42 protein-coding genes (1 of these 42 running past the window's edge) are annotated in these 57,671 nt (G+C 59.3%); 18 read left to right on the plus strand and 24 right to left on the minus strand.

The window, feature by feature from the left end; genetic code table 11:
- Window positions 1-1,228 (plus strand): RHS repeat-associated core domain-containing protein (locus ACM6IQ_RS05640; protein WP_414878232.1); only part of this gene is annotated, 1,228 nt, incomplete at its 5' end.
- Between the two features lie 80 nt (window positions 1,229-1,308).
- Here the strand turns inward: ACM6IQ_RS05640 and glgB are convergent.
- The 3 genes from glgB to ACM6IQ_RS05655 all read right to left on the minus strand — a co-directional run bounded on the left by glgB (window position 1,309) and on the right by ACM6IQ_RS05655 (window position 9,083).
- On the minus strand, window positions 1,309-3,540 hold the full coding sequence (gene glgB / locus ACM6IQ_RS05645; protein WP_017338497.1) for a 1,4-alpha-glucan branching protein GlgB: 2,232 nt from the start codon (window positions 3,538-3,540) through the stop codon (window positions 1,309-1,311).
- 2 nt (window positions 3,541-3,542) lie between these two features.
- On the minus strand, window positions 3,543-6,884 hold the full coding sequence (gene treS / locus ACM6IQ_RS05650) for a maltose alpha-D-glucosyltransferase (RefSeq protein ID WP_017338496.1): 3,342 nt from the start codon (window positions 6,882-6,884) through the stop codon (window positions 3,543-3,545).
- A gap of 204 nt (window positions 6,885-7,088) precedes the next feature.
- A complete protein-coding gene (locus ACM6IQ_RS05655; RefSeq protein WP_414878233.1) occupies window positions 7,089-9,083 on the minus strand; it encodes an alpha-1,4-glucan--maltose-1-phosphate maltosyltransferase in 1,995 nt (664 codons plus the stop codon).
- Between the two features lie 216 nt (window positions 9,084-9,299).
- On the opposite strand from ACM6IQ_RS05655, the gene ACM6IQ_RS05660 reads away from it, so the two are divergent.
- A complete protein-coding gene (locus ACM6IQ_RS05660) occupies window positions 9,300-9,467 on the plus strand; it encodes a hypothetical protein (RefSeq protein ID WP_414878234.1) in 168 nt (55 codons plus the stop codon).
- A gap of 139 nt (window positions 9,468-9,606) precedes the next feature.
- Here ACM6IQ_RS05660 and ACM6IQ_RS05665 read toward each other — a convergent pair whose 3' ends face one another.
- Window positions 9,607-10,116 carry an MgtC/SapB family protein gene (locus ACM6IQ_RS05665; protein ID WP_017338493.1) on the minus strand — a complete coding sequence of 170 codons (510 nt, stop codon included), beginning with the start codon at window positions 10,114-10,116 and terminating at the stop codon, window positions 9,607-9,609.
- 122 nt (window positions 10,117-10,238) lie between these two features.
- On the opposite strand from ACM6IQ_RS05665, the gene ACM6IQ_RS05670 reads away from it, so the two are divergent.
- From ACM6IQ_RS05670 to mapR, 3 genes are all read left to right on the plus strand, one after another.
- Window positions 10,239-10,472 (plus strand): DUF3203 family protein, encoded by a 234-nt coding sequence (locus ACM6IQ_RS05670; RefSeq protein ID WP_017338492.1) that lies wholly within the window; start codon window positions 10,239-10,241, stop codon window positions 10,470-10,472.
- A gap of 195 nt (window positions 10,473-10,667) precedes the next feature.
- Complete coding sequence (gene ccoG, locus ACM6IQ_RS05675) at window positions 10,668-12,098, plus strand: cytochrome c oxidase accessory protein CcoG (RefSeq protein WP_414878235.1); 1,431 nt, start codon at window positions 10,668-10,670, stop codon at window positions 12,096-12,098.
- Between the two features lie 177 nt (window positions 12,099-12,275).
- Complete coding sequence (gene mapR / locus ACM6IQ_RS05680; protein WP_084320663.1) at window positions 12,276-13,685, plus strand: GntR family transcriptional regulator MpaR; 1,410 nt, start codon at window positions 12,276-12,278, stop codon at window positions 13,683-13,685.
- 39 nt (window positions 13,686-13,724) lie between these two features.
- Here the strand turns inward: mapR and ACM6IQ_RS05685 are convergent, their stop codons facing one another.
- The 10 genes from ACM6IQ_RS05685 to tpx all read right to left on the minus strand — a co-directional run bounded on the left by ACM6IQ_RS05685 (window position 13,725) and on the right by tpx (window position 32,495).
- Window positions 13,725-15,650 carry an RHS repeat-associated core domain-containing protein gene (locus tag ACM6IQ_RS05685; RefSeq protein ID WP_414878236.1) on the minus strand — a complete coding sequence of 642 codons (1,926 nt, stop codon included), beginning with the start codon at window positions 15,648-15,650 and terminating at the stop codon, window positions 13,725-13,727.
- Window positions 15,651-15,788: 138 nt separating this feature from the next.
- On the minus strand, window positions 15,789-16,328 hold the full coding sequence (locus tag ACM6IQ_RS05690) for a hypothetical protein (protein ID WP_414878237.1): 540 nt from the start codon (window positions 16,326-16,328) through the stop codon (window positions 15,789-15,791).
- Between the two features lie 369 nt (window positions 16,329-16,697).
- Window positions 16,698-19,469 carry an RHS repeat domain-containing protein gene (locus tag ACM6IQ_RS05695; RefSeq protein WP_414878238.1) on the minus strand — a complete coding sequence of 924 codons (2,772 nt, stop codon included), beginning with the start codon at window positions 19,467-19,469 and terminating at the stop codon, window positions 16,698-16,700.
- Between the two features lie 88 nt (window positions 19,470-19,557).
- A complete protein-coding gene (locus ACM6IQ_RS05700) occupies window positions 19,558-20,304 on the minus strand; it encodes an SDR family oxidoreductase (RefSeq protein WP_017338488.1) in 747 nt (248 codons plus the stop codon).
- Window positions 20,305-20,527: 223 nt separating this feature from the next.
- Window positions 20,528-22,609, minus strand: coding sequence for a putative bifunctional diguanylate cyclase/phosphodiesterase (locus ACM6IQ_RS05705; RefSeq protein ID WP_017338487.1), 2,082 nt, complete (start codon window positions 22,607-22,609; stop codon window positions 20,528-20,530).
- A gap of 213 nt (window positions 22,610-22,822) precedes the next feature.
- Window positions 22,823-24,298, minus strand: coding sequence for an efflux transporter outer membrane subunit (locus ACM6IQ_RS05710; protein ID WP_017338486.1), 1,476 nt, complete (start codon window positions 24,296-24,298; stop codon window positions 22,823-22,825).
- Window positions 24,295-27,402, minus strand: coding sequence for an efflux RND transporter permease subunit (locus ACM6IQ_RS05715; protein ID WP_414878239.1), 3,108 nt, complete (start codon window positions 27,400-27,402; stop codon window positions 24,295-24,297). Before ACM6IQ_RS05715 ends, ACM6IQ_RS05710 begins: the two co-directional genes overlap by 4 nt.
- The gene (locus ACM6IQ_RS05720; protein WP_414878240.1) at window positions 27,399-30,503 is read right to left on the minus strand and encodes an MdtB/MuxB family multidrug efflux RND transporter permease subunit; all 3,105 of its coding nucleotides are present in this window, start codon (window positions 30,501-30,503) and stop codon (window positions 27,399-27,401) included. The genes ACM6IQ_RS05715 and ACM6IQ_RS05720 overlap by 4 nt, the downstream gene beginning before the upstream one ends.
- A complete protein-coding gene (locus ACM6IQ_RS05725; protein WP_414878241.1) occupies window positions 30,500-31,816 on the minus strand; it encodes an MdtA/MuxA family multidrug efflux RND transporter periplasmic adaptor subunit in 1,317 nt (438 codons plus the stop codon). The genes ACM6IQ_RS05720 and ACM6IQ_RS05725 overlap by 4 nt, the downstream gene beginning before the upstream one ends.
- A gap of 178 nt (window positions 31,817-31,994) precedes the next feature.
- Window positions 31,995-32,495: a thiol peroxidase gene (gene tpx / locus ACM6IQ_RS05730; RefSeq protein ID WP_008030203.1), complete on the minus strand. Its 501-nt coding sequence runs from the start codon at window positions 32,493-32,495 to the stop codon at window positions 31,995-31,997.
- A 453-nt stretch (window positions 32,496-32,948) separates the two neighbouring features.
- Between tpx and ACM6IQ_RS05735 the strand changes: the two genes are divergently transcribed.
- Window positions 32,949-33,374: a YciI family protein gene (locus tag ACM6IQ_RS05735; protein WP_017338482.1), complete on the plus strand. Its 426-nt coding sequence runs from the start codon at window positions 32,949-32,951 to the stop codon at window positions 33,372-33,374.
- Between the two features lie 71 nt (window positions 33,375-33,445).
- Here ACM6IQ_RS05735 and ACM6IQ_RS05740 read toward each other — a convergent pair whose 3' ends face one another.
- Window positions 33,446-34,411, minus strand: coding sequence for a hypothetical protein (locus ACM6IQ_RS05740; protein ID WP_144425264.1), 966 nt, complete (start codon window positions 34,409-34,411; stop codon window positions 33,446-33,448).
- A gap of 314 nt (window positions 34,412-34,725) precedes the next feature.
- On the opposite strand from ACM6IQ_RS05740, the gene ACM6IQ_RS05745 reads away from it, so the two are divergent.
- Window positions 34,726-35,517 carry a hypothetical protein gene (locus ACM6IQ_RS05745; RefSeq protein WP_414878242.1) on the plus strand — a complete coding sequence of 264 codons (792 nt, stop codon included), beginning with the start codon at window positions 34,726-34,728 and terminating at the stop codon, window positions 35,515-35,517.
- A gap of 390 nt (window positions 35,518-35,907) precedes the next feature.
- On the opposite strand, the gene ACM6IQ_RS05750 is transcribed toward ACM6IQ_RS05745, so the two are convergent.
- The 4 genes from ACM6IQ_RS05750 to ACM6IQ_RS05765 form a co-directional block, all read right to left on the minus strand.
- A complete protein-coding gene (locus ACM6IQ_RS05750) occupies window positions 35,908-36,579 on the minus strand; it encodes a DUF3313 domain-containing protein (protein WP_017338478.1) in 672 nt (223 codons plus the stop codon).
- Between the two features lie 159 nt (window positions 36,580-36,738).
- Window positions 36,739-37,707 carry a hypothetical protein gene (locus ACM6IQ_RS05755; protein WP_414878243.1) on the minus strand — a complete coding sequence of 323 codons (969 nt, stop codon included), beginning with the start codon at window positions 37,705-37,707 and terminating at the stop codon, window positions 36,739-36,741.
- A 157-nt stretch (window positions 37,708-37,864) separates the two neighbouring features.
- On the minus strand, window positions 37,865-38,344 hold the full coding sequence (locus ACM6IQ_RS05760) for a DUF934 domain-containing protein (protein ID WP_414878244.1): 480 nt from the start codon (window positions 38,342-38,344) through the stop codon (window positions 37,865-37,867).
- Window positions 38,341-40,014: a nitrite/sulfite reductase gene (locus ACM6IQ_RS05765; RefSeq protein WP_017338475.1), complete on the minus strand. Its 1,674-nt coding sequence runs from the start codon at window positions 40,012-40,014 to the stop codon at window positions 38,341-38,343. Before ACM6IQ_RS05765 ends, ACM6IQ_RS05760 begins: the two co-directional genes overlap by 4 nt.
- A gap of 363 nt (window positions 40,015-40,377) precedes the next feature.
- On the opposite strand from ACM6IQ_RS05765, the gene ccoN reads away from it, so the two are divergent.
- Complete coding sequence (gene ccoN, locus ACM6IQ_RS05770; RefSeq protein WP_017338474.1) at window positions 40,378-41,805, plus strand: cytochrome-c oxidase, cbb3-type subunit I; 1,428 nt, start codon at window positions 40,378-40,380, stop codon at window positions 41,803-41,805.
- Window positions 41,806-41,820: 15 nt separating this feature from the next.
- Complete coding sequence (locus tag ACM6IQ_RS05775) at window positions 41,821-42,042, plus strand: hypothetical protein (protein ID WP_017338473.1); 222 nt, start codon at window positions 41,821-41,823, stop codon at window positions 42,040-42,042.
- 137 nt (window positions 42,043-42,179) lie between these two features.
- Here the strand turns inward: ACM6IQ_RS05775 and ACM6IQ_RS05780 are convergent, their stop codons facing one another.
- The 4 genes from ACM6IQ_RS05780 to ACM6IQ_RS05795 form a co-directional block, all read right to left on the minus strand.
- Window positions 42,180-42,674: a hypothetical protein gene (locus ACM6IQ_RS05780; RefSeq protein ID WP_017338472.1), complete on the minus strand. Its 495-nt coding sequence runs from the start codon at window positions 42,672-42,674 to the stop codon at window positions 42,180-42,182.
- Between the two features lie 128 nt (window positions 42,675-42,802).
- Entirely contained in the window at window positions 42,803-43,324 is a 522-nt protein-coding gene (locus ACM6IQ_RS05785) for a GNAT family N-acetyltransferase (RefSeq protein WP_017338471.1), read from the minus strand.
- Between the two features lie 76 nt (window positions 43,325-43,400).
- The gene (locus ACM6IQ_RS05790) at window positions 43,401-44,381 is read right to left on the minus strand and encodes a LysR substrate-binding domain-containing protein (protein WP_414878245.1); all 981 of its coding nucleotides are present in this window, start codon (window positions 44,379-44,381) and stop codon (window positions 43,401-43,403) included.
- A 75-nt stretch (window positions 44,382-44,456) separates the two neighbouring features.
- Window positions 44,457-44,897 carry a carboxymuconolactone decarboxylase family protein gene (locus ACM6IQ_RS05795; protein WP_017338469.1) on the minus strand — a complete coding sequence of 147 codons (441 nt, stop codon included), beginning with the start codon at window positions 44,895-44,897 and terminating at the stop codon, window positions 44,457-44,459.
- Window positions 44,898-45,102: 205 nt separating this feature from the next.
- On the opposite strand from ACM6IQ_RS05795, the gene ACM6IQ_RS05800 reads away from it, so the two are divergent.
- The 4 genes from ACM6IQ_RS05800 to ACM6IQ_RS05815 all read left to right on the plus strand — a co-directional run bounded on the left by ACM6IQ_RS05800 (window position 45,103) and on the right by ACM6IQ_RS05815 (window position 48,496).
- Complete coding sequence (locus tag ACM6IQ_RS05800; protein ID WP_414878246.1) at window positions 45,103-46,536, plus strand: PLP-dependent aminotransferase family protein; 1,434 nt, start codon at window positions 45,103-45,105, stop codon at window positions 46,534-46,536.
- Window positions 46,537-46,659: 123 nt separating this feature from the next.
- Window positions 46,660-46,953: a putative quinol monooxygenase gene (locus tag ACM6IQ_RS05805; protein ID WP_414878247.1), complete on the plus strand. Its 294-nt coding sequence runs from the start codon at window positions 46,660-46,662 to the stop codon at window positions 46,951-46,953.
- 191 nt (window positions 46,954-47,144) lie between these two features.
- Complete coding sequence (locus ACM6IQ_RS05810) at window positions 47,145-47,555, plus strand: cupin domain-containing protein (RefSeq protein WP_414878248.1); 411 nt, start codon at window positions 47,145-47,147, stop codon at window positions 47,553-47,555.
- 230 nt (window positions 47,556-47,785) lie between these two features.
- A complete protein-coding gene (locus ACM6IQ_RS05815) occupies window positions 47,786-48,496 on the plus strand; it encodes an ATPase (RefSeq protein ID WP_414878249.1) in 711 nt (236 codons plus the stop codon).
- A 162-nt stretch (window positions 48,497-48,658) separates the two neighbouring features.
- On the opposite strand, the gene ACM6IQ_RS05820 is transcribed toward ACM6IQ_RS05815, so the two are convergent.
- Window positions 48,659-53,560, minus strand: a complete 4,902-nt coding sequence (locus tag ACM6IQ_RS05820) for an NAD-glutamate dehydrogenase (RefSeq protein ID WP_414878250.1) — start codon at window positions 53,558-53,560, stop codon at window positions 48,659-48,661.
- 503 nt (window positions 53,561-54,063) lie between these two features.
- Between ACM6IQ_RS05820 and ACM6IQ_RS05825 the strand changes: the two genes are divergently transcribed.
- From ACM6IQ_RS05825 to ACM6IQ_RS05845, 5 genes are all read left to right on the plus strand, one after another.
- Complete coding sequence (locus ACM6IQ_RS05825; RefSeq protein WP_017338463.1) at window positions 54,064-54,417, plus strand: hypothetical protein; 354 nt, start codon at window positions 54,064-54,066, stop codon at window positions 54,415-54,417.
- A gap of 285 nt (window positions 54,418-54,702) precedes the next feature.
- Complete coding sequence (locus ACM6IQ_RS05830) at window positions 54,703-55,662, plus strand: AAA family ATPase (protein WP_008150800.1); 960 nt, start codon at window positions 54,703-54,705, stop codon at window positions 55,660-55,662.
- Window positions 55,663-55,667: 5 nt separating this feature from the next.
- Entirely contained in the window at window positions 55,668-56,612 is a 945-nt protein-coding gene (locus tag ACM6IQ_RS05835) for a DUF58 domain-containing protein (protein ID WP_017338462.1), read from the plus strand.
- Window positions 56,609-57,103: a DUF4381 domain-containing protein gene (locus ACM6IQ_RS05840; RefSeq protein WP_017338461.1), complete on the plus strand. Its 495-nt coding sequence runs from the start codon at window positions 56,609-56,611 to the stop codon at window positions 57,101-57,103. The genes ACM6IQ_RS05835 and ACM6IQ_RS05840 overlap by 4 nt, the downstream gene beginning before the upstream one ends.
- On the plus strand, window positions 57,096-57,671 hold the 5' portion of the coding sequence (locus tag ACM6IQ_RS05845) for a vWA domain-containing protein (RefSeq protein ID WP_414878251.1). 504 nt of this gene lie beyond the right edge of the window; the window shows 576 of its 1,080 coding nt (coding positions 1-576); the start codon lies at window positions 57,096-57,098; its stop codon lies off the right edge, out of view. The genes ACM6IQ_RS05840 and ACM6IQ_RS05845 overlap by 8 nt, the downstream gene beginning before the upstream one ends.

The following is a 57,671-nucleotide window of genomic DNA, read 5'->3' on the forward strand; positions in this document are numbered from 1 at the left end:
GCGTTACTTGCCCGGCCTGGAAATCCGCAGCCACAGCGGCACCGGGGAAATCCTCCACGTCATCATTGCCAGTGCTGGCAGCAACAGTGTGCAGGTGCTGCATTGGGTGCCGACGCCACCCGATCAAATGACGCAGGATCAGGTGCGTTACACCCTCAACGATCACCTGAAATCCAGCACGCTGGAACTGGACCAAAACGCCGGACTGATCAGTCAGGAATGGTATTACCCGTTCGGCGGGACTGCTCTGTGGGCGGGTCGAGACGAAACCGAGGCCAAATACAAAACCATCCGTTACTCGGGTAAAGAACGGGATGCGACAGGGCTTTATTACTACGGCTTCCGTTATTACGCGCCGTGGTTGCAACACTGGATCAATCCTGATCCCGCGGGACCTGTCGACGGGCTCAACTATTACTGCATGGTCAGCAACAATCCCACCACCTTTCTGGATGTACTTGGCAAGAAAGGAGAAAGGTACAACGATGAAGATTTAAGCAACTTCAAAAAAGAACTTAAGGGCTCCACATTAATAACAAACGCCATCAAAGACAATAAAGAAATACAGAAAATTCTTGGAAAAATAAACAAGACGAAATCGATATCAAAACCCGAGCACTTTGGAAAGTTTGCAACAAGAATACTTTTACTGCGCGCAGAACTGAAAAATGAAAAAGAACGGCTAGGACCAGACATTTACAGGATGGCTGACGAACTCTTCCGGTCTGCACTGGGCTTTAATTCTACAACTAGTGGATCTTATGTAGCCTGGAAGGCACCTGCTTTCAACTTATTTGAAGGACCAGGCTGGAGCGCTCCCCAACCTTCTGGGGGTAGTCGGCCGAGTAGCTCTCAACGAGCACAACCAGAACAGCCGCAATTTGAACCAAACCATCGACCTGAAGCGTCCCATTCGCGCAACAGTCACAAACCAGAAAGTCTATTTGTAACTCCTGAAGCGCTGCCACCGCAAACGGGTGAAAAAATCATCACGGGATATAATATGGCCGTCGATATTATCAATAACAAAAATAATATTCGCGCTATTTTTCCTGACGAAGATGAAAACAGTAGAAACCTGAGATTCAAGCAAGTTGCACTACTTATACACCCTGACAAACTCAAACTAGAGGGAGTGGATAAAGTTGAAAAAGCGGCCAACGAAGCCACTAAAATAATTACAGTCTGGAAAGCAAACGGATATCCCGGAACAACAAGTCGTCGATAATCCGACGCCCTCAAGGTGAGCCCCTTTTTTACAGACCCGTATCTGTAGGAAAGGGGCTACCTATAATCAACGTCCCCTGATCAACCCTCCGGCCGCAACATCAACACCGCCAACGGCGGCAGATTCAGCACCAGCGACAACGCCTGGCCATGGCTCGCCTCTTCCTCGGTAAACGCCCCGCCGCTGTTTCCGTAATTCGACCCGGCATACATCGCCGCATCACTGTTGATCACCTCAGTCCAGCGCCCGGCAAACGGTACGCCAATCCGATAGCCCTCACGCGGCACCGGCGTAAAGTTGGCCACCACTAACACCGGCCGGCCGTCCTTGCTCCAGCGCATAAACGCATAAACGCTGTTGATCGCATCATCGCCGATCAACCACTGGAACCCTTGTGGGGCGTCGTCCTGGTCGTGCAAGGCGGGTTCTTCGCGGTACAACCGGTTCAGGTCGCCGACGAGTTTCTGCACGCCTTTGTGTTCCGAATACTGCAGCAAGTACCAATCCAGCTGCTGATCGTGGTTCCACTCGCGCCACTGGCCAAATTCGCAGCCCATGAACAACAGTTTCTTGCCCGGATGTGCCCACATGAAGCTCAGGTAAGCCCGCAGGTTGGCGAATTTCTGCCAGCGGTCACCGGGCATTTTGTCTATCAGCGAGTGTTTGCCGTGAACCACTTCGTCGTGGGAGATCGGCAGGATGAAGCGTTCGGACCAGGCATACACCAGGCCGAAACTCAGTTCGTTGTGGTGATGGGCGCGGTACACCGGATCTTGCTGGATGTAGTGCAGCGAATCGTGCATCCAGCCCATGTTCCATTTGTAGTCGAAACCCAGGCCACCCTGCTGCGTACTTTGGCTGACGCCAGGCCACGCCGTGGACTCTTCGGCGATCACCAGCGCGCCGGGCGCTTCGAGGTTGACCACATCGTTGAGGTGACGCAGGAAGTCGATCGCTTCAAGGTTTTCCCGACCGCCGTGACGGTTCGGCACCCACTCGCCGGCCTTGCGCGAGTAATCACGGTACAGCATCGACGCCACCGCATCGACGCGCAGGCCGTCGACGTGGAAATGCTTGAGCCAGTGCAGCCCAGAGGCCAGCATGTAGCCGTGTACTTCGGTGCGACCAAGGTTGTAGATCAGCGTGTCCCAATCCTGGTGGAAGCCTTCCTGCGGGTTACCGTATTCGTACAGCGCGGTGCCGTCGAATTGCGCCAGGCCGTGAGTATCGGTGGGAAAATGCGCCGGGACCCAATCGAGAATGACACCGATATCGGCCAGGTGGCAGGCGTTGACGAACGCTGCGAAATCATCCGGCGAACCGTAACGGGCGCTCGGGGCAAACTGTGAGAGCAGTTGATAGCCCCATGAGCCGCCGAACGGATGTTCCATGATCGGCATCAGTTCAATGTGGGTGAACCCCAGTTCCTTGACGTACGGAATCAAGCGTTCGCCCAGCTCATGCCAGGTGTACTGGCGCGCCACTTCGCCCAGATCGTCCAGCTCGCACTGCCAGGAACCGGCGTGCAATTCGTAGATCGACAGCGGCGCGCTCGGTTTTGAACGCTCGACGCGAGCCTGCATCCACTCGTGATCCTGCCACTCGATGCTCAAGGGAGAGGCGACTTTCGACGCAGTGTCCGGCGGCAGCGTGGTGGCCAGGGCCATCGGATCGGCCTTGAGCGGCAGAATGCCGTGGGTGCCGAGGATCTCGTATTTGTAAGCCTCGCCTGCCTGCAGGCGCGGGATGAACAGTTCCCAGACGCCGGTCGGGTGACGCAGGCGCATCGGGTGCCGACGGCCATCCCAGTTATTGAAGTCGCCGACCACCGACACCCGTTTGGCGTTCGGAGCCCACACGGCGAAACGCACGCCGTCGACACCGTCGACGTTTTTCAGCTGCGCACCCAGGCAACTGCTCAAGTCACGGTGATTGCCTTCAGCGAACAGGTACAAATCCATTTCACCGAGCAACGGACCGAAGCTGTAAGGGTCTTCGGAAACCTGTTCGCCGCCCGCCCAACGCGTGCGCAGCACATACGGCTGCGCCCGATCGAAATGCCCGACAAACAGCCCGGGCGTTTCGGTGGCCTCAAGGGCGCCGAGTTCCTCCCCGGAATCCTTGGCCAACACCTGTACGCTCAACGCGTCAGGCAGATAGGCCCGAATGAATTGCCCGCCAGCGCCATCGCCATGGGGGCCGAGAATTGCAAAGGGGTCTTGATGCTGGGCGCGTACCAGCGCGTCGATGTCCCGCGATCTGGGCAGTAACGCCTCTTTAGCGTGACCCTGTTCCTTGTTCGAGAAACTCATGACTACTCTCCACCAAGATCGGAAAAGGGTTTAAGCCCACTCAATAATCCATATAAACCGTGCAATGGCACGGGCAACCAGGTGGGCCGATTTTCTGCTTCATAGGCCACCTCGTACGCCGCTTTTTCCAGACCGAACAACGCCAGCGCGGCGTCCTCGCCTTCCGGATCTTGCCACGCATGAGCAAGACTAGCTGCCGCCAGCCGATAAGCGTCGACAAATGCCTGTTTCGCTTCATTTAAATAGCGTTCCGATACCCGCAGCCGGGCTGCCCGGGCATCGGTGGTGTTATCGACGTTGTGCACGTTGATGGCCATAGCCGCCGCGTAGTCGAACGAGCGCAAGACGCCGCTGACATCCTTGTAGGGGCTGTGCTTGCCGCGCCTTTCGGCCAAGGGCCGCGCCGGTTCGCCTTCGAAGTCGATCAGGTAGGCATCGCCCTTGATCACCAACACTTGCCCCAGGTGCAAGTCGCCATGGACGCGAATCCGCAACCCCCCGGTCGCCTTTTTGCCCAGTTCCTGGACGTGGCTGAGGATGGCTTTTTTGTTGTCCAGTAAACGAGTGACCAGGGTTTTGTCCGCCGGGTTCAGTTCGTTTTGATGCTGCTTGAGCAACTTCAGCGCGTGTTCCAGTTGCGCGGCGACATCCTTGGCCGAAGCCAGGGCATCTTTTTGCGTGGTGACTTGCGGGGCGAAGTCCGGGTTGTCCGTGGGCGCTGCCAGCACCTGATGCATTTCCCCCAGACGCTGACCGAGCATCCCGGCGAAGTCGCGCAGTTCGCCGAGGGCGTTGTAATGCTGCTCCTGCTCGGACATGGCATCGGCGAGTTCGTCGCGCAATGCCCGTTCGAGGTTGTTCTGCGTCCATTCCCATGCATCGCCCTGATTGCTCAGATAGCCTTGGGCGATCATCAGCAGGTTGTCTTCGCCCTTGGCATCGCGACGGACCACCGACCCCAGCAATGGAGAGATATTGGCGAAACCCGCATCGGTCAGGTACGCGCTCATTTCCAATTCCGGGTGAACGCCCGAGGCCACCTTGCGGATCAGCTTGAGCACCAGGCTGCTGCCGATCACCACCGAGCTGTTGGACTGCTCGGCCGACAGATAGCGCACTTCCGATTCAGCGCTCAGGCCCAGCTTCGCCAACTCGGCAGTCGGTTCGAAGCGAATCTCGCCGCCATCGGACGGCAGCACAGTGTTGTCCTGCATGCCTTGCAGCACCGCACGGATGAAGTTTTCGAGGCTGAACGCATCCGTGATCAAGCCCACTTGCGGACCTCGTCGCACCCGAGACAGCGCCAGTTGCTGCGGCAACGCGGGGCCCACCTGATCATCCGCAATAAAGCCGAACGGCAATTGGTAACGGCTGGTCTGACCGCCGCTGGTGACTTCGATTTCACTCAGCAGCACCGGATGCAACGCATCACCGAAGCGCACGCCATAGGCCAGGTTGACCTTGTCAATGGCCGCATCCTTGCCGGCGAACCAGCGCCGGTTTTGTAACCAGTTAGGCAGGATGCCCTGTTCCAGCGTGCCGCGAGACGGCGCTTCGAGCAGTTCTTCCATGCGCTTTTTCAGCACCAGGGTGGTGAAGTCCGGCAGGCTTTGCGCCGGTTCTACGTGCCAGCTAGGCATTTGATTCTCCGCTGCGAGTCCGAACCAGTAAAAACCGTAAGGCGCCAGGGTCAGGAGAAAATTCAACTGGCCGATCGGCGGGAACGCGTTACCGCCCAGCATCTCGACCGGCACCATGCCGACGTAGGCCGACAGGTCCAGTTCTGCCGCTTGTGCACTGCGGGACACGTTAGCCACACACAGAATGATCTCGTGCTTGCCATCTGCCCCGGTGAATTCACGGGTGTAAGCCAGAATCCGTCGGTTGCTCGGCGACAGCATTTTCAGTGTGCCGCGTCCGAACGCCTTGGATTGCTTGCGCACGGCGAGCATGCGCCGGGTCCAGTTCAACAATGAATGCGGATCGCCCGCCTGGGTTTCGACGTTGACCGACAGGTAACCGTATTGCGGGTCCATAATCGGTGGCAGCACCAGGCTGGCCGGATCGGCGCGGGAGAAGCCGCCGTTACGGTCGATCGACCATTGCATAGGCGTGCGCACGCCATCGCGGTCACCAAGGTAGATGTTGTCGCCCATGCCGATTTCATCACCGTAATACAGGGTCGGCGTGCCGGGCATCGACAGCAACAGACTGTTCAGCAGCTCCACACGGCGACGGTCGCGTTCCATCAACGGTGCCAGGCGCCGGCGAATCCCCAGGTTGATCCGCGCCCGACGGTCGGCCGCGTAGTAGTTCCACAGGTAGTCACGCTCCTTGTCGGTGACCATCTCCAGGGTCAGCTCATCGTGATTGCGCAGGAAAATGGCCCACTGGCAGTTGGCCGGGATCTCCGGGGTCTGGCGCAGAATGTCGGTGATCGGGAAGCGGTCTTCCTGGGCCAGCGCCATGTACATGCGCGGCATCAACGGGAAGTGGAAGGCCATGTGGCATTCGTCGCCGTTGAGGCCTTTTGTATCGGTGTCACCAAAGTACAGCTGCGTATCTTCCGGCCATTGGTTGGCTTCGGCGAGCAGCATGCGATCTGGGTAATTGGCGTCGATTTCGGCGCGGATCTGCTTGAGGACGTCGTGGGTCTCGGGCAGGTTTTCATTGTTGGTGCCGTCCCGTTCGATCAGGTACGGAATCGCATCCAGCCGCAAACCGTCGATGCCCATGTCGAGCCAGTAGCGCATCACCGACAACACGGCTTTCATGACTTGCGGGTTATCGAAATTCAGGTCCGGCTGGTGCGAATAGAAACGGTGCCAGAAGTACTGGCCGGCGACCGGGTCCCAGGTCCAGTTGGACTTTTCGGTGTCGAGAAAGATGATGCGGGTGCCGTCATATTTTTGATCGTCATCGGACCAGACGTAAAAGTCCCGCGCCGCAGAACCGGGTTTGGCTTTTCGCGCCCGCTGGAACCAGGCGTGCTGGTCCGAGGTGTGGTTGATGACCAGTTCGGTGATGACCCGCAAGCCACGTTTGTGGGCTTCAGAAATAAAGCGCCTGGCGTCGGCCATGGTGCCGTAATCGGGATGCACGCCACGGTACTCGGCAATGTCGTAGCCATCGTCGCGCCGGGGCGACGGGTAGAACGGCAGGAGCCAGATGGTGTTGACGCCAAGGTCGGCGATGTAATCGAGTTTGGCGATGAGGCCGGGAAAGTCGCCGATCCCGTCATTGTTGGAGTCGAAAAAAGACTTAACGTGAACCTGGTAAATCACTGCGTCCTTGTACCAGAGCGGGTCCTTGATAAAGGTGGCAGCCTTGGGTTTCTTCGCCATTTGAAACTCCTGTTGAATTCAATAAAGCCCCCCGCTGAAGCACACAGGCTGCAGAAGAAGGCTCTTTTGTGGCGAGGGAGCGTGCTCCCGCTGGGCTGCGAAGCGGCCCCTGCTTTCGTTCTGACAAACCGCATCCACAGGACTTACGACTGCTTCGCAGCCGAGCGGGAGCAAGCTCCCTCGCCACAAGAGCGGGCAGCCTGTCTAGACAGTGATCCGCCAGATGCCGAACGGTTGATGCGCCGGGTCGATCCGCATGAATTGGTACTTGCCGTGCCACATCCAGCGATGGCCGCTCATCAAGTCCTCGCCCTGAGTACTGGCGTCGTCGGGCAACCCCATTTCCCACAGCGGTAACTCGAAATTCGCTTCCTGAACGTTATGCGGATCGAGGCTGACCGCGACCAGAATGAAGTTGCTGCCATCCTCGCTGCGTTTGCCGAAATACAGGATGTTGTCGTTCCAGGCGTTGTAGACCTTCAGGCCCAGATGCGTGTGCAACGCAGGGTTCTGCCGGCGAATGCGGTTGAGCTGCGCGATCTCGGCAATGATGTTGCCCGGCGCGTTGAAGTCCCTGGGGCGGATTTCGTACTTCTCGGAGTTGAAGTATTCCTCCTTCCCAGGCACGGGTGCGGCTTCACAAAGCTCGAAACCTGAATACATGCCCCACAGCCCGGAGCCCATGGTTGCCAGGGCCGCACGGATCAGAAAGCCGGCGCGTCCGGACTCGTGCAGAAACGCCGGGTTGATGTCCGGTGTATTGACGAAGAAATTCGGCCGGTAGCATTCGCGCCACGGCGACTCGTTCAACTCGGTGAAGTACGTCGACAATTCGTACTTGGTGTTGCGCCAGGTGAAGTAGGTGTAGCTCTGCGAATAACCGACCTTGCCCAGGCGCGCCATCATCGCCGGCGTGGTGAAGGCTTCGGCGAGGAAGATCACTTCCGGGTACAGCGCCCGCACATCGGCGATCAGCCACTGCCAGAACGGCAGCGGTTTAGTGTGCGGGTTGTCGACGCGAAAGATCTTCACGCCCTCCTCGACCCAGCCGACCACGATGTCGCGCAATTCGACCCAGAGGCTGGGGATCGCGTCAGCGGCATAGAAGTCGACGTTGACGATATCCTGATATTTCTTCGGCGGGTTCTCGGCGTATTTGATCGTGCCGTCCGGGCGCCAGTTGAACCAGCCGGGATGCTGTTTGAGCCACGGATGATCCTGGGAACACTGAATGGCGAAGTCGAGTGCGATTTCCAGGCCATGGTCGGCTGCTGCGGCTACCAACCGACGGAAGTCTTCGCGGGTGCCCAGTTCCGAGTGAATCGCCTCATGCCCGCCCTCTTCACTGCCGATGGCATACGGGCTGCCTGGATCGTCGGGGCCGGCGGTGAGGGAGTTGTTCGGGCCTTTGCGGTAGCTGCGTCCGATCGGGTGGATCGGCGGAAAGTACAGCACATCAAACCCCATGTCCTGAATCATCGGCAGCCGCGAATGCACGTCGTTAAATGTGCCATGACGGGCCGGATCGTCGGTGATCGAGCGCGGAAACAACTCATACCAACTGGCGAACTGGGCGATCTCACGTTCGACGTCCAGCGGATACTCGGGGCTGAAGCTCAAATAGGCGCGGTGATCGGCCTGAGACATCAGGTCGGCGCTGCGCTGGTGCAGAAACAGCGCCACCTGCTCGATTTCGAGCAACCCGGCCAGTTCGTGGTGCAGCGCTGCCAGCTCTTCACTCAGTTGGCCTTCGGAGCGTTCGGCTGCCTGTTGAACCAGGGTGCGACCTTCCTGCAGCTCAAGACTGACGGGCACACGGGCCGAGTGCTTCTTCTCCAGCTCATAGCAGAAGCTGGCGAACTGATCGATCCAGGCCTCGATGCAGAACACATAACGGCCCTGACGCGAGACGCGGAATTGGCCTTGATACCCGTTATTGCCCAGCTCACCCATGACTTCGCTTTGCCAGGCGTCATCATCGGCAGCGCGCCAGCGAACCCGCACGGCCAGTTTGTCGTGCCCGTCGGCGAAGACTTTACTCGTGACCACCACGTCTTGCCCGATCACGGCTTTAGCGGCGAATTGCCCGCCATCCAGGGTCGGCATGGTGTTTTCAATGGCGATGCGCGGCAGCAACAAGGCCTGCGACAACGGCATATGAGGGTTGTAGTTCAGCTCTGTCGGTTTTTCTGCAGTCATCGAGCATCTCTCCTTTACGCCCCATGGACGCTCTTGTACCTGATCGTCGTTCGCGCAAGGCCAGCGGCCCCGGAATGAACTCACTTAGGTTCCGAGCGACAGGCTTCGGTAAAGTTCACGTGGATTTGCCCGCATCTGCGGTGGAATCAATTCGTATGCAAAGAGGTCAATCCACTTAAGCACGACTTGCGCCATCTGCCACTGGAGGCTTCAACGATGAGTATTCCAATCCCGGCTGAAACACCCGATCCAAACATCGACACCCCGACGATTCCTCCCACCGAGCCGCTGCCGGTGCCCGAGCAGGAGCCGCCGGGGACTACCCCGCCACCGCGGGAAGATCCGCCGGAGACGATGCCGCCGGTGATCGTTGCCCCCGAGTAAAGTGGCGAGGGAGCTTGTCGGAACGCCGCACCATCCCCTTTGGCTGCGCAGCGGTCGTGATTTTTTGGAGGAGCTTCGCACCCCAGCGGGAGCAAGCTCCCTCCCCACACAAGCTACTCCGCCACAAATGCGCCGTCCGTCAGGGCTTATCTTCCTGCTCGTTTTTCTCAAGCAACTTAACGATCCTCGGCATCACACTGAAAATCGCCAACGCCAGCAACGTACTGAACACCGCCGTCGCCTCACGCCCCAACCCGGCGGAAACACCAATCGCCGCTGTCAACCACAACCCGGCGGCGGTGGTCAGGCCTTTCACGTGGCCCTCATCGCCTTCCTGGTTTTTAAGGATGGTCCCGGCACCGAGGAAGCCGATCCCGGCGATTACCCCTTGCACCACGCGGCTCATGGCATCGGCCTGAGAGCCGGACATCTGCGGCACCAGCACAAACAGCGCGGCACCGAGCGCCACCAGCATGTGCGTACGCACACCGGCGGCCTTGCCCTTGTGCTCGCGTTCAAAACCGAGAATCCCGCCCAACACGGCGGCCATCAGCAGTCTTACCGTGATACGTGTCAGTTGTGAGGCATCGCCAATGTCAGCGAACTCCGCTTGCAGCGTCACCCAAACTTCATGCCACCAGGCGTCCATGGTGCATTCCCTGTAAATGATCGATAGAGGATGGACCGCGCCGACCATTAATCGGTTGCACAGAACGATGGCCGCCTGTTGAGCCCTAACCTTGTATAACCCGCAGAAAAAAGGACCTCTCCATGACAGTGCGCATCGAAAACAAGACCTGCTTTTTCACCACCGAGAACGGCGAGGAAATCCGCCTGTGCCCGGATGTGACCATCGTCACCGACCCCGAGAAAGCAATGTCGGCAGTCGATATCAACGGCCAGCACATCTACATCACCGAAGCAGAAGCCGATGCATTGACCGTAGCAGGTGCGGTGGACGGTCGCCGGCATTTGAAGGCCACGGACAGTGATTCGGTGATTTGACTGACCCGGATCAATACGACCCGCGGGCGCCTGTAATAGCGCCCGTAGGCCCGTTGCCGCAGGTGCTTCAAGTTGTCGCACGTAGCGGCTAAGCGCTCATCTGATCCGCTTTTTATTGCGATACCTGAGTCTGTTATGCAAACAGATCGACGCTCATAGTGACCCGGCCTGATGGAGGCTGATGAGCGTATGACCATGAGCGAAAGAATCCCCGTCCGAACCATAGAAAGTGTCCCGTTAGTCAGCAGCTATGAGCCTTCGCGTCCAAAGATGAAGGCCAAATCCAGCGACAACCTGATCCACACCCGCAGCTTCACCGGCCTGTTCCGCACCCTGCGCATGAGCGGTGCGGGCTTTCTGTTCCTGCTGTTCTTCGGCACGGTGTGGCTGAACTGGGGCGGCCGCCAGGCGGTGCTCTGGGATCTTTCTGAAAGCAAATTCCACATCTTCGGTGCGACCTTCTGGCCACAGGACTTCATCCTCCTGTCGGCATTGCTGATCATTGCGGCGTTCGGCCTGTTTGCGATCACCGTGTTTGCCGGACGCGTCTGGTGCGGCTACACCTGCCCACAGAGCTCCTGGACGTGGATCTTCATGTGGTGCGAGAAGATCACCGAAGGTGAACGCAACCAGCGGATCAAACTGCAAGCCGCGCCCTGGGGCCCGAACAAATTGATGCGCCGCGCGGCCAAGCACACCTTGTGGCTGGCGATCAGTTTGCTGACCGGCCTGACCTTCGTCGGCTACTTCACACCGATCCGCCCGCTGGCCGAAGAACTGCTGACCTTGCAGATCGGCGGCGTCAGTCTGTTCTGGGTGCTGTTCTTCACCGGCGCCACGTACATCAACGCCGGTTGGCTTCGTGAGGCGGTGTGCATGCACATGTGCCCGTATGCACGGTTCCAGAGCGTGATGTTCGACAAAGACACCCTGACCATCTCCTACGACGTCGCCCGTGGCGAAAACCGTGGCCCGCGCAAACGTGACGTGCAACCTGCCGAAGTCGGCCTCGGCGATTGCATCGATTGCCAGCTCTGCGTGCAGGTGTGCCCGACCGGCATCGACATTCGCGATGGTCTGCAAATGGAGTGCATCGGGTGCGCCGCGTGTATCGACGCCTGTGATTCGATCATGGACAAAATGGGCTACGCCCGCGGCCTGATCAGCTACACCTCCGAACACGAGTTGCAAGGTGGCAAGACCCACCTGCTGCGACCACGGCTGATCGGCTACACCGCGGTGTTGCTGGTGATGATCGGTGCGCTCGCCCTGGCCCTCGTCGAACGGCCGATGGTCTCGCTGGACGTCAGCAAGGACCGTGGCCTGTTCCGCGAGAACAGTCTGGGGCAGATCGAAAACATCTACAGCTTGAAGGTCATCAACAAGACCCAGCAACGCCAGGACTACCGTTTGGCCCTGGTCGATGGCGACGGCTTCCAGTTGCAAGGCAAGACCGAACTGAGCCTGGCGCCCGGCGAGATTGTTGACGTGCCGGTGTCCGTGGCGATGACCACTGAACGGCCGAGCAGCAGCTCGCAGAGCATCCGCTTCAAGATTGTCGACAGCGATGAGCCTGACATTTATAGCGTCGCGGACAGCCGCTTTGTTGCGCCGATGAACCGTTGAGCCTTTAAGATGCAGTGCTTGTGAGATGCGGTCCTCTGTGGCGAGGGAACTTGCTCCCGCTGGGGTGCGAAGCGCCCCCAAGATCTACGAAAGATCTACGACTGCTACGCAGCCGAGCGGGAGCAAGCTCCCTCGCCACATCAGTGCACTAACCGAACAATTCCAACCGGGCCTTAGATGAAACGCTACGAAAAATTCGCCGATGACATCGCTGAACTGATCCGCTCCGGCGTCCTTGGCCCCGGCCAGCGCGTGCCGTCGGTGCGCTACGCCAGCCAGACCTACGGCGTCAGCCCGTCCACGGTGTTCCAGGCCTACTACCTGCTCGAACGTCGTGGCCTGATCCGCGCCCGTCCGCGCTCCGGTTATTTCGTCAACACCCATGCACCGAGCCCGTTTTCGGAGCCGGTGATCAGCAGCCAGGTCAACGAATCCACCGAAGTCGATGTCAGCGAACTGGTGTTCTCGGTGCTCGACTCGATCAAGGACCCCAACACCGTACCGTTCGGTTCCGCGTTCCCCAGCCCTACCCTGTTTCCCCTGCAACGATTGTCCCGTTCCCTGGCCAGTGCCGCCCGGGACATGGACCCGCGCATGGTCGTCACCGACATGTCGCCGGGCAACCCGCAACTGCGTCGACAAATCGCCCTGCGCTACATGGTCGGCGGCCTGATGCTGCCCATGGAAGAACTGCTGATCACCAACGGCGCACTGGAAGCGCTGAACCTGTGCCTGCAAGCCGTCACCGAACCCGGCGACCTGGTGGCCATCGAAGCCCCGGCGTTCTACGCCTGCCTGCAAATCCTCGAACGGTTGAAGCTCAAGGCTGTGGAAATCCCCGTGCACCCGCGCGACGGCATCGACCTCGGCGTGCTCGCGCAAACCCTGGAACGCCACCCGATCAAGGCCTGCTGGTGCATGACCAGTTTCCAGAACCCCATGGGCGCGACCATGCCCGAGGCGAAGAAGCAGGAACTGGTGGAGCTGTTGCGCACCCACCAGGTGCCGCTGATCGAAGACGATGTCTACGCCGAGCTCTATTACGGCCAGCAAGCACCGAAACCGGCCAAGGCGTTCGATACCGAAGGGTTGGTGATGCATTGCGGCTCATTCGCCAAAAGCCTCGCGCCGGGTTATCGCATTGGCTGGGTGGCTGCCGGGCGTTATGCGCAGAAGATTGAGCGGTTGAAACTGATGACCTCGCTGTGTGCGTCAATGCCGGCTCAGGCGGCGATTGCCGATTACCTGCAACATGGTGGCTATGACCGGCATTTGCGCAAGTTGCGTTATGCGTTGGAGGAGCAGCAGAGTGCGATGCTGGCGGCGATTGCCCGGTATTTCCCGGCGCAGACTCGCGTGAGCCAACCAGCAGGCGGGTACTTTCTGTGGCTGGAACTTCCGGCGCAGATGGATTCGTTGAAGTTGTTTCAGATGGCGTTGGCGCAAGGGATCAGCATTGCGCCGGGGCCGATATTTTCGCCGGCGCAGCGGTTCAGGAATTGTATTCGGTTAAATTATGGGAGCCCTTGGGATGAGGCTTCGGAGAAGGCGATGGAGACGTTGGGGCGGATTGTGCGGTCGTTTTGAAAATAAAACTATCGTTGGGGGGGGGTTATAGCTGCATTGCTACTTCGCGTTTCGGCGTGGCGCTGACAGGCTTAGGCTTTGTATAAATAAGGCGTGTGTATCTGCATTCCTGAATGCCAAGTCCTTCCGTGTGTCAGGGTCAATATTAAAAAACTCAATATATGCAGCATGCATTCTATCGCCCAGCACAATATTCTTTTGAGAAGCCAGATCTGTAGACGACAATAACGTCCTCGAAGCTATTTCAGCCTTTTCAATCTCGATTAAATCAATAGACCCCCTTCGACTATCCGACAGTTCACTATAGCTGGCAGGTCGACTAAAATACCAACTATCCAAAGTATCTAGCACTTCCTCCATATGGGTTATCTCGTGCAAAATGACACGCGCAACTTCCCAGTCTGGCGCCTCTTCTATGTATTTCGAATTGAAATATATTTTATGATCCCCATCAATTACAAATGAGGTCATGCGAGAGCCAGGCGCACTGAATGCTATTACTCGCGTAGTATCTTCCGTGAGATCTTCAATATAGAGACGCGCTGTTTTATATGCTTTAACCATAGTTGAATACCTGTAACTACTATTCTCTCCAAAAAAAGCTTCCACATGCCTCACATCCTCATCTCGAAGCGTTCCGGCGTCCAATGAATCGATGGCATCTTCAAGCTGTTTTTTTGCGATTTCGAAGCCTTTTTTTAAGGCGCTTGCCATCTTAGGCGACTCTCCTTCTATATCTTTCATGCCCCGCCACATCTGCTTCCTGTCAAACGTCATGCCTTCTTCTACTGTATTTTCAAGTTCAATACGCTTTGCACTAGGAGGCGTCGGGGAGCGCCCATCAGGGTCCACTAAATTAACCGGGTTGTTTTTGACAAACCGATAAAAATTCAATCCGTCCACATCCCCCACCGGATCCGGATTCAACCAGTGCTGCAGCCACGGTGCGTAATAACGTACGCCATAGTAATAAAGCCCCGTAACATCTCGTTCTTTCCCCGAATACCGAATGGTCTTGTAGCTGGTTTCCACTTCATGCCGCCCGGCCAGCCACGCCGTGCCACCAAAGGGGTAATACACTTCCTGGCTGATCGGTTTCGCCAGGGCATCCACCTCAAAGGCACTCGACCCCAGGTGATCATCGAAGCAGTAACGCAACTGATCATTTACCACTCCATCAGGAGGTGGACTGTCCCAATGCAGCAGCCGTACCGAGCAGCGACCTGCCTTAACGCTAATGACCTGCAGCTGCTCCCCAGATGCCGTGTTGACGTGCACTTCGATACCCGGCAGGTAGCGCACTTCGGCTGTGTGGATGACGGATTTAGCTGCAGCGCTGCGCCATTTGCGCAGACGCATGCCCTCAGCATCGTAAACGTAGCGCTCCCAATCATTCGCGGCAACGATCCGGGTGACTTGGGTGACCTGGACCAATTCATTGCGACCATTCCATTGCAACGCCTGACCCGGTTGCAGCTCCAGCAGATTGCCGCGAGCATCGAACAGCGCCTCCAGATCCGCACCCGGTCGATCTTTGACGCTGCGATTGCTGTGCGCCGCCACCTGCATGGTCAAGGTGTCGTTCTCGGCACCGAGATGAGTGCGCTCCAGCAGATTACCGGCCTCATCGTAATGATAGGTTTCGCTGTAGTTGCTCCAACGGCTGGCATCGGGCGGGCCGAAGGCTTGCCACTCGGGCAATGCGAGGCCGAATGAGGGCTTGGCGGTTTCCCAGCCGGTGGCTTTGATCAGTTGATTCAACGTGTCGTAGGTGAAGCGGCGGACCGGTTCGATGCGCTGGTTGGCGAAATACTGGATCAGTAACGCGGCGTCGGTGATTTCGGTGATGTTGCCCGCCGGGTCATAGCGGTAGCTCAGGTTTTGCAAAAACACGCCGTCCGGGCCTTGATTGGCCAGCGACAGCAGATGCCCATCGGCCGGGTCATAACTGGAAACGGTGCGCATGCCGTTGCCGGCGAGCTCCTGCTGAACCTGTCCGAGCGCGCTGTACTCGATGGCGCTGACCAGCGTTTCGGCGGCAGGTTGTCCGGCCCGTTGCAGGCGAACTTCGCGCAGCTGGCCGGCCCGATCATGGGCGAAGTGTCAGACGTGGCCCTTCGCATCGGTCTGGCTCAGCGCCTCGCCGGTTGCCGCGAAGTTCCAGGCAGACTGCGAACCGTCACCCGGCTCCAGCAAGCTGTTGCGTTCAGTCTCGGCGAAGGGCCAGTCCGGCGGATCCAGGCTGTCGAGGAAACGACGGACTTCGGCGAGGACCACACCCGACAGCCCGTACTCGGGCAGCAATCGGCTCCCCGCCGGATCATCCTGTCGCACCGGTTGGCCGCAGCGATTGTGCCGCGCATTGTCCGTCGAAGAACTGCCCCAGGTGATCCGCTCGGCACAGAGCTCGGCTTCGTCGACGCTGTGCTCGAAGATTGCCACCGGTCGCAGCAACGCATCAACTTCGGTGCGGCGGTGCCAGCCTCGCTGATCCCACGATTCAATGGGCTGCCCGGCCGCACCGGGCAAACTCAGTTGCCAGCCGGCATCGACGCTGTCGCTGCACAAACTCTGGGCTGACAGGCTGTAAAAAGTATGTAGATTGGGCGGAACCGCAGCACCCGATTGAATCAACGCAAACAACCGGGGATCCCATTGCTCGGTGAGCCTGCCCGTTGCATCGTGAAGCTGATGCGTGACCCGCGTTTCAAAGGGATCACCCACATCGCGTCGATGATAAGCCACCTCACGCACGGGCAACCCGCGTGGCTCAATGGCGCTTATTGACGGTGTGTAACTGTGCAAATCGTGGCACTCAACGATGGAGAGGCCACTCGCAATTTAGGCGTGCCGGAGATTAACGTCTACTGTCAACAATGACAGTAGACGTTGGTCCCCGTTGATCAGAGGTTGGAATACTAGAGCAGATAAACTCGCTGTGGCGGATTGTGCGGTATTTTTGAGCAGTCCTTGAATAATCTCCAAGGCAAGACACTCATTGAGTCGCGCCATTTAAATAGCCGGAGCCATAATATAACTCGCGTAGTTATCAGGATTTCTAAATGCCATTTTTGTTCGAAGCGCAGGAGTTTTTTTGAAACTCTCTAATGCTTCATCAATGGATGCGCCCCCCGCAACGCTTACAAAGTCATCTTGAACGCTAGGATCGATATCATCTATTACAATATTTGTTGTCGTCATCATTCTTTTCGACATGCTTGCCATGGCCGCATTTTTCGAGGTTTTTAAGTCAACGTTTCCGCTGACAAGTTTGGCGCCAGCATAGTCGCTAGATGTCGGCACCAAATACCATAAGTCTTTTTGAGCACTTATAACTTTGCTTTGATGAATGCGCTCATGAATAATAATAAAAGCTAACTCTTCTGTCGGAGCACTTGTGAAGAACTGATTGTTTACGTATATTTTTTCTCTTCTATCGCCAGGAATGACAAATGCGGCGGTATCTGCGTAGTCGCCATCGACATCGTCGAAAACGACAATTTTTTCAGACATGTCAGTAATTCGCTTAAGTCCTGACAATGCTTCTTTGTAAACCTTGATTAACTGATCAGTATTGCTGCCACCTTCAACTCCGAAGTGTGCGTTCAGTTTTTCTCGATCATGGCTACCATTTTTCAACTCCTCCACACTTCGACTCAAACCCTCTACTGCTAATTTAAGCGCTTCTTTTAGTTTGCTAGCCAAAAGTGGCAGGTGAAGACTGATGTTCGCCATTCCTCTATGCTTGACAATGTCAGGAATTCCGATTTTCTGTTCGAACATAACATCATATTCGGCAGCTGAAATTGGGGCGTATCCGTCGGGATCAAAAAATACAAGCGGCCTATTGTTTACAAAATCATAAAAATTTAACGCATCTATATCCCCCGCGGGATCTGGACTCAGCCACCGCTGTAACCATGGCGCGTAAAAACGCGCGCCATAGTAATAAAGCCCCGTCGCATCTCGTTCCTTGCCCGAGTAACGGATAGTCTTGTAACTGCTTTCCACCTCCTGCCGCCCCGCCAGCCACGCCGTGCCGCCAAACGGGTAATACACTTCCTGGCTCATCGGTTTCGCCTGCGCATCCACTTCAATCGCACTCGACCCCAGGTGATCGTCGAAGCAGTAACGCAGTTGGTCGTTTTCCACGTCATCGGGGGGCGGACTGTCCCAATGCAGCAGCCGCACCGTACAGCGCCCCACCTGAACACTGATAACCTGCAACCGCTCACCCGTGGCACTGTTGGTGTGCAACTCGATGCCCGGCAGGTAGCGTACTTCGGCTGTATGGATGACGGATTTCGCTGCAGCACTTCGGCATTTGCGCAGACGCATGCCTTCAGCATCGTAAACGTAGCGCTCCCAATCATCGGCGGCAGCGATCCGGGTTACCTGGGTGACCTGGGCCAATTCATTGCGACCATTCCACTGCAACGCCTGACCCGGTTGCAGCTCCAGCAAATTGCCACGAACATCGAACAGCGCCTCCAGATCCGCACCCGGTCGATCTTTGATACTGCGATTGCTGTGCTCCGCCACCCGCATGATCAACGTGTCGTTCTCGGCACCGAGATGAATGCGCTCCCGCAGATTGCCGGCCTCGTCATAGTGATAGGTTTCGCTGTAGTTGCGCCAACGGCTGGCATCGGGCGGGCCGAAGGCTTGCCACTCGGGTAATGCGGGACCGAATGAGGGCTTGGCGGTTTCCCAGCCGGTGGCTTTGATCAGTTGATTCAACGTGTCGTAGGTGAAGCGGCGGACCGGTTCGATGCGCTGGTTGGCGAAATACTGGATCGGTAACGCGGCGTCGGTGATTTCGGTGATGTTGCCCGCCGGGTCATAGCGGTAGCTCAGGTTTTGCAAAAACATGCCGTCCGGGCCTTGATTGGCCAGCGACAGCAGATGCCCATCGGCCGGGTCATAACTGGAAACGGTGCGCATGCCGTTGCCGGCGAGTTCCTGCTGAACCTGTCCGAGTGCGCTGTACTCGATGGCGCTGACCAGCGTTTCGGCGGCAGGTTGTCCGGCCCGTCGCAGGCGAACTTCGCGCAGCTGGCCGGCCCGATCATGGGCGAAGTGGCGGACGTGGCCTTTAGCATCGGTCTGGCTCAGCGCCTCACCGGTGACCGCGAAGTGCCAGGCAGACTGCGAACCGTCACCCGGCTCCAACAAGCTGTTGCGTTCAGTCTCGGCGAAGGGCCAGTCCGGCGGATCCAGGCTGTCGAGGAAACGACGGACTTCGGCGAGGACCACACCCGACAGCCCGTACTCGGGCAGCAATCGGCTCCCCGCCGGATCATCCTGTCGCACCGGTTGGCCGCAGCGATTGTGCCGCGCATCGTCGGGCGAAGAACTGCCCCAGGTGATCCGCTCGGCACAGAGCTCGGCTTCGTCGACGCTGTGCTCGAAGATTGCCACCGGTCGCAGCAACGCATCAACTTCGGTGCGGAGGTGCCAGCCTCGCTGATCCCACGATTCAATGGGCTGCCCGGCCGCACCGGGCAAGCTCAGTTGCCAGCCGGCATCGACACTGTCGCTGCACAGTGGCTGGCCGGAAAGGCCTGGGATGCTGACCAGATTCGGCCGCACCGCGACGCCGGACTGCGCCAGGGCAAACAAGCGAGGATCGCGCTGTTCAGTGAGCCGACTCGCCGCGTCATAAAGCTGGTGCGTGACTCGCGTCACCACCGCTTCGCCGGCGACGCCTCGATAATAGGCCAGGGCACAGACAAGTAAACCGCGGGGCTCAATGACACTGATTGATGGCGTATGGTTGTACAAGTCGTGGCGCTCACCGATGAGAGGCCACTCGTAATTTAGGTGCGCGAGCTATCGACGTCTACTGTCACAAATGACAGTAGACAGCCATTCAGCGCCCACCACCAAGATCAACAAACGTGCCGGTCGCGTAAGAAGCCTTGTCCGACAACAACCACACAATCGCCTCAGCCACTTCATCCGGCCGGCCCCCGCGCGCCATCGGGATCGCCGATTCCAGTTTGCTGACCCGGTCCGGATCGCCGCTCAGCGCATGGAAATCGGTGTAGATGTAACCGGGGCGCACGGCATTGACCCGAATGCCTTCGCCCGCCACTTCCTTGGACAGGCCGATGGTAAACGTGTCGAGCGCGCCTTTGGACGACGCGTAATCCACGTACTCATTTGGCGCTCCCAGGCGCGAGGCGACCGAAGATACGTTGACGATACTGCCGCCCTGCCCGCCGTGTTTCGGCGACATGCGCAGCACGGCGTGCTTGGCGCAGAGGATCGGCGCCAGGACGTTGGTCTTGAGGGTTTTGAGAATGCGGAACTCGGACATTTCGTCGACGCGGGATTTGTGCCCCACGGTCCCGGCATTATTGACCAGCGCGGTCACCCGGCCCAGTTCGGCGTCAACGCGGTTGAACAGCCCGATCACTTCGTCTTCGATACTGACGTCGGCTCGTACCGCGATGGCCTGGGCACCGAGGGCGCGTACTTGCTCAAGCACGCGGTGCGCCGCCTCTTCGTCGGATTGATAGTTGATGCAGATCCGATAGCCCTGTGCGGCGGCCAACAAGGCTGTGGCGGCGCCGATGCCGCGGCTGCCGCCGGTGATGACGATGACTTTGTCCATGCGAGCGTTTCCCCCGTTAAAGCGTTTGCAGTCGGGGCCAAGAATAACCGCCATTGGCGGGTTTTGCATGGGGTCTGTGGTTGTCCTGTGGCGAGGGAGCTTGCTCCCGCTGGGCTGCGCAGCAGCCCCAAAGCCTTGCGTCGCAGTGCATCAGTTAACCGCATACATTGTTTTACGACTGCTGCGCAGTCGAGCGGGAGCAAGCTCCCTCGCCACAGAGGGGTCAACTTACCGCCAACCGCTCCCCGCGAAGAATATCCACCATGAAGCGCTCCGCCGGCAGCGGATGCCCCAACAGATAGCCCTGCAACGAGTCGCAACCGAGTTGAGTCAGGAAATCCTGCTGCACATCGGTTTCCACGCCTTCGGCAACGATGCGCAAATCCAGCGCCTGGCCGAGGGCGACGATGGCGGAAACGATGGCCGCGTCGTCGCTGTCACGTTCCAGGTCGCGAACAAACCCCCGGTCGATTTTCAGTTCGTTGGCCGGCAGGCGCTTGAGGTACATCAGGCTGGAATAGCCGGTTCCAAAGTCGTCAATCGACAGGTCGACACCCATCTCCGAGAGTTCGTTAAGCACCATCATGCTCGCATCGGCATCGCTCATGGCGGTGGTTTCGGTGATTTCCAGGGTCAGGCTGTTGGCCGGCAAATGATGCGTAGCCAACGCCTTGGCGACACTCTGGACCAGGCCAGCGTGGCAGAACTGCAAAGCCGACAGATTCACGGCGATGCGCCAGTCGGTGTAACCGAGCACGTACCATTCGCGCATTTGCCGGCAGGCTTCGTTGAGCACCCAATCGCCGATTGGAATGATCAGGCCGGTCTTCTCCGCCAGTTCGATGAACTTGTCCGGCAGCAGCATGCCCTGCGTCGGGTGCACCCAGCGCAACAACGCCTCGGCGCCGACAGGCCGGCCGTTGCCGGCATCGAATTTAGGCTGGTAGTAGAGGCAGAATTCTTGCTGTTCCACTGCATTGCGCAGGTCTTGCAGCAATTGCAGCTGTTTGCGCGCGTTGCTGTTCATCGAGGCGTCGAAGAAGCTGTAGCCGTTTTTGCCCGCGCCCTTGGCGTGATACATCGCCGCGTCGGCGTTCATCAGCAGTTCTTCGCAGGTCTGGCCGTTTCCCGGATAAAGGGCGATGCCTACACTGGCGGATATTTGCAAATCATGTTCAGCAACGCGAAACGAGCGCGCGATCAGCCCGACTTGCCGCGCCGCCAGATTCAGTGCGTCATGTTCATCAGCCAGTTGCACCAACAGCACGAACTCATCGCCACCAATCCGCGCCAGCGTGTCCTGGCTACGCAAGTCCTCACGCAGGCGCAGTGCGACTTCGCGCAGCAACTGGTCCCCCATGTGATGGCCGAATGCATCATTGACCGGCTTGAAACCGTCCAGATCGATGAACATCAAGGCAAAACAACCGCCTTGCTCCTGTACTCTCGACATGGCCTGGTCGATACGGTCAGCCAGCAACACCCGATTTGGCAGACCGGTCAGGGTGTCGTGCAGCGCCAGTTGGGTGAGTTCGCGATTAGCCTCTGTCAGCGAATGGGCCAGCTCGGCGGTGCGAGCCTCCAGGCGCGCATCGAGAATCGAGGTGAGCAAGGCAATGCTCAGCACCGCCATCGTAGTGATCAGTACCAGGCTGTCCAGGCCCTTGCCGTTCAAACCGTTGATCGCCGCGCCACAAAAACTGCCGTCTGGAAAACGCGCAGCGGCCATGGCGGTGTAGTGCATACCGACAATGGCAATGCCCATGATCACCGCCGCGCCGCCTCGAAGCAGACTGACAGAAGGCGTGTGCCGGCGCAGGCGGAAGGCGATCCATAATGCAGCGCCCGAGGCGCCGACGGCGATGAGCAAAGAGGCGCCGAACAATGTCGGGTCGTAATCGATACCCGGTTGCATGCGCATGGCCGCCATGCCGGTGTAGTGCATGGCGCTGATGCCAGCCCCCATCACCAGCGCCCCGAACGCCAGTTGCCAGCCCGGCAGTTGTGGCTGGCTGACCAGCCACAGGGCAAAGCCGCAGGACAGAATGGCGGTCAGCAGCGACAGGGCCGTCAGGGTAACGTCGTAGCCGAGGTCAATCGGCAGTTCAAACGCGAGCATGCCGATGAAATGCATCGACCACACGCCGATGCCCATCGCCAAAGCGCCGCCGGCCGTCCACAAATGCACGGCACGGCCTTTGGCCGTGGCGATGCGCCCGGTCATGTCGAGCGCGGTGTAGGACGCGAGAATCGCCACAAAAAGCGAGATGATAACCAGCGTGGGGGAATAGCTACCGATGAGCATGGGACTTCTCGTGACGACCCGCCGTACTGCTTCCATTCTCGGGGGACAAATCCGGCGATTGTACTGATTGCATGAAAGAACGCACTGACAAAATTAGCAAAAGGCCATCAACCCGATGAAACGCTTGTTTGATTGCTGGCGATGACGCTGGATTGGCGTTCCCGGAGCCCACCCCACGCGCCGCCGGGCGCCCTGTAGGCGCTGTCGAGTGACCTACAAGTTACGGTCGAGCTGGCCATCCCATCCGCCACCCAGCGCCGCAATCAACTGCACGCTGGCAATCAAGCGGCTCTGCAACAAATCCAGCATGTTGCGTTCGTTGTTCAGCGCAGTGGCTTGCACGACCACTACATCCAGATAAGCGATCAACCCGGCCTTGTACTGATTCCGGGTCAGGCGCAAGGACTCACGCGCCGCGTCCAGGGCCTGCTGACGCACGGCCGATTCGTTCTCCAGGACCTTGAGCTGGACCAGATAATTCTCCACCTCGCGGAAGCCGTCGAGCACGGTCTGGCGGTACTTGGCGACGGTTTCGTCGTAGGCTGCTTCGCTGCGATCGACTTCCGCCGAGCGTTGGCCGCCGTCGAACAAGGTCATCGCCAGTTGCGGGCCGACCGACCAGAAGCGGTTTGGCACACTGATCCAGTTCGAAGTGGTGCTGCTGCTGTAACCGCCATTCAAACTCAACGTCAGGTCCGGGTAATAAGCGGCCTTGGCCACACCGATGTTAGCGTTGGCGGCCATGACCGAGCGTTCGGCGGAGGCGATGTCCGGGCGGCGTTCCAATAACTGCGAAGGCAGGTTCAGCGGCACCTCGGGCAGCATCGGGATATCCGCGGATTCCGCGAGGCTGAACTCGGCCGGCGGCAACCCGATCAGCACGGCAATGGCGTTCTCGAACTGCGCACGCTGCCAGATCAGATCGACCAGTTCGGCCTCGGTGCTCTTGAGCTGGGTGGTGGCCTGGGCCACCGCATCTTTGCCGGAAACACCGGCGCGGTACTGGTTTTCGGTCATTTTCAGCGAGCGCTGATAGGCCTCGACCGTAGCTTGCAGCAGACGTTTCTGCTCATCGATCACGCGCAATTGCAGGTAGTTCTGCACCAGTTCCGACTGCTGGCTCAACCGCATCGCCGCCAGATCGGCAAAACTCGCCTCGGCATTGGCGGTGTCGGCTTCCAGCCCGCGGCGCAGCTTGCCCCAGACGTCGGCTTCCCAACTGACCCCTGCCTGTGCGGTATAGGTGTCGCGGATACCACTGGAGGAACTGGTCAGGCTCGAACTGCTGCTGCCGGTGCCCTGGCTGGAGCGGTTTTTCCCGACCGTCAGGTCCACGGTCGGAAAAAACGCACCGCGAGCACTGCGCACCAACGCCTGGGCTTGACGGTATTGGGCTTCGGACTGGGCAACCGTCTGGTTGGCGCTGTTGAGTTTCTCGATCAGGCCATTCAATTGTTGATCGCCATACAATTCCCACCACGCACCGCGGGCCAGGGAATCGCTCGGATTGGCCTGACGCCAACCGGCCGCTTCCTTGTACTGCACCGGCGCAGCGGTTGGCGGGCGCTGGTAATCCGGGCCGATGGCGCAGGCACTGAGCAGCGCAACGCACAGCGACAGGCTCAACAGGCGCGAGCCTCGGGCCGTGATCAGCGGTGCGGACAGGTTGATTAGCGAACGGTCAGTCATAGCGGAGTTTCCAGGGCAGCATCGGTACGCACCCCACGCCAGTGGTTGAAGCGATGGCGCAGTTTGTCGAGATAGAGGTAAACCACCGGGGTGGTGTAAAGCGTCAGGACCTGACTGAAAATCAACCCGCCAATGATGGTCAGGCCCAGTGGTTGACGCATTTCCGCACCTTCGGCACGGCTCAGTAGCAGCGGCAAGGCACCGAGGATCGCGGCCAGCGTGGTCATCAGAATCGGACGCAGACGTTGCAGGCAAGCGCTGCGAATCGACGCCAGCGGTTCCAGGCCCTGATGCCGCTCAAGTTGCAATGCGAGGTCGATCATCAGAATGGCGTTTTTCTTCACCACGCCGATCAGCAAAAACAGCCCGAGCAACGAGATCAGGCTGAACTCACCGCCCAGCGCATAGATCGACAGCAACGCGCCGACCCCGGCCGACGGCAAGGTCGAGAGAATGGTCAGTGGATGGATGTAGCTTTCATACAACACACCCAGCACCAGATACACCGCCACCAGCGCGCCAAGAATCATCCACGGCTGGCTTTTCTGGGTCGCGGCGAAGGCGTCGGCGGTGCCGGCCATTTTCACGATCACGTCTTCCGGCATGCCGAGCTTGGCAATCGCCCGTTCGATGGCCGCAGTGCCCTGCTCCACCGTCACGCCTTCAGCCATGTCGAAGGAAATGCTCTCGGAGGCGAACTGACCTTCGTGGCTGACACGGTCGTCCTCCAGGCTGTTTTCGTAATGGGCGATGGTCGACAGCGGAATCCGCGCGCCATCGGCGGTGATTACCTGAACCTGCTTGAGGGTGATCGGGTCCTGGGCGTACTTCGGATTGACCTCCATCACCACCTGATATTGGTTGAGGCTGTCGTAGATGGTTGAAATCTGTCGCTGGCTGTAGGCGTTGTTCAGGACGGCGGTGACCATGTCCATGTCGACCCCCAGGCGTTTGGCCTGGTCGCGATCGACGATCAAGGTCACCTGCTGCGCGCCGCGTCCTTCACGGGCGTCAATCGCGGTCAGCTCCGGCAACGCCTTGAGCGCGGTCACCACCTTCGGATACCACTGGCGCAGTTCGCCAAGGTCGGCGCTTTGCAGGATGTAGGAATACTGCGAGGTGGTCTGCTCGCGGCCGCCGCCAAATTGCAGGTCCTGATCCGCCATCAGCATCAACTGCGCGCCGGCGACCTTGGGCATTTCCTTGCGCAGGCGTTCGATGACTTTTTGCGCAGAAACGCCCCGCTCCTTGATCGGTTTCAGGCGTACCAGCATGAAGGCGTTGTTGGTGCCGTTGGTGCCACCGATGAAGCCGGCGACGCTTTCCACCGCTTCATCCTTGAGTACGGCGCGGCGGAACGTTTCCATTTTCGGCTGCATGACGCTGAACGACAGACCGTCGTCGCCCCGCACAAAACCGATCAGTTGACCGGTGTCTTGCTGAGGCATGAATGTTTTAGGAACAATGACATACAGCGCAATGTTAACGCCAACTGTCACGATAAGGCTGAGCAAGGTCAGGCGACGGTGACGCAACACCCAATCCAGGCTGGTGGCGTATTTAGCGACCATCCACTCGTTGGCGCGGTGGCTCCAGCGTTGCAGGCGGTTTTCCTCACCCGGCGTATGCGGCTTCAGCCAACGGGCGCAGAGCATCGGTGTCAGGGTCAGCGAGACCACCAACGACACCACGATGGACGCGGCCAGGGTGATGGAAAACTCACGGAACAGGCTTTCGATGATCCCGCCCATGAACAGGATCGACAGGAACACTGCGACCAGCGAGACGTTCATCGACAGCAGCGTGAAACCGACTTCCTGCGCCCCGAGGTAAGCGGCCTTCATCGGCGGCACGCCTTCGTCGATGTGCCGGGTGATGTTCTCCAGCACCACGATGGCGTCGTCCACCACCAGCCCGGTGGCCAGGATCAGCGCCATCAGCGACAGGTTGTTCAGGGAAAATCCGTACAGGTACATCACCGCGAAGGTGCCCACCAGCGACACCGGTACCGCAAGGGTCGGAATCAGCGAGGCGCGGAAGTTACCGAGAAACAGGAACACCACCAGGATCACCAGCGCCACGGCGATCAGCAGGGTCATTTCCGCTTCGTGCAGGGTCGCCTTGATCACCGGCGAGCGGTCCATGGCCAGGTTCAGCTTGACGCTGGCCGGCAGTACGGCTTGCAGTGCCGGGAGCTGAGCCTTGATCTCGTTGACCGTCTCGATGATGTTGGCGCCGGCCTGACGGTTGATCACCAGCAAGACCGCCGCGTCATTGTTGAAGAAACCGCTGTTGTAACGGTCCTCGACGCCATCGCTGACCTTGGCCACATCCTTCAACCGCAGTGCTGCACCGCCGTTGTAGTGAATGATCAGCGACTCGTAGTCCTTGGCTTTTTCCAGCTGATCGTTGGCCTGGACCTGCCACAACCGCTGACCGTCTTCGACCGAGCCTTTCGGCCGACGCACGTTGGCATTGGCGACGGTGTTGCGCACATCGTCCAGCGCCACGCCGTACTGGTTGAGCGCCTGGGGTTCGAGTTCGATCCGCACCGCCGGCAGGGAGCTGCCACCGATCTGTACTTCACCTACGCCCTGCACCTGGGACAGGCTCTGGGACAGGATCGTCGAGGCCAAATCGTAGAGCTGGCCCTTTTCCAGCACATCCGAGGTCAACGACAGCACCATGATCGGCGCCTGGGACGGGTTGACCTTCTTGTAGGTCGGCATGCTGCGCATCCCGCTCGGCAGCAGGTTGCGCGAGGCGTTGATCGCCGCTTGCACTTCGCGCGCCGCGCCGTTGATGTCGCGATCAAGGTCGAACTGCAGAATCACCCGGGTCGAGCCCTGGCTGGAACGGCTGCTCATGGTGTTGACCCCGGCGATGGCGCCGAAGGAACGTTCGAGTGGTGTAGCCACGGTCGAAGCCATCACCTCCGGGCTCGCCCCCGGCAGACTGGCCTGGACCACGATCACCGGGAAGTCCATTTGCGGCAGCGGTGACACCGGCAGCAAGCCGAAGCTCACCCCGCCCAGCAGCATGATCGCCAGGCTCAGCAACATCGTTGCGACCGGGCGCTTGATGAAAGGTCCGGAGAGGTTCATGGCTGTTCGACCACTTCCACGGGCTCGGCCTGACGGCCCCAGCGCCGACCGAGGCGGTCGAAGTAGAGGTAAATGACCGGTGTGGTGAACAACGTCAGCACCTGGCTGACCAACAAACCACCGACCATCACCAGACCCAGGGGCTGACGCAGCTCAGCGCCGGAACCGGTGGCCAGCATCAACGGCACGGCACCGAACAATGCCGCCAGCGTGGTCATCAGGATCGGCCGGAAGCGCAGCAGCGCTGCCTGATAGATCGCCGTCTCCGGGTCCATGCCCTGATTGCGCTCGGCGTCGAGGGCGAAGTCGATCATCATGATCGCGTTCTTCTTCACGATACCGATCAGCAGGATGATGCCGATGATCGCGATCATCCCCAGGTCATTGCCACTCAACAGCAACGCCAGCAAGGCGCCGACCGCCGCGGACGGCAAGGTCGAGAGAATGGTGATCGGGTGGATGTAGCTCTCATAGAGCACGCCGAGCACGATGTACATGGTCACCACCGCTGCCAGAATCAGCAGCAACGTGCTCGACAACGACGCCTGGAACGCTTCGGCCGCGCCCTGGAACTGGGTCTGTACGCCAATCGGCATGCCGATGTCTTTCTGCACTTGCTCGATGATTTCCACCGCATGCCCCAGCGCCACGCCGGGCGCAAGGTTGAAGGACATCATCACCGCCGGGAACTGGCCGATGTGAGTGATCGCGAGCTGCGCCTGACGTTCCTCTATGTGCGCCAGGCTGGACAGGCGCACTTGCCCGCCATCGGTGGTCTTGACGTGAATCTGGTTCAGCGCATCCGGGCCGATCTTCTCGCCGGACTGCGATTGCAGCACTACGCGGTACTGGCTGGCCTGGGTGTAAATGGTGGAAATCTGCCGCTGACCGAACGCGTCGTACAGCGCGTCGGTAATGTTCGACACCGACACCCCGACCCGCGACGCCGCATCACGGTCGATCACCAGGTAGACCTGCAGCCCTTTGTCCTGCAAATCACTGGCAACATCGGTCAGCTCCGGCCGTTGGGCCAGTGCTTCCACCAAACGACCACTCCACAGGTTGAGCAACTCGGAATCCGGCGACGACATGCTGAATTGGTACTGCGTACGGCTTACGCGGTCTTCGATGGTCAGGTCCTGAACCGGCTGCATGAACAGACGAATGCCGACCAGTTTGTCCAGTTCCGGTTGCAGGCGGGCAATCACTTCGGTGGCGCTCAAATCGCGGTTGCTGTGGGACTTGAGGTTGATCAGCAAACGACCGCTGTTCAACGTCGAGTTATCGCCATCGACGCCAATATAGGAAGACAGACTCTCTACGGCCGGGTCCGCCAGGATCACCTTGGCCAGTTCCTGTTGCCGCTCGCTCATCGCTGCAAAGGAAATCGACTGCGGCGCCTCGGAAATGCCCTGAATAACGCCAGTGTCCTGCACCGGAAAGAACCCCTTCGGCACGACCATGTAAAGGAATACAGTCAGCGCCAGGGTGCCGATGGCCACCAGCAACGTCAGCGGTTGATGCTTGAGAACCCACTTTAACTTGCGCCCGTAAGCCGCGATCATCCAATCAATTGTGGCACCGCTGGCCCGGTAGAAACGGCCCTGTTCTTCTTCCTTGGGTTCGCGCTTGAGCAGTCGCGCGCACATCATCGGTGTCAGGGTCAGCGAGACGACCAGGGAAATCAGGATCGCCACCGCCAACGTGATCGCAAACTCGCGGAACAAACGCCCCACCACGTCGGCCATGAACAGCAACGGGATCAGTACAGCGATCAGCGACAAGGTCAGGGAAATCAGGGTAAAGCCGATCTGCTTGGCGCCCTTGAGCGCCGCGTTCAGCGGGCTGTCACCCTCTTCGATAAACCGGGAAATGTTCTCCAGCATGACGATCGCATCGTCCACCACAAAACCGGTGGCGATGGTCAGGGCCATCAGGGTCAGGTTATTGACCGAAAAACCGGCGAGGTACATCACGCCGAAGGTGCCGATCAACGACAGCGGCACGGCCACCGAAGGAATGATCGTGGCACTGGCGCGCCGCAGGAACAGGAACGTCACCATCACCACCAGCGCGATGGCGATCAGCAATTCGTGTTGTACGTCGGTGACGGACGCACGGATGGTCTGGGTGCGGTCGGTCAGCACAGTGACGTCGAGACCGGCCGGCAGGTTATCCGTGATGCTCGGCAGCAACGCCTTGATCCGGTCGACCACTTCGATGACGTTGGCGCCGGGCTGGCGCTGGATGTTCAGCAACACGGCCTGGTTTTCGTTGGCCCACGCCGCCAGACGTTCGTTCTCCGCTCCGTCGACGATTTCCGCCACGTCCTTGAGCCGCAATGGCGCACCGTTGGCGTAGGCCAGGATCAGGTTGGCGTAATCCTTGGGCGAGGTCAGTTGATCGTTTGCATCGAGCATCGAGACCCGGGTCGGACCGTCGAAGTTGCCCTTGGGCTGGTTGACGTTGGAGGCACCGATCAAGGTGCGCACGTCCGACAGGTTCAGGCCGTTGGCCGCCAGGGCCTCGGGGTTGACCTTGATCCGCACCGCCTGACGCTGACCGCCGGCAATGCTGACCATGCCGACGCCACTGATCTGGGCGATTTTCTGTGCCATGCGCGTATCGACCAGGTCATTGAGCTTGGGCAGCAACATGGTCTTGGACGTGATCGCCAGGGTCAGCACCGGGGTGTCCGCCGGGTTGACCTTGTTGTACACCGGCGGCGCGGGCAGGTCCTTGGGTAGCAGATTGGTGGCGGCGTTGATCGCGGCCTGCACCTGCTGCTCGGCGACGTCCATGTTGATGTCGAGGCTGAACCGCAGGGTCAGCACCGAGGCGCCACCGGAACTGGTCGAGGCCATCTGGGTCAGGCCGGGCATCTGCCCGAACTGACGCTCGAGCGGCGCGGTCACGGCGCTGGTCATGACGTCCGGGCTGGCGCCGGGATAAAGGGTCATGACGCGAATGGTCGGGTAATCGACCTGGGGCAAGGCCGACACCGGCAACAGCCGATAGGCAATGACGCCGGCCAGAATAATGGCCAGCATGCTCAGGGTCGTGGCGACCGGGCGAAGGATGAACAGCCGCGAGATGTTCATGCGCCGCCCTTTTTCGCCTTGTCGGTGGTCGCCGGATCAGTCGCGCTGGCCGCCGGTTTGCCCTGCAGGTGCCCGGTCGGAGAGGTCGGCACGTCCTTGGTGTCATTGACCACTTCTACTTCACTGCCTTCCTTCAGGCGGTCGGTGCCTTCGAGGACCACGCGATCGCCGGCGGTCAGGCCTTCGGTGACTACGGTGTTTTCACCGTCGCTGGCGCCGACTTTCAACTGACGGATCGTGACCTTCTTGTCGCCATCCATTGCATAGACGAACGTGCCATTGGTGCCAAACTGGATGGCTGCCGAAGGCGCGAGTACCACGTCTTTGAGCGTGTCGGCGAGCAGGTGGACGTTGACGAACTGATTGGGGAACAACGCTTGATCGCGGTTTTCGTAGCGAGCCTTGAATTTCAGGGTGCCGGTGGTGACGTCGATCTGGTTGTCGAGGCTCTGCAACACACCGGTGGCTTGCATTTTGGTGTCGCCACGGTCCCAGGCTTCGGCGGGCAGTTTGGCGCCACTGCGATAGCGGGCCAGCACCACGTCGAGGCTGTTTTCCGGCAAGGTGAAGGCAACGTTGATCGGTTGGGTCTGGGTGATGATCGCCAGCGCCGTGGTGTCATTGGCGGCCACCAGGTTGCCGACGTCGAGCTGACGCAGGCCCACACGACCGGTAATCGGCGCGCGGATCCTGGTGAATTCGAGATTGAGCTTGGCGTCATTGACCGCCGCCTGATTGGTCTTGACCGTGCCCTGATACTGGCCGACCAGCGCTTCGGCGGTGTCCAGGGTTTGCTTGGCGATGCTGTCTTCACGGTACAGCCCGCGATAACGTTCGACATCGACTTGAGCGTTCTTCAGTTGCGCCTGGTTTTGCAGCAAGGTGCCTTCGGCCTGCAGCAAGGCGTTCTGGTAAGGACGCGGGTCGATTTCAGCCAGCAGATCGCCGGCCTTGACCATCTGCCCTTCTTCGAATGACACCTTGATCAGCTCGCCGCCCACCCGGCTGCGCACATTGATGGTGTTCAGCGCCGTCACGGTGCCCAGCGCCTTGTAGTACAGCGGGAAGTCGCCTTTGACCGCTGGCGCCACACGCACCGGAACCGGCCCCGTCGCGCCCCCGAAACCCGGACGCATGCCGCCCGAACGACCGGTATGCCCCGCCACGGCTTTTTGTCCTGCACCTTCTTTTGGCGCAGCGCTGCCGGGCCAGAATTTCCAGCACAGGCCAGCGATGACCAACAGGACAAGCAGGCCGAACAACCAGCGACGAGGACTACGGGAAGCGGAGGATTGCATTGAATGATCAACCATTGGGCGCGTGGGCTTCTTCTACGGGAGGCTGAACGATAAGCACTGGCGGGTATTTAGCAAAGCGCCTTTACCGGCAATTTACCTTCGGCTTACGTAACAGGAGATTTATCTAAGACACTGAAGCACAAATGAAAACGGCCTGGACAGGGCCAGGCCGTTAACAATTGTAATGAACTGCTTATTTCAGAACGGCAAGTGCGGCTTCGTAGTTTGGCTCTTCAGCGATTTCCTTGACCAGCTCGCTGTGCAGCACGTTGTCGTTTTCGTCCAGTACCACAACGGCACGGGCGGTCAGGCCTTTGAGTGGGCCGTCGGCAATGGCAACGCCGTAGTTCTCGATGAATTCGGCACCGCGCAGGGTCGACAGGTTCTGCACGTTTTCCAGGCCTTCGGCGCCGCAGAAACGGGCTTGGGCGAACGGCAGGTCCGCAGAGATGCACAGCACCACGGTGTTGGCGACATCGTTGGCCTGGGCGTTGAACTTGCGCACCGACGTGGCGCAGGTCGGGGTGTCGACGCTTGGGAAGATGTTCAGCACTTTGCGCTTGCCGGCGAAGCTCGCCAGGGTCACGTCGGACAGATTGCCGGCAACCAGGGAAAAGGCTGGCGCCTTGGAACCGGCTTGTGGCAATTGGCCGTTGACTTGAACCGGGTTGCCTTTAAGAGTGACTTGAGCCATGAAAGGAGTCCTTCTGAACGTTGATGTGGAGAGTTTTGAAGAGGCCGAAGTTAACCACGAAACGGGCTGACGACCTATGGGCGGATACAAATTGTGAAGGGTCGTCGCAGAGACTGGATACAACCCTTGCAGAGAAAAAAGCCTGTGGGGATCCGGTAGGTGCGGTATTGCGGCGCACAAATCAGGAACGTGCAGAGGCTGATCACCTCGCCCCTAATGGCCTCAATTGCGCCGGGTACATATTTGCCGATGAGGAAGGCAGCCACTGGCCCCTGAGCATTTCGCCGATGGAATGCCGGTCGCCGACTTCTCGGGACATATTAATGACGGAATGAATGTCGAAAATTAATCGACCGAATCCCGTTAAAACGACGTTTTTTTGAAACGTTGTCGATTTGGCAAATCACCAATCGACCATACAGTGAATCATTCAAATCCAGAGGACACACCACCATGCGATTCATGATCATTGTCAAAGCCAGCCCGGATTCCGAGGCTGGCGTGATGCCCAGTAAAGAACTGCTGACCGCGATGGGCAATTACAACGAGGAACTGGTCAAGGCCGGGATCATGTTGGCAGGCGAAGGTTTGCACCCGAGTAGCCAGGGCGCCCGCGTACGTTTTTCGGGCGACAGACGCACAGTGATTGACGGCCCGTTTGTCGAAACAAAAGAGCTGATCGCCGGTTACTGGCTGTGGCAGGTGAAGTCGAAGGACGAAGCAATCGAGTGGGTCAAACGCTGCCCCAACCCGATGCCGGGTACCGAAGCCGAAATCGAGATTCGCCAGGTGTTTGAGGCCGAGGATTTCGGTGCCGAATTCACGCCGGAGCTGCGGGAGCAGGAGGAGCGGCAGCGTGAGCAGATGAACAAGCGCTGAGTGCCTGTAACGGTTTTCGGGGTCCGGCGCTCCGAAAACCGTCAATCATCCTGCTATGGACAAACCAAGGTTCAAATTACAACGGTTTTTGCTGAATGAGGCTGGCCAAGCACATAGGTTTCCACTGAAACCGGCCCGTTCACTTCCCTCGCATCAAACTCCACGGAGCTGGCGCCCAGGTTGCTGGTGACGCCAGTCAAGAGCGCTCCACCTCGCCAACTCCACTGGATAGCCACGCCGGGTACACGTCGGAACGGCGGAACCTGGGAAAAAGTCGTCAGTGTTATTCGATTGCCAGCGGTCCCCTTGAGAATCGTCGTCAGATACAAAACAAGATCGTGATTTCCCAGTTCCAACGCTATTTCAAGACGGATTTCGGGGTCGTCCTCCAGATACACGATCATCGAAAACTTGCCATCCCGGGTGTTGCCACACACCAGATCCCAGGAAGCGCCTTGCGCTTCCAGGACTTTGGATTCGCCGGGCGATGGTTCGAGGGTCACGTCCAGTCCTGTGGGGGGTATTCCCCAAACCACGACCGCGTTGAGGTTGATGGATGGACTACCGGCCAGTGGCTGTATTTGGACGGGGTAACGGTTTCCTCGCACTGGATAAGCGCTTCCGGCCGGATCATATTCGGCTCCGTTGAACAAGACCTTCACCTCATCCCACAGGGTCAATGACATAACCCGACACGGGAGTGGCCAGGGCTCGGTTACTTCCCTGCTCAAAAACACCAAGGTGACATGAGCACTGCTGCCTTCGCTCGGTGTGAGTGCCCAGTTAAACCGGCCACGAACCGGGTCCACCCAGTGTTTAAAAGCAGGCGACGCCACGATGTTCAGGCCTCCATCTTCAGCCAGGCCCAAACAGAGCTGCCTCGCGATGGACGGTGGAACTTCCACGCTCACGGTGTTTTCCTGGTCGCGGCGCAGGACGATAGCGCCATTCCATTGCACCTCCTTGCCATTGATGATCAGTCGGGCCTGTTTCCAGGGGCTTTCAACAGCGGATACGGATTTGAATGCAACAGTCATGGCCTTGGTCTCGATAATCGACGGTGGGTTGAAATCCGCCACTGCAACTATCAGTAAAAAGCACCTCGCGCGGAACTGTCATAAATGACAGATCGTTAAGGCTAATCCGAACTAAAAGAGATGCCTTTTATTCGGATTCACCCAAGGGTGAGCTGTGCACAGATACCCACCAATTAATCCTGTCGACTGGATAACCCGTCGGCAGCTGCTAACGTCCATCAGACATGTCCTACAGGCTTGATAGGAAAGAGATTACGCAGTAACGGCCGCCAAGTGCCGAGTAGACCAATGAGACACCAAGGAACCGGCGAATCATGTCGAAGCATCCAGGAGCGCGCACCTTTTTTTTGGCGATCTCTTTAACATCTGTGGTTTGTGTCCAGGCGGACGATCCCGACATGGTCAGCAAAAGCAACAATCCATTGAACCCCGAGCCGGGGATGAACCTGCTGGATTACTACACCCCGAAATACTACGACTCCAACATCCACACCAACGACCTGCTGGTGCGCGGTACGCTGCCGCTTGCGCCCAACGATTTCATTGGCGTCCCGCAATTGCTGCGCGCCACTGCGCCGATCAGCATTCGCCCTGATTCGGGTGGGAGTTACAGCATCGGTGAAGGTGATCTGAATCTGCTCGATATCTTCCTGCTCAAGACCGAGGGCGTGCAGTTGGGCATCGGTCCGCAGATCACTGCGCCGTATGCCGATAAGGACGAGTTCGGCACCGGCAAATGGCAAGCGGGACTGGCGGCCATTGCGATCGAGTCATCGCCCCGTGGCTTGCTCGGCGCGTTGGTGCAATACCAGAGTTCCTTCGCAGGCGACAACGACCGCCCGCATGTCGAATCAGCCACCTTGCAACCGTTTGTCATTCACAACCTGGAGAGAGGTTGGTACCTGCGCTCAACCGCGACCTGGACCTTCGACCTGAAGAATGACACCCATTACATCCCCCTTGGTCTGGGTGCCGGCAAGGTCTGGAAATCAAGGGACAATATCCTCAATGTATTCATCGAGCCGCAGTGGACCGTCGAACACAAGGGTGAAGGCTTGCCGCAATTCACGCTGTTCGCCGGCCTTAATGTCACTTTCGGTCAATAAGGATTTCGCCATGCACATTGCACTTCGCGCAGCCGGTTACAGCCTGATGTCCATGTTCGTCAGTTGTGGGGTTGGCGCCCGGGATTTCAGCGTCGCCCCATCAAGCTTCACCGCCATGGGGGAGGAATCTCGAAGTATTACCAGTGGGGCTTGCTGCACCCGGACGGTGGATCAGGAGAGTGCAAAGCTCAGAACCGTCGCCAGGTGATACGTGGGGATAGTGGGAATCGGTTTTTTCCGGTGGTTTGTCGGAGAACGATTTTGCGACTGGACCACCGTCTCCGCGCGCAGGCTCGCTCCCACAATTGATCTCCAGTGAGCACAAATTATGTGTGCGACAGAGATCTACTGTAGGAGCGAGCTCGCGAAAAGGCCCTTAGCCCCACCGCATCATTTGGATTTCAATTTCAGAAACGACTGATGCAAATCCGAAGCCCAACCATCGATCACGATTTTCACGTCATCGGCCTTCATCACCTGAGCCTCGTTTTCCAGCGGTTTGCCAGTGCCCTTGCGCACCACCTGGGCCAGCACCTTATTGTTCCCGCCATCCAGGAACACCGCTTCAGTGGCCAGATCGGTCTGCTGATCACGAATCCCGCTCGCGGTGCTGACCGCCGCCGCGACGAGGGCAATCGGAATCACTTCATAAGGCTTCAGCCCTTCGGTCTTGCTGCTGACGGCGGTAATGGCCGCACGCACCACCATCACACCAGGGCCAGGGCCTGCCGCCAAAGGCAGGGATTTGCCAATCTCGCGTTTGAGCGCCTGATCGTAATAACTGGTAATCCCGTTCAAGGTGGTCTGAGGGATTTTCACGGTCGGCTGGGGCTTGGGATACATCTGGGTCGGTTCGACATACACGCTTTTGTATTTGTTGATGTCGAACTTCGGATCCACCCAGCGCATCACTACCGCCCCCGAAGGGGATTTGGCTTCCTTGAGCTGACTGTAATCTTTGAGGAACCCCGAATACTGGTCCGGCTCGACCTTGGAACTGGTGCAGCCCACCACGCCGATCGAGGCAATGCACAGTGTGCTCATCATTAACGCTAGCTTCATGCTGTAACTCCTGTAGGGCGGTGGACAACAGTTTGGGGAACAGGTGTTACAGGTATAGCCAATGCCGTACTTTTTGTTCTGATAAATATCAATATTCATTCGTTACTGCACCCTACGAGGCCGTGTCAGCGATAGCGCCGACACGGCCTCCCCTATCAATCACCAGGACGAACCACTCTTCGCCGCCAACTCCCGCCGACTGTTGGCCCGCATCGCCTTGATCAACGACACCGTGCCCACCAGCAAAATCGCGGCGCCGAACAGGAAGTCGATGTTGTACAGCTGAAAGTCATTCAACGGCCCCACCAACAGCACCCGGATCGCACCGATACTCACCAGCGTCGCCAGAAAATCGATACCCGGCTCGTCGCGATAGAACACGTGCATCAGCGGCAGGCAGATCACCAGCAACAACAGCAGCACGATCACCTTGAACGAGCCTTTGCGCTCGACGCTGAAGGCGCACTCATAGGCCGCGTAAGGTTTGTAATCCTCCTCGCGGACCAGTGAATTCTTCTCATTGATGTACTCGGCGCGGTTGTACTTCTGAATCGGCGTGAAGGTGTTGGACATCTCCATGTGGGTGGTGATGCGCTTGAATTTCAGGTCAATCCGTTCATTGCCCTTGAGGATGTACAGCACCGGCTTGTAGCCGTAGCGATAGCTATCGAACGGAAATGCTGCTGCCCTCCCCTGGACGCCGATGGGCCGGGTTTCAAGCTCGGCGTAGGCGCTCTTGTCGAGTGAGGAGAGATTGCGACTCAGGGGCTTGACCCTGACCTGCTCGAGGAAAATCGGCGTGACGCCGTAAGACCATTGCAGTGGTTCCAGGCGCAGGCGCAATTCGTTGCGGCCCAGGTCATAACGATCGAAGGTACGCTCGGACACGATGACCGCCCCCGAGAGCATGAATTCGCCGCGCACATTGCTGGTGATGCGCAGTGTCAGCCAATCCTTGCCCAGGGCCGCCACGTCGCTGGCCGGTGGCGTTCCGCACCAGGCAGCACTGTCGAATGACTCCCCGAGTTGCCCATTGCGGTTTTCCTGAAACAGATAGACGTAACTGCCCCACAGGGCCGCCATCAGCACCAGTGCGATCAGCCCCAGAATTTTCTTGCCCGCGCTCAAACCAGACTCCTTTCTTTGCTGACTTCCTTGTGAGGCGCGGACTCTATCAAAACGGGATCACCGTCCAAAGCAAAAAGATCGCAGCCTTCGGCAACTCCTACACAGTGCTGTGTCCACCTGCAGGAGCTGCCGAAGGCTGCGATCTTTTGATCTTCTCTTATCGCCGTCGAAATAGCGGGCGCGGCTCAATCACCGAGCGCCCATACAGCACGCTCATGCCCGCCAACCCCTTGAGCGCATCTTCGGCGGACTTGTCTTCGCGTACGGCAAAGCTGTCAAAACCGCATTGACGCATGTGGCTGAGCTGATCACGCAACACATCGCCGATCGCGCGCAATTCGCCGGTCCAGCCCAGTCGGGTGCGCAGCAGGTACGCCTGACTGTAGGCGCGTCCGTCGCGGAAACTCGGAAAATCCAGGGCAATCAGCGGCAGTTGTGCAAACCATGGCTTGAGGCACTCCACCTCATCGTCCGGGCCCAACCAGACCCCGTGCTGTTGCGGGTCTTCCAGCCAGCGGGACAGCGGCAGAATCAGCGGACCTGTGGGCAATCCCTCATCGGGGTCCCTGAGCAACGTCCACGGGTCGTCAGGGACAATCCGCGCCTTACCCACCTCCAGCCGCAGCAGATTGTTCATGCCGACACCTCCAGCAGCTTCGGATAAACCGCTTCCTTGAACGGCTCCAGACCGATGCGCTGCAAGGTGTCGACGAACAGTTCTTCGCTCTCGCGGTAACGCACGAAGGTGGCGATGATTCGTTCGATGACGTCGGGCACTTCGGCGGAGCTGAAGGACGGGCCGATGACTTTGCCCAACGCGCTGTTCTTGCCCTGGGCGCCGCCGAGGGTGATCTGGTACCACTCGCTGCCGTTCTTGTCGACGCCGAGAATGCCGATGTTGCCAATGTGGTGATGGCCGCAGGCGTTCATGCATCCGGAAATGTTGAGGCTGATGTCGCCCAGGTCATGCAGGTAGTCCAGGTCTTCGAAGCGCGCCTGGATGCCCTGCGCAATCGGGATCGACTTGGCGTTGGCCAGGGCGCAGAAGTCGCCGCCGGGACAGGCGATGATGTCAGTCAGCAATCCGACATTGGCGCTGCCGAGGCCATGCTCGCAAGCCAGGCGCCACAGAGCGAACAGGTCCGACTTCGGCACGTCGGGCAGGACGATGTTCTGCTCATGGGCGATGCGGATTTCGCCGAAACCGAACTGCTCGGACCACCCGGCTACGGCGTCCATTTGCTCGCCGGTGACGTCGCCCGGCGGTGCCGCGATGCCCGGCTTGGTCGACAGCACCACACTGGCGTAGCCCGGCACCTTGTGCGGTTGGACGTTGCGCGACACCCAGCGGGCGAAGGTCGGGTTCTCGGCCAGGCATGTGCCGAACTCCAGATCGGTGTTGGACAACGAACGGTAATCCGGTGGTACGAAGGCACTGGCGACACGCTCGTATTCAACGCCGGTCAACTGTGCCGGGCCATCCTTCAAGTGCTGCCACTCCTCCTCCACTTCCCTGGCAAAGGCTTCGATGCCCAGCGCCTTGACCAGAATCTTGATCCGCGCCTTGTACTTGTTGTCGCGCCGGCCGTGGCGGTTGTAAACCCGCAGCACCGCCTCGACGTAGGACAGCAAGTGCTGCCACGGCAAGCCTTCGCGAATCTGCAAACCAAGAATGGGCGTGCGCCCCAAACCACCGCCAACGATGACTCGCAGGAGCATTTGTCCGTCGGTGCCGGGGTAAAGATAGAGGCCGATGTCATGCATCATGATTGCCGCGCGGTCCTGCTCGGCCGAGCAGATGGCGATCTTGAACTTGCGCGGCAGGAACAGGAATTCCGGGTTGATGGTCGACCACTGGCGCAGGATTTCCGCCAGGGGGCGCGGGTCGATCAGTTCGTCGGCGGCCACCCCGGCGAAGGCTTCGGTGGTGATGTTGCGCACACAGTTGCCAGAGGTCTGGATGGCATGCATTTCCACCTCGGCCAGGCGCTCGAGAATCTCCGGTACCTGGGCCAGTTCGATCCAGTTGAACTGCATGTTCTGCCGCGTGGTGAAGTGGCCATAGCCGCGATCGTAATCCCGGGCGATGCTCGCCAGTGTGCGCATCTGCCGGGCGCTGAGCGTGCCGTAGGGAATGGCCACGCGCAGCATGTAGGCGTGTTTTTGCATGTACAGGCCGTTCTGCAAGCGCAGCGGCAGGAACTCCTCTTCGCTCAACTCGCCCGCCGTGAAGCGTTCGACCTGATCGCGAAACTGCGCAACCCGCTCGAAGACCAGCGCCCGGTCATAGTCGTCGTACTGATACATGTGGCTACCTCATCAGGATTGATCGGGCTCTGCGGCTCGTTCTCGATGAGGCGACTATGAGGGGCGCCGGGAAAACATTACAGATTCAGAAAGCGGCGAAAAAACCATATCAGCCTTCACATTACAGGGGTCGTTTCAGCATTTCCCCAACGATGTCCAATCGTACGAATCCCCGACCGGGTTTATTAAACTCCTGGATTCCATCCACCGATACTGTCCACTCTGCCAAGTGCAGGCTCTCGCAACTGATCCGTATAAATTACGCTTTCCTGAATCTGTTTTGTTTTCGATCAGGTTTCTACAGTTCACGGCATGCCAGTCCGGGTGGCCTGGCAAGACTTTGCAACCGTGGAAGCATTGACCATGAGCACAGCGACAATCGGACAGGCCTATAACTACAAGGTCGTCCGCCAATTCATCGTGGCGACCATTGTCTGGGGCGTCGTGGGGATGGCGATGGGGGTGTGGATCGCCTCGCAACTGGTGTGGCCCGAGATGAACCTCGACCTGCCGTGGACCACCTTCGGCCGCTTGCGTCCGCTGCACACCAGCCTGGTGATTTTCGGCTTTGCCGGCAGCGCGCAGTTCGCTGCCAGTTACTACGCGGTGCAGCGTACCTGCCAGGTGCGGCTGTACTCGGACACCCTCGCCGCGTTCACTTTCTGGGGCTGGCAATCGGTGATCGTGGTCATGCTGATCACCCTGCCGCTGGGCTATACCACCACCAAGGAATACGCCGAGATCGAGTTCTCCGGCGCGGTGTGGATGACCGTGGTCTGGGTGGCCTACGCCATCGTGTTTTTCACCACCGTGGTGCAACGCAAGACCCGACACATCTACGTCGGCAACTGGTTCTTTGGCGCGTTCATCGTGGTGATTGCCATGCTGCACGTGGTCAATCACCTGTCGATTCCCGTGGACTGGTTCAAGTCCTATCCGGTGTATTCCGGGGCGACCGATGCGATGGTGCAGTGGTGGTACGGGCACAACGCGGTGGGCTTCTTCCTGACCACCGGGTTCCTCGGAATGATGTATTACTTTGTGCCCAAGCAGGTCGGGCGGCCGGTGTATTCGTATCGTTTGTCCATCGTGCATTTCTGGGCGCTGATCACGCTGTACATCTGGGCCGGCCCGCACCATTTGCACTACACGGCGCTGCCCGACTGGGCGCAGTCGCTCGGCATGGCAATGTCATTGATCCTGCTGGCGCCGAGCTGGGGCGGGATGATCAACGGCATGATGACGCTGTCGGGCGCCTGGCATAAGTTGCGCAGCGACCCGATCCTGCGTTTCCTGGTGCTGTCGCTGGCCTTCTACGGCATGTCCACCTTCGAAGGGCCGATGATGGCGATCAAGACCGTCAACGCCCTCTCCCACTACACCGACTGGACGATCGGCCACGTGCACGCCGGCGCCCTCGGTTGGGTGGCGATGATCACCTTCGGTGCGGTCTACCACATGATTCCGAAAGTCTTCGGCCGCGAGCAGATGTACAGCACGCCGCTGATCAATCTGCATTTCTGGCTGGCGACCATTGGCACCGTGTTGTACATCGCGTCGATGTGGGTCAACGGCATTACCCAGGGGCTGATGTGGCGCGCGATCAACGACGACGGCACGCTGACCTACTCCTTCGTCGAAGCGTTGCAGGCCAGCCATCCAGGATTTGTGGTGCGTTTTGCCGGCGGCGTGTTCTTCCTCAGCGGCATGCTGCTGATGGCGTACAACGCCTGGCGCACCGTGCGGGTTTCTGACGCGGCGATGGCAGAACGTGAAGCGCAGATTGCCTGAGGCGAGGAGCTGGAAATGATCGAGATGATACTCAATGGTTTAGGCGTGGCGGGGCTTTGGCTGGCGGTCGAGTACTGCCTGAAGCAGCAGACGGCGCAGAGCCTGGAAGAGGCAAGCCTGATGCCGTTTGCCGATGACCCGGAGGTGGCACGGCGGGTGGAACTGGCGACGGGGAAAGTCGTGAAAGCGGTGGCGCCGGAAGAGCCGAAACCGGGATGGTTAAACCTCGAAATCTGAATCACCACCAGCCAATGTGGGAGCGGGTTTGTGTGGCGAGGGCGCTTGCTCCCGCTCGGCTGCGAAGCAGTCGCAAAGCATTTGGGGCCGCTTCGCGACCCAGCGGGAGCAAGCGCCCTTGCCACAGGGGATCGGGTTTAGCCGCGATCGCGTGGAATCAGGCTCTGCAACTGTTGCGCCAGGAAATTCGCATCGAAAGCAAAGGTGTCCGGGTCTTTCAAGCCATTGGTCTTGCGCCACTGCCAGTTGCTCGAAGGCGGCAGGCACACAAGAGAAATGCTGCCATAGCGCGCGGCGGTCAGGCCCATCACGGCCAGGGAAATCTGCCCGCCCGCGCCCATCACATCCGGTACGAACTCCACCGGTTTGCCGGCGATCACGATGCCGAGTTTCTCGGTCTTGAACGTTGACGTCTCGACCGGAACGCTTGGCCCCGAGGCCACGTAGGCCTCACGGCTCACTTCCAGCAGGTTGGGCGCCTGGACCGGTTCGAGCCATTGCTGGATCTGATCGAACAGCTCGCCAATGCGCGTCGCCCATACGGCTGACTGCGACTCGAACAGTTGTTTTTTGTGCGCTTCGCTGTCTGCGTAGTGGCGAAGCATCTCACCCAGTTGCTGTACATCGTCCATTACGGTGTTCCTTTGGTTGAAGCCGTGCTGCGGACTTTGAGCATGGCAGATGCCGGCGCCGGGCGTACAAGTCAATTGCACAGACGGTCACATCACAGGACACTCGCGGCTCGCATTGGCGCAGTCACTCAACCGTCCTTGGGCGTGCGACGCAGGCGCGCCATGCTCAAGGTGTCCACCAGCCTTCCGTCACGCACCGCGTAGTCACGAAACAGGCCTTCGGTTTCAAAGCCGAACTTGCGGTACAAACCGATGGCCGCTTCGTTGTCGGCGTACACCGCAAGCTCGACCCGTTGCAGGTTCATCCAGTTGTCGGCGATGTCCAGCGCGGTGGCCAGCAACTTCGAGCCAACGCCCTTGCTCTGCCACCCTGGCAAAACACCCATGCCGAAGCTGCCGGCGTGACTGCGGCGGATCCGCGAAAACTGCTCCAGGCCAATGCTGCCGATCACCAGGCCCTGATGCAGCGCCACCAGTTTGATTTCGCGTTCGTTGTCCGACGCCAGGCGTTTGCGCCAGAGCTCGGTGGATTGAAACGGCATTTGCAGCACTTGCCGGGTAACGGCCGGCTCGTTGTAAAGCGCGGTGATGCCTTCGATGTGGCTTTCGTTGAAGCGTTCGAGGGTGACGACAGCGTCAGTGACGGGCATGGGTGATTCATCCTTGAGACAGACATGGCCGCTCACTCTACAACGCATACTTCAAACATGGCGAGTACCCGATGTGTCAGCCTTCAAACCATTCCCGGCGCTCTTCGAAGGTGTTCTGGATCAGCTCGACGATCATCTGCACCTGCGCTTCGCCCTCGGACTGCGCATTCACCGCCATCCACACCGCACGCTGCATCGGCTGGACGAACAGCCCCGGCAACGCAATAAGACCGCGGTCAAAGCGGCTGATGTAGCCGGGCAGCAAACCGATGCAGGCACTGCAGCGAATCATCTCCAGCAGCAGCTCATAGGAATGCAACTGCACGACACCGGCCAGGCGCTGGTCCACCACGGCATTCCACGGGACGAAACTCTCGACCTGACGGTGAGACTGCCATTGCACCAACAGGAAATCCGCGAGGTCATCGAGGCTGTCCGGACGCGACGCCGTGCGTGAGTATCGCTTGGCGATATGCGGCAGGTAATCAAGCCGCGCCAGGCGCCGGGGCTCGCTGACCGCAAAGCTCGGGCCCGGCAGGGGCGATTCGGTGCCAGCCAGCCACACCACCACATCGGCGCTGACGGCTTGCAGTGCCAGTTCGCTGTCGAGGGTGATGATGTCCAGGCGTACGCTGGCGTTGCGGCGCAACAAGGCCACCAGGTCGCGACCAAGCATGTCGTGCAGGACCGATTCAGCCACTGCCAGGCGCACCAACGGTTGTTCGATCACCGGCAAATCGCGCTCATGAGCCAACGCAATCAACTGCGCCTGAAGCTGCAAACCTTCACGGCTGAGGGTGACGCCATTGTCGCAATGGCTGAACAGCGAACATTGCAGTTGCGTTTCGAGCAGTGCCAGTTGCTTGCGCAGCAAGGTGACCTTGATGTTGAGACTGCGGGCTGCCTGCATGAAACAGCCGCAGCGGGCACTGACCATGAACGCCCGGGCCAGTGGCGGATCGATCGCCATGGCTTGCGTGCGCCAGGACGCTGTGGTTGCTACCGGCGGACGGTATCCGGCGGGGATTTGGCGCCCTGTGGTTTCCATGAATGACATCGATGACTCCCTGTCGATATGTCCTTTGAAAACTTCATCCTGCGCAACGATGATGAACCTGGTGTGACATCCGCTTCATACGCTGGGTGTTTGGCGAAAACTCACCGCCAGGCGATTCCAGCTGTTGATGGTGGTGACGGCGATCGTCAGGTCGACCATCTCGCTTTCACTGAACTGCTCCCGGGCCAGAGCGTAGACGTCGTCGGGCACATGGCTTTGCGAGAGCAAGGTCACCGCCTCCGTCCAGGCCAGCGCCGCACGTTCCCGTGGGTTGAAGAAGCCACTGTCGCGCCAGACCACGATTGAATACAGGCGCCGGTCGGTCTCGCCGAGCCGTCGCGCATCCACCGAATGCATGTCGGTACAAAAGGCGCAGCCATTGAGCTGGGAGGCGCGGATCTTGATCAGGTGCAGCAGCGCCGGCTCGATGCTCAGGTTACTGGTCAGCGCCTCCATGGCAATCATCGCTTTCATCGCTTTGGGCGACGCGCTGTAGTAATCCAGACGGGAAGTCATGGCGTGCCTCGTGGATCGATTGATGCTTTTTACACTAGGCGCCGATGCGCAAGCGTTACAGATCCAATACAGCGAAATTCCGGTGGACCACCCGGCAACAGGCCAATCCTCGGTTTTTCACCCACGCAACTTCTGCGCAGCGGTGCTTGCGGGTAATCTGACGCGACGCACACGCGTCTCAACCGCCCCTAGGAGCCCCGCCGGTATGGAACTTCATGTTGTCATCAACGGCCGCAAGGACCTGGCAGGCCAGTTGTACAACCAACTGCGCAGCGCCATCGAATCCGGCCGTCTGACAGCCGGCACGCAGCTGCCGCCCAGCCGATTGCTGGCCGAACAGCTGGGCATCTCGCGCAAGACCATTTCCGACACCTACGCGCAACTGACGTATGAAAACTTCCTCACCGGCGTGATCGGCAAAGGCACCTACGTCAATGCCCGGACCGCAAAAGCATTGCCCAAGCAAAGCCATTCGCAATTGGCGAGTGCCGAGGTCATCGAGTCGTGGCGCAACCTGCCCGTGTTTTTGCGCCATCCGACACTGGAAGGCTCGCTGCGCTACGACTTCATCGGAGGAGCCACCAGCAAGGGCCAGTTTCCACAGGACGATTGGCGGCGCTGCACCTCCCACGCGCTGCGTCAGATGACCGGTTCCAAAGGCTTCTACAGTTTGCCAGAAGGCCTGCCGGCGCTGCGTAACGCGATCGCCCGGCACATCGCCTTTTCCCGTGGCATGAACTGTCAGGACGAAGACGTGGTGGTGTGCAACGGCGCGCAACAGGCGCTGGACCTGATCTCCCGCGTGATGACCCGCCCCGGCAGCATCGTCGCCATGGAAGACCCCGGCTACCCGCCCGCGCGCCTGCTGTTTGGTACCCACGGCGCCACGGTGATCGGCGTGCCGGTCGACGCCGAAGGCCTTCAGGTCGACAAGATCCCCCTCGGTACGCAGCTGATTTATGTCACGCCGTCACATCAGTTTCCGCTGGGCATGCCGATGAGCCAGGCGCGGCGAGTGGCATTGCTGGAGCGCGCCTACGAGCTCGGCGCGATCATCATAGAGGACGATTACGACAGCGAATTCCGCTATGAAGGGCGGCCCACCGACTCCCTGCAAAGCATGGACGAGCGCGGAATCGTCGCCTACGTCGGGACCTTTTCGAAAACCTTGCTGCCGGAGTTGCGCCTCGGTTATGCGATTTTGCCGCCAGCGATTCTTGAAGCGGTGATCCAGGCCAAGCAACTCACCGACCGGCATACCTCCACCCTACCCCAGTGGGCGCTGGCCAAGTTCATCGCCGAAGGCTGCCTGCTCAAGCATATTCGCCGGTGCCATACGATCTACGCCGGGCGTCGCGAGCGAATCCTGACGCGTGTGGCAGGTGACCTGTCCCCTTGGTTCGAAGCCATCCAAAGCACCGCCGGGTTTCACATGGTGCTTATGTGCAAAGTGCCTATCGATATGCCGTTGGTGATCGAACTGGCGAAAAAGGTTGAAGTGGGACTGTATTCCATCGAGGACTTCTACTACCAACAAGCGCCACGGGCAGGGCTTCTCATGGGCTTTGGCGCCATTGAAACCCTCGACATCGACACCGCCCTGGACCGTCTGCGGGACATTTTGCAGCAAGTCGCCTGACAGATTGGTCTGGGTTTTTATCCGGCGATTGGCTATTGGCGGTCCCAAGGTGCGGGCCTATCCTGCATAAGCGTTATCCCTCAATGAGCAGGATTCGTCCGGCCTGATTCAGGAGTGTGAGCAATGTCCAACGAAGTGATCAATACCGTAAAGGTGCAGGCCGCCGCCGGCCGCTCGGACGAACTGGGCAGGCAACTGCAAAAGATTGTCGAAACCCTGCGTGAACAACCGGGCTGCGAATCCTATATGGTCGACCGCTGCCCCGAAGACAGCAACCGCTGGCACGTCAGCGCCCGCTGGCAATCGGAAGCGGCCATGCAGATGCATTTCAACTGCCCTGAAGTCCAAGGCTTCATCGGTCTGATCGACAGCCGACTGGCCAACGCCGTCGACTTCAACAGCTTTCCTATCGTCTAGAGAGTCAGGTCCCGGCTTACGGTCATTCCTGCAGGGCAATGGGTACCCCTGCAAGAGCAGCCGCAAGCCGGGATCTTCACGTATCAAAGCCCGTAATTGGTCCCCTGTCCTTCTCGCATATTGGCTGTTTGATTGCCGTCACTGCCGGACTAACGTTGTGCCTGACAACTAACCACCGCAGGTGATGAATCATGAGAGTTTTGCGTTTACTTGCTGCCCCGCTCGCCGTCTTCGCCCTGACCGTATCTGCCTCGACATTCGCCCACGACCCCTCGGAAAAAGTCACGATCCTGCAGGACGAAGTCCTCAAGAACGTCCCGGGGAAAAAGGCGTTGATGATCGAAGTCGATTACAAACCCGGCCAATCCTCCATCGCCCACAAACACGAAGGTACCGCCATGGCGTACGTGCTTTCGGGATCGATCGTTTCGCAGGTGAAAGGCGAGCAAGCGAAAACCTTCAAGGCCGGCGAGTATTGGTATGAACCGGCCGGGTCGGAGCATCTGGTCTCGAAAAATGCCAGCGCGACCAAGCCGGCCAAACTCCTGGTATTCATGGTGTTGTCCCCCGACGAGAAAGTGTTGATCCCCTTGGAAAACTGATAGCTGAGCGTACAGCCATAAATAAACAGGCCCGAATCTGACGTTCGGGCCTTTTTATTTCTCTACGCAATTAAACGAAACGATTTAAACCAAATAAAAACTATTGGCCACCTGATAAGTGCGGTTATTGGCTATTTCATTAAGTACCGACAGGTTTAGTCTGAAAACACCGCCGACTCGCTCGGCAACTTACACTTGACGACTCAAGTTGTTTCACTGGAGAAACCCCCATGAAACTTGCACTTGTCAGTACCTTGACGATCACCGCTGTTTTAACCGGATGTTCAATTCCCACCGCGCCAACCGCCGTTTCTTCACTCGACGGTGTCTTCACCGCCCCCGTCGGCCGTAGCAGCGCCACCCATGTCGCCAGCGGCAGTCATGTATCGCTGGGCATCGTTTACAGCCGCAACACTCAGACCAACCGTGCCTATCTTCAGGACTACCAGGCGAATGCCGGCACCGGTTTCGGCCAGAGTCTGCTGGTGCAACCGATTCATGATGCCTACGTTGCCACCTCCAGGCCCGACATGGCGGTGGATTGGGTCAAGGCATCCTTGCAACGTCAGTTCGGTTCGGTAACCGTGTACCCGGACATGCAAAGCCTCAAGGCCGCAAAACCGGACATGGTGGCGATTGTCGACACCCGCAGCCAATTGATCACCTCGCGCAGTTCCGACGTCGAGGCCGATGTGAGTGCGATTTTTTATGATGCCAGCTTTAATTACATCGGGACTGCGCAAGGCCACGATGCCAAAGCATTGAGCCCGGTGTGGGCGGACTATAAACGCAGCGAAGAGATCGTGGCGGATATTAATGAACAGCAAAATGTGCAAGTTCGGGCATTGCAGAAGTTTGACCAGTCGCTCAGCAATTTATTGACCGGGCCGACAGATAAAGTATCGATGATTGATAATAATTCAAGTCGTAAGTTGTATTAAGGCTAATGGCCCCGTCGCGAGCAGGTTCGCTCCCACAATTTGAATGCATTCCAATGTGGGAGCGAACCTGCTCGCGACGGGGCCTTATCAAACACCACAAAACCCAAAGCAGAAAAAAAGCCCCGCATCTCTCAATGCGGGGCTTTTTCATTCAGCGACTGATCAGGCCGCAGGCTCCAGTTCTGCACTGACAGTGGCAGTAACAGGCACTACCGCCTGCCCGCTCAACGCCAGATCCAGCAGTTCACGGTTGGCCACCGCGTACATGGCGTAATCAGTGCCGCTCGCGGCACGGATTTCCACCAGCATGGCGCGCCAGCGATCGATCATGCCGACGTGCTCTTCCATCCACAGCGCCAGGCGTGTTTCCACATCCTGAGAACCGTCGCCCTGTTGCAGGACGGAGATGGTGATCGCACGTTGCTGCCAGTCGACGTCATCGCGGAACGCTTCACGGGCCAGGGCCTGCCAGTTGTTTTCAACCGGCAGAGCGCTGATCTGTTGCAGGTACCAGGTGATGTCCAGCGCACTGCCCACAGCGAAGTAGGCCTTGGCCACGTCCGCAGGGTTTTGGCCGGTCACGTCGGAGGCCTCGATGATCGGCAGCAGGGTGTACAGGTGCGAAGTGCCAGCCACCATGCGTGCGAGCAACTCCGGCACGCCGGCTTCGACGTACGCCTCGTAGCGGGCTTGCCAGTTCTCGTGGATCTCGCCGCTCAGCAGTTCGTCGAGCTTGAGACCCAACTCTTTCAGATGCGGACCGAAATGCGCGACGTCACGGGCAGCGTTCTGCTCGTTGCGACGGGCACGCAGGAACCAGCGCGTAGCGCGACGGCCCAGGCGCATCAGTTCGTCCATCAGCTCCAGTTGAACGTCAGCGGAAACCTGGTAGTCCAGGGCTTCGATCTGACGGAACCAGTGCGGGAGATGGAAAATGTCACGCACGATCACGTAGGCACCGGCCACGTTCGCCGGGCTCATGCCGGTCGACTCTTTGAGTCGTTGAACGAAGGTGATGCCCATGTGGTTGACCAGATCGTTGGCGATCTGGGTGCTGACGATCTCACGCTTCAGACGGTGACGGCGCATGGCTTCGGAGAACTTGCTCACCAGGCTCGGTGGGAAAGCGGTTTCCATGTCGCGCGTCAGGTAGTCGTCGTCCGGCACACGGGAGTCCAACAACTGCGCCTTGAGGTCGATCTTGCTGTAGGAGATCAGCACCGACAGCTCGGCACGGGTCAGGCCATGGCCTTCCGCAAGACGCTCGTTGATCGCTTCTTCCGACGGCAGGAACTCGATGGCGCGATCCAGCTTGCCGCGGCCTTCCAGATCGTTCATCAGACGCTTGTATTCGGCAATCCGTACGAACGCACGGCGTGCCGCCAGGGACAGGGCCTGAGTCTGCTTGTAGTTGTTGCCCAGCACCAGGTTGCCGACTTCGTCGGTCATGCTCGCCAGCAACTGGTTACGTTGCTTGTCGGTCATGTCACCGGCCTGAACCACTTCGTTCAGCAGGATCTTGATGTTCACTTCGTGGTCGGAGCAGTCCACGCCACCGGCGTTGTCGATGAAGTCGGTGTTGGAACCGCCGCCATTGAGGCCGAATTCGACACGACCCAGCTGGGTCATGCCGAGGTTGCCGCCCTCGCCCACGACTTTGCAGCGCAGCTCGTTACCGTTCACGCGCAGCGCATCGTTGGCCTTGTCGCCGACATCGGCGTGGCTTTCGGTGCTGGCTTTGACGTAGGTGCCGATACCGCCGTTCCACAACAGGTCTACCGGCGCCTTGAGCAAGGCGTTCAGCAGTTCGGTCGGAGTCAGCTTGTCCGCTTGAATGTCGAAGCGCTCTTTCATCTGCGGGGAAATCGCGATGCTTTTCGCGCTACGGGAGAAGATCCCGCCGCCTTCGGACATGATGCTGGTGTCGTAATCCGACCATGCCGAACGCGGCAGATCGAACAGACGCTGACGCTCGGCGAAGCTGTTCGCAGGCTCAGGGTTCGGGTCGATGAAGATGTGCAGGTGATTGAACGCAGCGACCAGTTGCAGCTTGTCGGACATCAGCAAGCCGTTACCGAACACGTCACCGGCCATGTCGCCGACGCCCACTACGGTGATGCTGTCTTCCTGGACATTGATGCCGCGTTCGCGGAAGTGACGTTGTACGCCCACCCATGCGCCCTTGGCGGTGATGCCCATTTTCTTGTGGTCGTAACCGGCAGAACCGCCGGACGCGAACGCGTCACCCAGCCAGAAGCCGTAGTCGATGGCGATGCCGTTGGCGATGTCGGAGAAGGTTGCAGTGCCCTTGTCCGCAGCGACCACCAGGTACGGGTCATCGTCGTCATGACGCACGACGTTGGCCGGCGGAACCAGCGCGCCGTCCTTCAGGTTGTCGGTGATGTCCAACAGGCCCGAAATGAAGATGCGGTAGCAGGCGATGCCCTCGGCCGCGATCTCGTCACGGCTGCCGCCCAGCGGCAGGCGACGCGGCAGGAAGCCGCCCTTCGCGCCCACTGGCACGATGACCGAGTTCTTCACTTGCTGGGCTTTTACCAGGCCCAGGACTTCGGTACGGAAGTCTTCTTCACGGTCGGACCAGCGCAGGCCACCGCGAGCGACGTTGCCGAAGCGCAGGTGCACGCCTTCGACGCGCGGCGAGTAAACGAAGATTTCGAACTTCGGAACCGGCTTCGGCAGTTCTGGAATCTGGTGCGGGTTGAACTTGAAGCTGAAGTAGGACTTGTTGTGCCCGTTTGCATCGGTCTGGTAGAAGTTGGTCCGCAGGGTCGCCTTGATCAGGTCCAGGTAGCGACGCAGGATACGGTCTTCGTTCAACACCTGGACGTCGTCCAGCGCGCTCAGGATCGCGTGTTCCAGGCGTTGCTGCTTGTCTTCCAGATCATCGCTGGTGAGCTTGCGCGCCAGGTAAAAACGGGTCTTGAACAACCGGGTCAGTTCGCGAGCGATGTCGGTGTGGTTGTTCAGGGTACTGGCGATGTAACCCAGGTCGAAGCCCAGACGAATCTGCTTCATGTAGCGGGCGTAGGCACGCAGCAGCGCCACATCACGCCATGGCAGGCCGGCGGTCAGCACCAGACGGTTGAACGCATCGTTCTCGGCATCGCCGCGCACGATGTGGACGAAAGCGTCCTGCAGGGTGTCGTTGAGTTGCTGGATGTCCAGTTCCAGGCCTTCGGCGGCGGTGAACGCGAAGTCGTGAATCCAGAACTCGCGGCCATTGGTGTGACGCAGGCGATACGGGAACTCACCCAGCACGCGCAGGCCGAGGTTTTCCAGGATCGGCAGCACGTCGGACAGTGCCAGCGGGGTATCGGCGTGGTACAGCTTGCAATGCAGCTCGCGCTGGCCGGATACCTGGCCCAGTGGCTGATAGAAGCTCATCACCAACGGGTTTTTTTCGCTCAGGCTCAGCAGGTGCTGCATGTCGACCACGGCCGAATGCGCAGCGAAACGCTCGCGGTAACCGGCCGGGAAGCCTTTCGGGAAATCCGCCAGCACGTTGGTACCGTGTGCTTCGCCGAAGCTTTCCACGACCAGGCTGGCGTAGTCGTCCTGCCAGCTGCGGCAGGCTTGTACCACTTCTTTTTCCAGCAGGACCGGGTCGATGTCCAGACGGTTTTTCGGATCGACGCGCAGAATCAGTTGCACGCGGGCCAGCACGGACTCGGAGAAGAATGTCCAGAACTCACAGTCCGAGGCTTTCAGGCGATCCATCAGCACTTGCTGGATCTTCTGGCGCACTTCGGTGGAGTAGATGTCACGCGGCACGTAGGCCAGGCAGTAGCAGAAACGACCGTACGGGTCTTTGCGCAGGAACACGCGGATCTTGTTCCGTTCCTGGATCTGCACGATCGACATCACAGTGCTGAACAGCTCGTCGACCGGGGTCTGGAACAGGTCATCACGGGGCAGCACTTCAACCACCTGCGCCAGTTCCTTGCCCAGGTGAGCCTTGGCCTGGAAGCCGGAGCGGCGTTCGATCTCTTCGACCTTGCGACGGATGTACGGGATGACCCGCACGCTCTCGCCATACACCGACGAGGTGTACAGGCCCATGAAACGGCATTCCTTGATGACCTTGCCGTCGGCGTCGATCTCGCGGATCGATACGTAATCCGGGTAAGCCGGACGGTGCACGCGGCTTGGGTGTGCAGCCTTGGCGAACGACAGCAGGGTCGGTTCGCGCAGGTAGTTCACGGCGTAGTCTTCGATGCGCAGGTCATCGTAGGTCAGGCCGGTGCGCAGCAGTTTGGTCAGGCCGAGGAAGGAATCCTGGTCGTAAACGATGTGGCCGCCGTCGGCTTCATCACGCACCACGAATTCTTCATAGCCCAGGAACGTGAAGTGGTTGCCCACCAGCCATTCCAGGAAGCTTTTGATTTCGGCTTTTTCTTCAGCGTCGACAGCGAACTGGCTGTTGTCCAGGCCGGTCAGGATTTCCTGGACCTTGGCTTTCATCGGCTCGAAATCGGCGACCGCGACGCGGACTTCACCGAGAACCTGCTCCAGCTCTTTGCTCAGGACGTTCAGTTCGGCCGTGTTCGCGCAACGGTCGATTTCCAGGTACATCAGGGATTCTTGCAGGATCCCTTCGCCCTGGGTGCCTTTCGGCAGGATTTCCAGCAATTCTCCCTTGCTGTCGCGACGCACGCTCAGCACTGTGGTTTGCAAGGTATGAATGCTGTAGCCGCGACGGTTCAGCTCGGTACGCACCGAGTCCACCAGGAATGGCAGGTCGTGGTGCAGCACTTCGACCGCGGTATGGGTCGACTGCCAGCCGTGGCGTTCGTAATCAGGGTTGTAGACGCGAACCTGTGGTTGCGCGTGATCGAAGCGCTCAAGCAGGCGCCACGCAGAAAGGGTACAGCCAGCGAGGTCGGACAGCCGACGCTGGGTCAACTCGTCCAGGGAAATGATGCCGAAGAATTGTTCAGCGAACAGCGCCACTTGTGGCAGTGCCTGTTCACTGATGTGCTGCGCCAGTGCCGCTTGCAGTTGGTGCTGGAAGTCGGCTTTGCTGGCTGCGGTGAAGAACGCCATCTGTGGTACTCCGCTTGGGCTTGTTATTGATGGAAGCGTCGCGTGCAAAACCCCTTTCGGGGCGATCCGTCACCCTGTTCCTGATTCTCGGGCAGAGGAAACAGGGTGACAGGTGGGTGAAGCTGGACGAGACACTCAGGTCACATTCACCTTCCATGAATGGGCATCTGCAAAAACGACTGGCGAACCTCTAGCGCAATGTCTTTACAGGTGCTCATCCGTTGCGCAGCTTAACGAGTGCGGCAAGGCCCGTGCTTGCAGCGCTGCGACATATTCGGTCATCGGCACGCAGCTCAAGGCCTGCGCATCGAACAACACTAGCAGCCGTGTAGGAAATTGGGCGTTTTATGCCCGGATTTGCGGCACATTCGTGCCAGAAATGACCAGCACCGCCCCGAATGTTCACGACACATTCTCTGACACTCGACCGAGCAGAAATTCCCGAGGGCTGGCAGAATTGCCTTTTGTTGTGTTCACAACGCTCGCCGAGCCAGGATTTCCCCATGCAAATGACCACCTCCCTGTTGATCGTCAACCCGTGTGACGAGGAAGAAGACAACATGGCCATGCTCGCCTGCCACAGCGATCAGGGTGAGATGTTCCTGATGAGCCGCTATCCCGACGAGGACGAGCTGGAGATCACCCTTGATGGCGAGCCTTCGACGCTGGACGGCGTGAAAGTGACGCTCAGCCCTACCCGGTTACTGATCGAAATCGCGGCGGCGGATGCGGATGCATTGAATGGCGATGATTCGCTGGAGATCATTCACAGTACCGATGCGAGTGATCTGGCTGAGGTGGAAGAAACGTTGCAGAACATTCTCAAAGGTACTGGCACCTATATCAGCCAGCTCTGAATTTCAGTAACTGTACCGGCCTCGTCGCGAGCAGCCTCGCGTCCACAATCGATCGCGGTTTTTCCGACAGAACCCGGTCACTGTGGCAGCGAGCCCGCTCGCGACGAGGCCCGAATCAACGCCACCACTCCCCGACCCGCACAAATTTCCAACACTTTCACCCATCTATTCCCGCACTTTGCACAAAATGCCGTTAGTCGCCGCCCCCCGCGATGGATTAAAGTAACGCCCCCAGCCCTGGCGTTATTCGAACGTCTTCGGTCACCTTTCCAGGAACAGTCATCGATGGAACATCGTGAAGCGCTGCTCGCGCTGCGAACCTTTCTTTCAACGCAGATTCTCGGCCAGGAAAAACTCATCGAGCGCTTGCTCATCGCCTTGCTTGCCGACGGCCACATGCTGGTCGAGGGCGCGCCGGGTCTGGCCAAGACCAAAGCGATCAAAGAACTCGCCGAAGGCATCGAAGCCCAGTTCCATCGCATTCAGTTCACTCCCGACCTGTTGCCTGCCGACATCACCGGCACGGAAATCTATCGCCCGGAAACCGGCAGTTTCGTATTCCAGCAAGGCCCGATCTTCCACAACCTGGTGTTGGCGGACGAAATCAACCGGGCCCCGGCCAAGGTTCAGTCGGCGCTGCTCGAGGCCATGGGCGAGCGACAGGTCAGTGTCGGGCGCAGCACCTACGAGCTGTCGCCGCTGTTCCTGGTGATGGCCACGCAAAACCCGATCGAGCAGGAAGGCACCTATCCGCTGCCAGAAGCCCAGCTCGATCGCTTCCTGATGCATGTGAAAATCGGTTTCCCGGACGCGGCGGTCGAACGGCGCATCCTGCAACAAGCCCGTGGCGAAGCCTTGAACGGCGAGACCAAGCCCGAGCGCCGGGTCAGCCAGCAGGCCATTTTCGCCGCACGCAAGGAAATCCTCGGTCTGTACATGGCCGACGCCGTGGAGGAATACCTGGTGCAACTGGTCATGGCCACACGCACCCCGGCCAAGTTCGACCCGGAGATGGCCGAGTGGATCGCCTACGGCGCCAGCCCGCGTGGCTCGATTGCCCTCGACCGTTGTGCCCGGGCCCACGCCTGGCTGGCCGGTCGCGACTTCGTCAGCCCGGAAGACATTCAAGCCGTGCTGTTCGACGTGTTGCGCCACCGCATCATTCTTTCCTTTGAAGCCGAAGCCGCTGGCATCGACCAGGACCGGGTGGTCCAGCGGATTCTCGACGTTGTAGCCGTCGCTTGACCCCGATGAACGCCATCCTGCCGCCCGAGCCGGGCATCCGCGTCAGCCTCGCCGAGCTGATCGAGATGCGCCATCGTGTGCGTGAAGTGCAGTTGTTTTCCACGCCGAGCCAGCGCAGCCCGCTGATCGGCCTGCACCACTCCAAGCTGCGTGGCCGTGGCGTGGACTTCGACCAGGTGCGGGTCTATCAGGCCGGCGACGACGTACGCAGCATCGACTGGCGCGTCACCGCCCGCACACAGGAGCCGCACACCAAGCTGTTCCATGAAGAACGCGAGCGACCGATTTTCATTATGGTCGAGCAAAGCCGACGGCTGTTTTTCGGTTCAGGGCTGATGTTCAAATCGGTGCTCGCCGCCCAGGCCGCGAGCCTGATTGGCTGGGCTGCGCTCGGCCATAACGATCGCGTCGGCGGGCTGGTGTTCGGCGATACCGAACACTACGAAATCAAGCCCCGGCGCAGCAAACAAAGCCTGCTGCAATTTCTCAACCGACTGGTGCGTGTCAATCAGTCGTTGCACACCGAAAGCGAACAGAACCGCGATGCCCTCAACCTGGCCCTGCGTCGTGCCCGGGAGGTGCTGCGCCCCGGCAGCCTGGTAATCGTGATCTGCGACGAGCGCGCGTTGACCGAGGGCTCCGAACAGCAACTAAGCTTGCTGTCCCGCCATTGCGACCTGTTGCTGCTGCCGCTGTCCGATCCACTGGACCACGCCCTGCCCGCTGCCGGCCTTTTGCGGTTTGTCGAACGCGGCGCGCAGCTGGAACTCGACACGCTGAATTTCGACTTGCGCCAGACCTACCGCGCCCAGGCTGAAGCGCGCATCGCCCATTGGGAATTGCTCGCGCAAAAGCTTCGCGTATTGTTGATGCCCCTGAGCACCCAGAGCGAGATGGTCGAACAACTGCGCGAGTACCTGAACCCGCAGAAGCCGGGGAAACATCGATGAGCAGCCTCGATCAACTGCAACCGCTGATTTCCCCTCCTCCACCAGGCTTCTGGCCACCCGCGCCGGGCTGGTGGTTGTTGCTGTTGTTGCTGCCGCTGATCGGTTTCGGCCTGTGGAAGGCGCGGCGCTTCCTGCCCAACAAGCGCCCCATCGTGCGTGCCGAACAACCGCTGGACCCGGTACGCCTCGCCGCACTGGCGGAACTGGCGTTGATGCCCAAACCGTACGACGGCGCACCGGCCGGCGCCTGGCTGCAGCAGCTCAACGGCCTGCTCAAACGCCTGTGCCGCAACCATTACCCCTACAGCCAGAGCCACACCCTCAACGGGCGCAAATGGCTGGCATTCCTCGACAACCGCTGCCCGGCCGCCGGCCTGACGCGCTGGATGGTGTTGGTCGAAGGCGCTTACAAACCCGAATGCAAACTCGACGACAAGGCCATCGCCGGCCTGACGCAAGCCGTCGACACGTGGATTCGCAAACATGTTTGAGTTCGCCTGGCCTTGGATCTTCGCCCTACTGCCGCTGCCCTGGTTAATGCGCATCGTGCTGCCGGTGGCCGACAGCGGCGAACCGGCGCTCAAAGTCAGTTTCCTCAGCGACCTCGAAGGCCTGGCCCGGCGTCGCGCTCGGGCCAATCTGCCGGCCTGGCGCCAGCAAGCGCCGTTCATGCTGCTGTGGCTGTTTTTGCTGATCGCCGCGGCGCGCCCGCAGTGGCTCGGCGAACCGTTACCCATTGCCGCCAGTGGCCGTGACCTGCTGGTGGCGGTGGACGTTTCCGGCTCCATGGACTTCCCCGACATGCAGTGGCGAGACGATGAAGTCAGCCGCCTGACGCTGGTGCAACATTTGCTCGGCGATTTTCTGGAGAGTCGCGAAGGCGACCGTGTCGGCCTGATCCTCTTCGGCAGCCGGGCGTATCTGCAGGCACCCCTGACGTTTGACCGGCGCACTGCGCGGGTCTGGCTCGACGAAGCGCGCATCGGTATCGCCGGCAAGAACACCGCCATCGGCGACGCTATCGGCCTCGCGATCAAACGCCTGCGCATGCGTCCGGCG

This window comes from Pseudomonas sp. IT-P100 (assembly GCF_949767185.1).
GTDB lineage: Bacteria > Pseudomonadota > Gammaproteobacteria > Pseudomonadales > Pseudomonadaceae > Aquipseudomonas > Aquipseudomonas fluorescens_B.

Bases quoted from the DNA above. Each gene is read 5' to 3' on its own strand.
- glgB (WP_017338497.1), bottom strand. From the start codon at position 3,540: ATGAGTTTCTCGAACAAGGAACAGGGTCACGCTAAAGAGGCGTTACTG.
- treS (WP_017338496.1), bottom strand. From the start codon at position 6,884: ATGGCGAAGAAACCCAAGGCTGCCACCTTTATCAAGGACCCGCTCTGG.
- ACM6IQ_RS05655 (WP_414878233.1), bottom strand. From the start codon at position 9,083: ATGACTGCAGAAAAACCGACAGAGCTGAACTACAACCCTCATATGCCG.
- ACM6IQ_RS05660 (WP_414878234.1), top strand. From the start codon at position 9,300: ATGAGTATTCCAATCCCGGCTGAAACACCCGATCCAAACATCGACACC.
- ACM6IQ_RS05665 (WP_017338493.1), bottom strand. From the start codon at position 10,116: ATGGACGCCTGGTGGCATGAAGTTTGGGTGACGCTGCAAGCGGAGTTC.
- ACM6IQ_RS05670 (WP_017338492.1), top strand. From the start codon at position 10,239: ATGACAGTGCGCATCGAAAACAAGACCTGCTTTTTCACCACCGAGAAC.
- ccoG (WP_414878235.1), top strand. From the start codon at position 10,668: ATGAGCGAAAGAATCCCCGTCCGAACCATAGAAAGTGTCCCGTTAGTC.
- mapR (WP_084320663.1), top strand. From the start codon at position 12,276: ATGAAACGCTACGAAAAATTCGCCGATGACATCGCTGAACTGATCCGC.
- ACM6IQ_RS05685 (WP_414878236.1), bottom strand. From the start codon at position 15,650: ATGCGCACCGTTTCCAGTTATGACCCGGCCGATGGGCATCTGCTGTCG.
- ACM6IQ_RS05700 (WP_017338488.1), bottom strand. From the start codon at position 20,304: ATGGACAAAGTCATCGTCATCACCGGCGGCAGCCGCGGCATCGGCGCC.
- ACM6IQ_RS05705 (WP_017338487.1), bottom strand. From the start codon at position 22,609: ATGCTCATCGGTAGCTATTCCCCCACGCTGGTTATCATCTCGCTTTTT.
- ACM6IQ_RS05710 (WP_017338486.1), bottom strand. From the start codon at position 24,298: ATGACTGACCGTTCGCTAATCAACCTGTCCGCACCGCTGATCACGGCC.
- ACM6IQ_RS05715 (WP_414878239.1), bottom strand. From the start codon at position 27,402: ATGAACCTCTCCGGACCTTTCATCAAGCGCCCGGTCGCAACGATGTTG.
- ACM6IQ_RS05720 (WP_414878240.1), bottom strand. From the start codon at position 30,503: ATGAACATCTCGCGGCTGTTCATCCTTCGCCCGGTCGCCACGACCCTG.
- ACM6IQ_RS05725 (WP_414878241.1), bottom strand. From the start codon at position 31,816: ATGGTTGATCATTCAATGCAATCCTCCGCTTCCCGTAGTCCTCGTCGC.
- tpx (WP_008030203.1), bottom strand. From the start codon at position 32,495: ATGGCTCAAGTCACTCTTAAAGGCAACCCGGTTCAAGTCAACGGCCAA.
- ACM6IQ_RS05735 (WP_017338482.1), top strand. From the start codon at position 32,949: ATGCGATTCATGATCATTGTCAAAGCCAGCCCGGATTCCGAGGCTGGC.
- ACM6IQ_RS05740 (WP_144425264.1), bottom strand. From the start codon at position 34,411: ATGACTGTTGCATTCAAATCCGTATCCGCTGTTGAAAGCCCCTGGAAA.
- ACM6IQ_RS05745 (WP_414878242.1), top strand. From the start codon at position 34,726: ATGTCGAAGCATCCAGGAGCGCGCACCTTTTTTTTGGCGATCTCTTTA.
- ACM6IQ_RS05750 (WP_017338478.1), bottom strand. From the start codon at position 36,579: ATGAAGCTAGCGTTAATGATGAGCACACTGTGCATTGCCTCGATCGGC.
- ACM6IQ_RS05760 (WP_414878244.1), bottom strand. From the start codon at position 38,344: ATGAACAATCTGCTGCGGCTGGAGGTGGGTAAGGCGCGGATTGTCCCT.
- ACM6IQ_RS05765 (WP_017338475.1), bottom strand. From the start codon at position 40,014: ATGTATCAGTACGACGACTATGACCGGGCGCTGGTCTTCGAGCGGGTT.
- ccoN (WP_017338474.1), top strand. From the start codon at position 40,378: ATGAGCACAGCGACAATCGGACAGGCCTATAACTACAAGGTCGTCCGC.
- ACM6IQ_RS05775 (WP_017338473.1), top strand. From the start codon at position 41,821: ATGATCGAGATGATACTCAATGGTTTAGGCGTGGCGGGGCTTTGGCTG.
- ACM6IQ_RS05780 (WP_017338472.1), bottom strand. From the start codon at position 42,674: ATGGACGATGTACAGCAACTGGGTGAGATGCTTCGCCACTACGCAGAC.
- ACM6IQ_RS05785 (WP_017338471.1), bottom strand. From the start codon at position 43,324: ATGCCCGTCACTGACGCTGTCGTCACCCTCGAACGCTTCAACGAAAGC.
- ACM6IQ_RS05790 (WP_414878245.1), bottom strand. From the start codon at position 44,381: ATGTCATTCATGGAAACCACAGGGCGCCAAATCCCCGCCGGATACCGT.
- ACM6IQ_RS05795 (WP_017338469.1), bottom strand. From the start codon at position 44,897: ATGACTTCCCGTCTGGATTACTACAGCGCGTCGCCCAAAGCGATGAAA.
- ACM6IQ_RS05800 (WP_414878246.1), top strand. From the start codon at position 45,103: ATGGAACTTCATGTTGTCATCAACGGCCGCAAGGACCTGGCAGGCCAG.
- ACM6IQ_RS05805 (WP_414878247.1), top strand. From the start codon at position 46,660: ATGTCCAACGAAGTGATCAATACCGTAAAGGTGCAGGCCGCCGCCGGC.
- ACM6IQ_RS05810 (WP_414878248.1), top strand. From the start codon at position 47,145: ATGAGAGTTTTGCGTTTACTTGCTGCCCCGCTCGCCGTCTTCGCCCTG.
- ACM6IQ_RS05815 (WP_414878249.1), top strand. From the start codon at position 47,786: ATGAAACTTGCACTTGTCAGTACCTTGACGATCACCGCTGTTTTAACC.
- ACM6IQ_RS05820 (WP_414878250.1), bottom strand. From the start codon at position 53,560: ATGGCGTTCTTCACCGCAGCCAGCAAAGCCGACTTCCAGCACCAACTG.
- ACM6IQ_RS05825 (WP_017338463.1), top strand. From the start codon at position 54,064: ATGCAAATGACCACCTCCCTGTTGATCGTCAACCCGTGTGACGAGGAA.
- ACM6IQ_RS05830 (WP_008150800.1), top strand. From the start codon at position 54,703: ATGGAACATCGTGAAGCGCTGCTCGCGCTGCGAACCTTTCTTTCAACG.
- ACM6IQ_RS05835 (WP_017338462.1), top strand. From the start codon at position 55,668: ATGAACGCCATCCTGCCGCCCGAGCCGGGCATCCGCGTCAGCCTCGCC.
- ACM6IQ_RS05840 (WP_017338461.1), top strand. From the start codon at position 56,609: ATGAGCAGCCTCGATCAACTGCAACCGCTGATTTCCCCTCCTCCACCA.